This is a genomic window from Sphingopyxis soli, assembly GCF_018682675.1.
Lineage (GTDB): Bacteria > Pseudomonadota > Alphaproteobacteria > Sphingomonadales > Sphingomonadaceae > Sphingopyxis > Sphingopyxis soli.
Genome location: NZ_JAFMTR010000043.1, coordinates 1 through 43,242 on the forward strand (window position 1 = coordinate 1; position 43,242 = coordinate 43,242).

47 protein-coding genes are annotated in these 43,242 nt (G+C 66.0%); 26 read left to right on the forward strand and 21 right to left on the reverse strand.

From position 1 onward, the window contains the following. Positions 1-411: 411 nt before the first annotated feature. Positions 412-1,725, forward strand: a complete 1,314-nt coding sequence (aptA, locus tag J1N50_RS06405) for an omega-aminotransferase AptA (protein ID WP_215351328.1) — start codon at positions 412-414, stop codon at positions 1,723-1,725. On the opposite strand, the gene J1N50_RS06410 is transcribed toward aptA, so the two are convergent. Beyond that, positions 1,722-2,948, reverse strand: a complete 1,227-nt coding sequence (locus J1N50_RS06410; protein WP_215351331.1) for an ATP-binding protein — start codon at positions 2,946-2,948, stop codon at positions 1,722-1,724. The two genes, aptA and J1N50_RS06410, sit on opposite strands and share 4 nt — an antisense overlap. 150 nt (positions 2,949-3,098) lie before the next feature. Here J1N50_RS06410 and J1N50_RS06415 point away from each other — a divergent pair, with 150 nt between their 5' ends. Further along, positions 3,099-3,512 (forward strand): hypothetical protein, encoded by a 414-nt coding sequence (locus J1N50_RS06415; protein WP_215351334.1) that lies wholly within the window; start codon positions 3,099-3,101, stop codon positions 3,510-3,512. A gap of 52 nt (positions 3,513-3,564) precedes the next feature. After that, positions 3,565-4,566 carry a fumarylacetoacetate hydrolase family protein gene (locus J1N50_RS06420; RefSeq protein WP_215351337.1) on the forward strand — a complete coding sequence of 334 codons (1,002 nt, stop codon included), beginning with the start codon at positions 3,565-3,567 and terminating at the stop codon, positions 4,564-4,566. Positions 4,567-4,623: 57 nt separating this feature from the next. On the opposite strand, the gene J1N50_RS06425 is transcribed toward J1N50_RS06420, so the two are convergent. The 7 genes from J1N50_RS06425 to J1N50_RS06455 all read right to left on the reverse strand — a co-directional run bounded on the left by J1N50_RS06425 (position 4,624) and on the right by J1N50_RS06455 (position 11,748). Then, positions 4,624-5,673 (reverse strand): type II secretion system F family protein, encoded by a 1,050-nt coding sequence (locus J1N50_RS06425; protein WP_246553182.1) that lies wholly within the window; start codon positions 5,671-5,673, stop codon positions 4,624-4,626. A 13-nt stretch (positions 5,674-5,686) separates the two neighbouring features. After that, positions 5,687-6,655 carry a type II secretion system F family protein gene (locus tag J1N50_RS06430; protein WP_215351340.1) on the reverse strand — a complete coding sequence of 323 codons (969 nt, stop codon included), beginning with the start codon at positions 6,653-6,655 and terminating at the stop codon, positions 5,687-5,689. Positions 6,656-6,726: 71 nt separating this feature from the next. Further along, the gene (locus J1N50_RS06435) at positions 6,727-8,007 is read right to left on the reverse strand and encodes a pilus assembly protein CpaE (RefSeq protein ID WP_215351342.1); all 1,281 of its coding nucleotides are present in this window, start codon (positions 8,005-8,007) and stop codon (positions 6,727-6,729) included. Next, entirely contained in the window at positions 8,004-8,654 is a 651-nt protein-coding gene (locus J1N50_RS06440; protein ID WP_215351345.1) for a CpaD family pilus assembly protein, read from the reverse strand. Before J1N50_RS06440 ends, J1N50_RS06435 begins: the two co-directional genes overlap by 4 nt. A 25-nt stretch (positions 8,655-8,679) precedes the next feature. Further along, positions 8,680-10,176 carry a type II and III secretion system protein family protein gene (locus J1N50_RS06445; protein WP_215351348.1) on the reverse strand — a complete coding sequence of 499 codons (1,497 nt, stop codon included), beginning with the start codon at positions 10,174-10,176 and terminating at the stop codon, positions 8,680-8,682. Between the two features lies 1 nt (position 10,177). Continuing rightward, positions 10,178-11,212 carry a Flp pilus assembly protein CpaB gene (gene cpaB / locus J1N50_RS06450; RefSeq protein WP_215351351.1) on the reverse strand — a complete coding sequence of 345 codons (1,035 nt, stop codon included), beginning with the start codon at positions 11,210-11,212 and terminating at the stop codon, positions 10,178-10,180. A gap of 47 nt (positions 11,213-11,259) precedes the next feature. Next, positions 11,260-11,748 carry an A24 family peptidase gene (locus J1N50_RS06455; protein ID WP_215351354.1) on the reverse strand — a complete coding sequence of 163 codons (489 nt, stop codon included), beginning with the start codon at positions 11,746-11,748 and terminating at the stop codon, positions 11,260-11,262. 94 nt (positions 11,749-11,842) lie between these two features. Between J1N50_RS06455 and J1N50_RS06460 the strand changes: the two genes are divergently transcribed. After that, the gene (locus J1N50_RS06460) at positions 11,843-12,973 is read left to right on the forward strand and encodes an NAD(P)/FAD-dependent oxidoreductase (RefSeq protein WP_215351357.1); all 1,131 of its coding nucleotides are present in this window, start codon (positions 11,843-11,845) and stop codon (positions 12,971-12,973) included. A gap of 89 nt (positions 12,974-13,062) precedes the next feature. Then, positions 13,063-13,239, forward strand: coding sequence for a YegP family protein (locus J1N50_RS06465; protein ID WP_215351360.1), 177 nt, complete (start codon positions 13,063-13,065; stop codon positions 13,237-13,239). An 18-nt stretch (positions 13,240-13,257) separates the two neighbouring features. Here the strand turns inward: J1N50_RS06465 and rnhA are convergent, their stop codons facing one another. The 3 genes from rnhA to ispH are packed head-to-tail and all read right to left on the reverse strand — an operon-like array spanning position 13,258 to position 15,652. Continuing rightward, entirely contained in the window at positions 13,258-13,710 is a 453-nt protein-coding gene (gene rnhA, locus J1N50_RS06470) for a ribonuclease HI (protein ID WP_215351363.1), read from the reverse strand. Further along, complete coding sequence (gene thrB, locus J1N50_RS06475; protein WP_215351366.1) at positions 13,707-14,666, reverse strand: homoserine kinase; 960 nt, start codon at positions 14,664-14,666, stop codon at positions 13,707-13,709. The genes rnhA and thrB overlap by 4 nt, the downstream gene beginning before the upstream one ends. Beyond that, the gene (gene ispH / locus J1N50_RS06480; RefSeq protein WP_215351369.1) at positions 14,666-15,652 is read right to left on the reverse strand and encodes a 4-hydroxy-3-methylbut-2-enyl diphosphate reductase; all 987 of its coding nucleotides are present in this window, start codon (positions 15,650-15,652) and stop codon (positions 14,666-14,668) included. Before ispH ends, thrB begins: the two co-directional genes overlap by 1 nt. A gap of 149 nt (positions 15,653-15,801) precedes the next feature. Here ispH and J1N50_RS06485 point away from each other — a divergent pair, with 149 nt between their 5' ends. The 9 genes from J1N50_RS06485 to tatC all read left to right on the forward strand — a co-directional run bounded on the left by J1N50_RS06485 (position 15,802) and on the right by tatC (position 23,072). Then, the gene (locus J1N50_RS06485) at positions 15,802-16,473 is read left to right on the forward strand and encodes a hypothetical protein (RefSeq protein ID WP_215351373.1); all 672 of its coding nucleotides are present in this window, start codon (positions 15,802-15,804) and stop codon (positions 16,471-16,473) included. A gap of 137 nt (positions 16,474-16,610) precedes the next feature. Continuing rightward, the gene (gene argS / locus J1N50_RS06490; RefSeq protein ID WP_215351376.1) at positions 16,611-18,338 is read left to right on the forward strand and encodes an arginine--tRNA ligase; all 1,728 of its coding nucleotides are present in this window, start codon (positions 16,611-16,613) and stop codon (positions 18,336-18,338) included. Further along, positions 18,338-19,114 (forward strand): SPOR domain-containing protein, encoded by a 777-nt coding sequence (locus tag J1N50_RS06495; RefSeq protein WP_215351379.1) that lies wholly within the window; start codon positions 18,338-18,340, stop codon positions 19,112-19,114. The genes argS and J1N50_RS06495 overlap by 1 nt, the downstream gene beginning before the upstream one ends. Positions 19,115-19,220: 106 nt before the next feature. After that, positions 19,221-20,228, forward strand: coding sequence for a beta-N-acetylhexosaminidase (gene nagZ, locus J1N50_RS06500; RefSeq protein WP_215351382.1), 1,008 nt, complete (start codon positions 19,221-19,223; stop codon positions 20,226-20,228). A gap of 8 nt (positions 20,229-20,236) precedes the next feature. Then, complete coding sequence (locus tag J1N50_RS06505) at positions 20,237-21,010, forward strand: segregation and condensation protein A (protein WP_215351386.1); 774 nt, start codon at positions 20,237-20,239, stop codon at positions 21,008-21,010. Next, the gene (gene scpB, locus J1N50_RS06510) at positions 21,007-21,600 is read left to right on the forward strand and encodes an SMC-Scp complex subunit ScpB (protein WP_215351389.1); all 594 of its coding nucleotides are present in this window, start codon (positions 21,007-21,009) and stop codon (positions 21,598-21,600) included. The genes J1N50_RS06505 and scpB overlap by 4 nt, the downstream gene beginning before the upstream one ends. A 25-nt stretch (positions 21,601-21,625) precedes the next feature. Continuing rightward, positions 21,626-21,853, forward strand: coding sequence for a twin-arginine translocase TatA/TatE family subunit (locus J1N50_RS06515; protein WP_058456653.1), 228 nt, complete (start codon positions 21,626-21,628; stop codon positions 21,851-21,853). A 35-nt stretch (positions 21,854-21,888) separates the two neighbouring features. After that, positions 21,889-22,269: a Sec-independent protein translocase protein TatB gene (tatB, locus tag J1N50_RS06520; RefSeq protein ID WP_215351393.1), complete on the forward strand. Its 381-nt coding sequence runs from the start codon at positions 21,889-21,891 to the stop codon at positions 22,267-22,269. Then, complete coding sequence (tatC, locus tag J1N50_RS06525) at positions 22,266-23,072, forward strand: twin-arginine translocase subunit TatC (RefSeq protein ID WP_215351398.1); 807 nt, start codon at positions 22,266-22,268, stop codon at positions 23,070-23,072. The genes tatB and tatC overlap by 4 nt, the downstream gene beginning before the upstream one ends. A 17-nt stretch (positions 23,073-23,089) precedes the next feature. Here the strand turns inward: tatC and J1N50_RS06530 are convergent, their stop codons facing one another. Together J1N50_RS06530 and mgtE are read right to left on the reverse strand one after the other, a co-directional pair. Further along, a complete protein-coding gene (locus J1N50_RS06530) occupies positions 23,090-23,218 on the reverse strand; it encodes an entericidin A/B family lipoprotein (protein ID WP_058456656.1) in 129 nt (42 codons plus the stop codon). Positions 23,219-23,446: 228 nt separating this feature from the next. Beyond that, positions 23,447-24,907 (reverse strand): magnesium transporter, encoded by a 1,461-nt coding sequence (gene mgtE / locus J1N50_RS06535; protein WP_215351401.1) that lies wholly within the window; start codon positions 24,905-24,907, stop codon positions 23,447-23,449. Positions 24,908-25,059: 152 nt separating this feature from the next. Between mgtE and J1N50_RS06540 the strand changes: the two genes are divergently transcribed. After that, positions 25,060-25,509 (forward strand): peptidylprolyl isomerase, encoded by a 450-nt coding sequence (locus tag J1N50_RS06540; RefSeq protein WP_215351404.1) that lies wholly within the window; start codon positions 25,060-25,062, stop codon positions 25,507-25,509. 163 nt (positions 25,510-25,672) lie between these two features. On the opposite strand, the gene J1N50_RS06545 is transcribed toward J1N50_RS06540, so the two are convergent. Further along, entirely contained in the window at positions 25,673-26,809 is a 1,137-nt protein-coding gene (locus J1N50_RS06545) for an NAD(P)H-dependent flavin oxidoreductase (RefSeq protein WP_215351407.1), read from the reverse strand. 94 nt (positions 26,810-26,903) lie between these two features. Between J1N50_RS06545 and nadC the strand changes: the two genes are divergently transcribed. From nadC to J1N50_RS06560, 3 genes are all read left to right on the forward strand, one after another. Next, positions 26,904-27,752, forward strand: a complete 849-nt coding sequence (gene nadC / locus J1N50_RS06550; protein WP_215351410.1) for a carboxylating nicotinate-nucleotide diphosphorylase — start codon at positions 26,904-26,906, stop codon at positions 27,750-27,752. Then, the gene (locus tag J1N50_RS06555) at positions 27,739-28,455 is read left to right on the forward strand and encodes a ribonuclease T2 family protein (protein WP_215351415.1); all 717 of its coding nucleotides are present in this window, start codon (positions 27,739-27,741) and stop codon (positions 28,453-28,455) included. The genes nadC and J1N50_RS06555 overlap by 14 nt, the downstream gene beginning before the upstream one ends. A 95-nt stretch (positions 28,456-28,550) precedes the next feature. Beyond that, positions 28,551-28,778 (forward strand): hypothetical protein, encoded by a 228-nt coding sequence (locus J1N50_RS06560; protein ID WP_215351418.1) that lies wholly within the window; start codon positions 28,551-28,553, stop codon positions 28,776-28,778. On the opposite strand, the gene J1N50_RS06565 is transcribed toward J1N50_RS06560, so the two are convergent. Next, positions 28,775-30,070, reverse strand: a complete 1,296-nt coding sequence (locus J1N50_RS06565) for an MFS transporter (RefSeq protein WP_215351421.1) — start codon at positions 30,068-30,070, stop codon at positions 28,775-28,777. The genes J1N50_RS06560 and J1N50_RS06565 overlap by 4 nt on opposite strands. Before the next feature lie 159 nt (positions 30,071-30,229). On the opposite strand from J1N50_RS06565, the gene pgsA reads away from it, so the two are divergent. Genes pgsA through J1N50_RS06580 form a run of 3 tightly spaced genes read left to right on the forward strand, consistent with a single transcriptional unit; the run spans position 30,230 to position 31,494 of the window. Next, positions 30,230-30,802: a CDP-diacylglycerol--glycerol-3-phosphate 3-phosphatidyltransferase gene (pgsA, locus tag J1N50_RS06570; RefSeq protein ID WP_215351424.1), complete on the forward strand. Its 573-nt coding sequence runs from the start codon at positions 30,230-30,232 to the stop codon at positions 30,800-30,802. A 3-nt stretch (positions 30,803-30,805) separates the two neighbouring features. Beyond that, positions 30,806-31,057 carry a MoaD/ThiS family protein gene (locus J1N50_RS06575; protein ID WP_215351429.1) on the forward strand — a complete coding sequence of 84 codons (252 nt, stop codon included), beginning with the start codon at positions 30,806-30,808 and terminating at the stop codon, positions 31,055-31,057. Beyond that, entirely contained in the window at positions 31,054-31,494 is a 441-nt protein-coding gene (locus J1N50_RS06580) for a molybdenum cofactor biosynthesis protein MoaE (protein WP_215351432.1), read from the forward strand. The genes J1N50_RS06575 and J1N50_RS06580 overlap by 4 nt, the downstream gene beginning before the upstream one ends. Before the next feature lie 91 nt (positions 31,495-31,585). On the opposite strand, the gene J1N50_RS06585 is transcribed toward J1N50_RS06580, so the two are convergent. Together J1N50_RS06585 and gyrA are read right to left on the reverse strand one after the other, a co-directional pair. Then, positions 31,586-31,897 (reverse strand): DUF952 domain-containing protein, encoded by a 312-nt coding sequence (locus tag J1N50_RS06585; RefSeq protein ID WP_215351434.1) that lies wholly within the window; start codon positions 31,895-31,897, stop codon positions 31,586-31,588. Next, on the reverse strand, positions 31,894-34,593 hold the full coding sequence (gyrA, locus tag J1N50_RS06590) for a DNA gyrase subunit A (RefSeq protein ID WP_215351437.1): 2,700 nt from the start codon (positions 34,591-34,593) through the stop codon (positions 31,894-31,896). The genes J1N50_RS06585 and gyrA overlap by 4 nt, the downstream gene beginning before the upstream one ends. Positions 34,594-34,963: 370 nt before the next feature. On the opposite strand from gyrA, the gene J1N50_RS06595 reads away from it, so the two are divergent. The 3 genes from J1N50_RS06595 to J1N50_RS06605 are packed head-to-tail and all read left to right on the forward strand — an operon-like array spanning position 34,964 to position 38,499. Then, positions 34,964-36,178: a hypothetical protein gene (locus tag J1N50_RS06595; RefSeq protein ID WP_215351440.1), complete on the forward strand. Its 1,215-nt coding sequence runs from the start codon at positions 34,964-34,966 to the stop codon at positions 36,176-36,178. Between the two features lie 57 nt (positions 36,179-36,235). Continuing rightward, positions 36,236-37,129 (forward strand): hypothetical protein, encoded by an 894-nt coding sequence (locus tag J1N50_RS06600; protein ID WP_215351443.1) that lies wholly within the window; start codon positions 36,236-36,238, stop codon positions 37,127-37,129. After that, a complete protein-coding gene (locus J1N50_RS06605) occupies positions 37,126-38,499 on the forward strand; it encodes a sensor histidine kinase (RefSeq protein ID WP_215351446.1) in 1,374 nt (457 codons plus the stop codon). Before J1N50_RS06600 ends, J1N50_RS06605 begins: the two co-directional genes overlap by 4 nt. 68 nt (positions 38,500-38,567) lie before the next feature. Here the strand turns inward: J1N50_RS06605 and J1N50_RS06610 are convergent, their stop codons facing one another. Together J1N50_RS06610 and J1N50_RS06615 are read right to left on the reverse strand one after the other, a co-directional pair. Further along, entirely contained in the window at positions 38,568-39,128 is a 561-nt protein-coding gene (locus J1N50_RS06610; RefSeq protein ID WP_215351449.1) for a peroxiredoxin, read from the reverse strand. A gap of 161 nt (positions 39,129-39,289) precedes the next feature. Continuing rightward, the gene (locus J1N50_RS06615; protein WP_215351452.1) at positions 39,290-39,658 is read right to left on the reverse strand and encodes a glycine zipper 2TM domain-containing protein; all 369 of its coding nucleotides are present in this window, start codon (positions 39,656-39,658) and stop codon (positions 39,290-39,292) included. 167 nt (positions 39,659-39,825) lie between these two features. Here J1N50_RS06615 and J1N50_RS06620 point away from each other — a divergent pair, with 167 nt between their 5' ends. Next, the gene (locus J1N50_RS06620; RefSeq protein ID WP_215351454.1) at positions 39,826-40,671 is read left to right on the forward strand and encodes a TauD/TfdA dioxygenase family protein; all 846 of its coding nucleotides are present in this window, start codon (positions 39,826-39,828) and stop codon (positions 40,669-40,671) included. Here the strand turns inward: J1N50_RS06620 and J1N50_RS06625 are convergent. Together J1N50_RS06625 and J1N50_RS06630 are read right to left on the reverse strand one after the other, a co-directional pair. Beyond that, the gene (locus J1N50_RS06625) at positions 40,668-41,330 is read right to left on the reverse strand and encodes a lysoplasmalogenase (protein ID WP_215351457.1); all 663 of its coding nucleotides are present in this window, start codon (positions 41,328-41,330) and stop codon (positions 40,668-40,670) included. The two genes, J1N50_RS06620 and J1N50_RS06625, sit on opposite strands and share 4 nt — an antisense overlap. A 33-nt stretch (positions 41,331-41,363) precedes the next feature. Continuing rightward, a complete protein-coding gene (locus J1N50_RS06630; RefSeq protein WP_215351460.1) occupies positions 41,364-41,501 on the reverse strand; it encodes a hypothetical protein in 138 nt (45 codons plus the stop codon). A gap of 42 nt (positions 41,502-41,543) precedes the next feature. On the opposite strand from J1N50_RS06630, the gene trmFO reads away from it, so the two are divergent. Then, positions 41,544-42,890, forward strand: a complete 1,347-nt coding sequence (trmFO, locus tag J1N50_RS06635) for a methylenetetrahydrofolate--tRNA-(uracil(54)-C(5))-methyltransferase (FADH(2)-oxidizing) TrmFO (RefSeq protein ID WP_215351463.1) — start codon at positions 41,544-41,546, stop codon at positions 42,888-42,890. The last annotated feature ends 352 nt before the right edge of the window (positions 42,891-43,242 follow it).

The following is a 43,242-nucleotide window of genomic DNA, read 5'->3' on the forward strand; positions in this document are numbered from 1 at the left end:
GGGGTCCATGACTTCAGCGCTGCGGTGGATCCCGGATCAAGTCCGGGATGACGAATGACAGCAAACGACCGGAAGCTGACCCATCCTGCATCGTCACCCTGAACTTGTTTCAGGGTCCATGGTCTGCCGTTTCCTTCGGCGCCGCGCCGGATGCAAGGCCCGGCCATGGATGCTGAAACAAGTTCAGGGTGACGAGAATTGAAGGTCTGGAATCCACCCCGAAGCCGCCATCCTGCCGCCCGATTTTTCGCTGTCCTACATCGTTCGGGCGCGATAGCTTCGCGCCATACCGCCTGCCGCATCCTTTGTTTCGCATAGGGTGCGGACGGCAAAAGTTGGTCGCACAAGGCTGAACTTTGCTGAACTTTGGGACGGACAGGCCAATGTCCTGCCACCGCATGGAGACGATCGATGAGGGGTGACAACGACCAGCTGGCGTCTTTCTGGATGCCGTTCACCGCCAACCGCGCGTACAAGGCGAACCCGCGCCAGCTCGTGTCCGCGAGCGGCATGTATTACCGGTCGAGCGACGGGCGCGAAATCCTCGACGGCACTGCCGGCCTCTGGTGCAGCAACGCAGGTCATTGCCGACCCGAGATTGCCGAGGCGATCGCAAAGGCCGCATCGACGCTCGATTTCGCGCCGACCTTCCAGCTCGGCCACCCGTTGCCGTTCGAACTCGCCCAGCGCGTCGCGGCGCTGATGCCCGACGGTCTCGACCGCATCTTCTTCACCAACAGCGGGTCGGAGTCAGTCGACTCCGCGCTCAAGATCGCGCTCGCGATCCAGCGCGCGAAGGGACAGGGAACGCGCACCCGCCTGATCGGCCGTGAGCGCGGCTATCACGGCACCGGCTTTGGCGGGATCACGGTTGGCGGGCTCGTCAACAACCGGCGGGTCTTTTCGACGCTGCCCGGCGCCGATCATCTGCGCCATACGCACGATATCGGCCGCAACGCCTTCGCGCGCGGCTTCCCCCGACATGGCGCCGAACTGGCCGACGATCTGCAGCGCCTCGTCGACCTGCACGGCGCAGAGACGATCGCGGCGGTGATCGTCGAGCCGATGGCGGGCTCGACCGGGGTGCTCGTCCCGCCGGTGGGCTATCTCCAGCGGCTGCGCGAGATTTGCGACCGCAACGGCATCCTCCTGATCTTCGACGAGGTCATCACCGCGTTCGGCCGCGTCGGCGCGCCGACGGCGTCGGAGGCATGGGGCGTCACCCCCGATATCATCACGATGGCGAAGGGGCTGACCAACGCGGCGGTTCCGATGGGCGCGGTGGCGGTAAAGCGCGAATTGCACGATGCGGTGATCGACAGCGTGCCGGGCGGCATCGAGCTGTTCCACGGCTACACCTATTCGGGCCATCCGCTCGCCAGCGCCGCGGGTCTTGCGACGCTCGACCTCTATGCGCGCGACGGCCTGTTCGACCGCGCAAACGACCTCGCGGCCTATTGGGAGGACGCGGCGCACGGCCTGAAGGGACGCCGCCATGTCATCGACATCCGCACCATCGGTCTTGTCGCGGGGATCGAACTCGAACCGCGCCCCGGCGCCCCCACCGCGCGCGCGATGGAGCTGTTCCACGCCGCCTTCGACAACGGCCTGCTTGTCCGCGCGACGGGCGATATCATCGCGCTCTCGCCCCCGCTGATCGTCGAGAAGGCGCAGATCGACGAGATGTTCGGAAAGCTGGCCGAGCTTCTCGAAACGATCGATTAGCCGTCGGCGGCGAGCGGGAAGGTCACCGAAACCTTCGTGCCCTTGCCAAGCTCGCTTTCGATATCGAGCTGCCCCTGGTGGCGCTCGCTGATATGTTTGACGATCGCAAGGCCGAGCCCGGTGCCGCCGACCGAGCGGCTGCGTGCTTCGTCGACGCGGTAGAAGCGTTCGGTCAGGCGCGGCAGATGGTCGGGGGCGATGCCTTCGCCCTCGTCGCTGACCGAGAGCCGGACGCGTTGTCCCTCGCGCGCCAGTTCGACCGTGACCGGCGTTCCGGGACGGCCATATTTCATCGCATTGGAAATGATATTGTGGGCCAGTTGTCCGAGCTGCGCCTCGTCGCCGAGAATAGGCTGCGCGCTGCGGCCGAGCCTCGCGACGATATCCTTCGGACGCGCGGCCTCGCTGTCCTGCAATTGGGCGATCGTCGTCTTGACGATGGCGGCCAGATTGACCGGTCGGGTGGGGCGGCGGAAACGGTCCGCCTCGACGCGCGAGATCGAGAGGAGGTCGATCACCAGCTGCTGCATCCGCCGCGCCTCGCGCTCGATAATCGACAGGAAACGGTGGCGCATCGGGGCGTCGGCTTCGCCGTTCATGTCCTGCAGCGTTTCGACATAGCCGAGGATCGCCGCAAGCGGCGTGCGCAGCTCGTGACTGGCGTTGGCGACGAAATCGGATCGCATCCGGTCCGCGGCGTCGATCGCCGAGCGGTCGGAGAGGAAGATGATCCGCTCGCTGCCCGACAGCGTGGCGATGCGCATCGTCCAGCGCTGGCCGGGGCGGGGGAAGTCGACGAGATTGAGCGTTTCCAGCGGTGCGTCGCCCCCGATGCGCGCCAGCCATTCGGTCGCGGCGGGATGGCGAATCGCGGTGCGGATGTCGGCGCCGACGATGTGGCGGCCGAGCAGGCGCACCGCGGCGTCGTTGACGATCGTGACGACATTGTCGGCAACGCCGATCAGCGGTTCATCCTCCTGGTCGACCCACAGCGCAAAATCGGGATGGCGGAGCAGCGAAACCGGCGGCGCTTCGATCTTGGGGGGGGCTTGCGGGTCGGGAAGCGGCGAGGGCAGGGCGCCGTAAACGATTGCGACGCCGGCGACTCCCGCCACGGCGATAATCGCGATCGAAAGCGCATCGCCGCCCGCCAACGCCGCAAAGATGGCCGCGATGGCGACCAGGGTGAGGGCGGCAACAAGGCTCGAGAGACGATCGAACATCGCTCGCGCGCCCTCGCACGAAGCAGGGCGTGCCGCAAGGATGTTCGCAGTCGTTAACCCCTGTCGCGCGAATGTCCCAAAGAGGGAAGCGGACGGAGCAAGGCGGTCTTTTGCTTTTCCGCGACGCTTCATTGGTTTATGCGCAGCGCGATGGAAGACAGCCCGATCCCCGCCGAAAATTCTGCCGATCCAGCCGATGCCGCACCGTCGCGGCGCCGGATGCTGGCGCTCGGCGCGGTTGGCGTGTCGGCGGCGCTGACGATCCGCCCGGCCTTTGCCCAGACCGCGGTGTCGGTGATGAACTGCCAGATTCCCGTTCCCGGTCCGACCGCGGCGGGCAAATATATCGACGCGCAGGGCAAGCTGGTGCCGCCGGGCACGAAGGGCGCCTTCCCGGGATCGCCGCGCCCGTTCACCGGTGAGGAAGTGAAGCGCGCCTTTCGCGGCCAGACGCTGCCGGGCACCAGCTACAACCAGTCGCAGGCCTATCTGCAATATATCCGGCGCTTGCAGGCAGGGCAGAGCGGCTTTACCTGTTTCGCATCGATCCAGATGCCGCGCTGATCATCGCTCCCCCGATCATGCGATGCGCGGCGTCGCAGACAAAGGGACAGATGTGAAACTCGCTTCGCTCAAGCACGGCCGCGACGGCCGGCTCGTTGTCGTCTCCGACGACCTCGCCTGGTACGCCGACGCCGGCGCGATCGCCCCGACGCTGCAGGCGGCGCTCGACGATTGGGAAGATGCGGCACCGCGGCTCGCGGCGCTGGCGGAGGACGTCAACCACGAAGCCATCCCGCGCGAACGCTTCCACGAACGCGACGCCGCTTCGCCGCTGCCACGCGCATATCAGTGGGCCGACGGCAGTGCCTATGTGAACCATGTCGCGCTCGTCCGGCAGGCGCGCAATGCGGAGATGCCCGAAAGCTTCTGGCACGATCCCCTGATGTACCAGGGCGGCAGCGATGCCTTCCTCGGCCCGCGCGATCCCATTCCGCTCGGCGATCCGGCGTGGGGATGCGATATGGAGGCGGAGGTCGTGGTGGTGACGGGCGATGTTCCGGCCGGGATCGACCCGGTCGCGGCGCGCGGCAAGATACTGCTCGTCGGCCTCACCAACGATGTGTCGCTGCGCGGCCTGATACCGGCCGAACTCGCCAAGGGCTTCGGGTTTTTCCAGTCAAAGCCGTCCAGCGCGATGTCACCGGTATTCGTCACCCCCGACGCGCTTGGCGCGCGCTGGAAGGACGGCAAGCTGCACGGCGTGCTGTCAGTCGATCTCAACGGCAAACCGCTCGGCCGCGCCGACGCGGGCGTCGACATGACATTCGATTTCGGCGCGCTGATTGCCCATGCGGCCAAGACGCGCAACCTCGGCGCCGGCACGATCATCGGGTCGGGCACCGTCTCCAACCGCGACGTCGACGGCGGTCCGGGCAGGCCGATCGCCGAGGGTGGGCTCGGCTATAGCTGCCTTGCCGAAGTCCGCACGGTCGAGACGATCCGGCAGGGCGAGCCGAAGACGCCGTTCATGCAAAAGGGCGACACGGTGCGCATCTGGATGGACGACGACCATCATCACAGCATTTTCGGCGCGATCGAGCAGACCGTCGCCTGATGCGAAAAGGGGCGGGATTTCTCCCGCCCCTCGATCGTCCGTCCCTGTGCGTGGGCTTCAGCCGCCCCCGCGACCGAAACCGCCGCCCGACATCGCGTCGCTGAGTGCGCAGGCCGCGGGCCCCAGGATGACGATGAACAGCACCGGCAGGATGAACAGGATCAGCGGCACCGTCATGATCGCCGGCAGGCGCGCCGCCTTTTCCTCGGCGCGCATCATGCGTTCGTTGCGGAATTCGGCCGACAGGACGCGCAGCGCGCTGGCCAGCGGCGTACCATATTTCTCGGTCTGGATCATGGTCGTCACGACGCCCTTCACCGACTCGAGATTGACGCGATAGGCGAGGTTCTCGAATGCCTGGCGGCGCTCGGTCAGGAAGCCGAGCTCGATCGAAGTCAGCGCGAACTCCTCGCCCAGCTCGGGATAGGCGCGGCCGAGTTCCTTCGACACGCGCGAGAAGGCGGCGTCGACGGTAAGACCCGCTTCGGCGCAGATGACGAGCAGGTCGAGCGCGTCGGGAAGCCCCTTGCGGATCGCATCGGTACGCTTCTGGCGCTTGTTGTCGACGAACAGATCGGGCGCCTTGTAGCCGAGAATCAGCGCCGCCATCGTAAAGCCCGCGCGCTTGACCGTCGTAAGGTCGGGCCACATGTCCATGCCATAGATCAGCGTCGCGGCGATGCCGCCGAACAGGATCGGCAGCACGAGGCGGCCGAAGATCACGGCAACGGCCAGATCCTTCGACCGGATGCCCGCCTGCGCCAGCTTCTGCTGGACGTCCTTGATCTGCTCTTCCTGCAGCACCTGCAGCTTGCCGAGGAAGGTGCGCATCCGGTCGGCGGTCTGGTTCTTGCGGACCAGCTTGGCCCGGCGCTTGGTGGTCGAGGCCGTAATGCCGGCCTTGAGCTGTTCGCGGCGCTCGTTGAGCGCCTTGACGCGCTTCGTCATCGGATTGCGTACGGTCAGCGCGCCATAGATGGCGAAGAGCACCGCGCCGACACCGACGGCGGCCAGCATCGTCGCCGCCCAGACGACATCGATCCCCATCAGCTTGGGGCCGCTCTGGACTCCCGAGAAGGCGGCGGTGAGAAGGAAATGGCTGTTCATCGGTCCGCGCCCCTCAGATCTCGAAGCTGATCATTTTTTTCATGATGAGGGCACCGATGCTCATCCAGATGAGCCCGCCGACCCCCGCGATGATCAGCCGTTGCTCGGTAAAGAAGCCGGCCAGATACTGGGGGTTCATCGACCAGACGATGCCGAAGACGAAGAAGGGCAGCGCGCCGACAATATAGGCAGACGCCTTGGCTTCCGACGACATCGCGCGGATCTTCAGCTTCATCTGCGCGCGCTTGCGCAGAACGTCCGACAGATTCGCGAGCGTTTCGGCAAGGTTGCCGCCCGTCTCGCGCTGGATCTGGATGGTGATGCAGAAAAACTGGAACTCGGGCGTGCCGAGCATCTCGGCCGATTCCTGCAGTGCCGCTTCCATCGTGTTGCCGATGCGGATGCGTTCGACGACGCCTTTGAATTCTTCGCCGACCGGGCCGGGCAGTTCCTGGCTCACCACCTGGAAGGTTTCGGTCACGGGAAGACCCGATTTCAGGCCGCGGACGAGCAGGTCGATCGCGTCGGGAAAGCGGGTATTGAAAGCGTTGACGCGCTTCTTGATCAGGTGCCCCACGACCATGTGCGGAAAGCCGACAGCGACCATCAGCCCGACAAGCGCGGCGAGCAGCAACGGCGTCCGCAACACGAGCAGCGCGCCCGTCACGACCACGAACAGCCCCATGCACCAGAGCATATACTGGCTGAGATTCCACCCCTTGCCGGTGCGCCGCAGACGCTTTTCCATCAGCTCACGCCGCGGCATCAGGTTGGAGAGGCTCGCGGCGCCGCCGCCCCGGGCCTGGATCGTCTTGCGCATCTGCGCGGCGACGACGGCTTCGGTCGATGCGGCGTGACGGTCGCGGACCGACGACAGCCGGCGCTTCTTCACCCCGCTGACCGATGGACCGGCAAGCGCCATGACCAGCATGCCGACCGCGACGAAGGCGGCAACAACGACGAGGATCAATTGCAGGTTCATGTTCGCCCTTTGCCCGCCCTATCCTTGGGTGGCCGGAGCGGCCTGCCAGCCGGCAAGCCGCTTTGGCCGGTTCACTTGGCCTTTTTCGTCACCAGCGTGCCGAGGCCGCCGATCTTGTCGAGCAGCGAGCCACCCGACTTCGCCTTTGCCTTTGCCGGCGCGACCGGCGCCTCTTCGGCGCTTTCGTCGGCGCCGTCGATGACGAGGCGCATCAGGCTGGTCCAGACCTGACCGGCCTTCGTGCCCTTGCAGATCTCGGCGTAGGATTTGCCGAGTTTCGCCGACTGGCTGACCAGCTTGGGATCGAACGGAATGGTGAAGTCGATCGGTCGTTCGATCGACGATTCGAATTCCTTGCGCGACAGCTCGCCAATGGCACTCTGGAATTTGTTGGCGACCAGAATCACCCGCGCACCCGGAACATTCTGCTTGAACCACGACAGCAGACGGATCGTGTCACGCGCCGATGCGAGCGTCACATCGCTGACCAGCAGGATCGTTCCGACTTCCTGCACCAGGTGGGGGAAGGGGATCAGAACGTGCCGGGGGATGTCGACGATCGTCATCTCGAACGCGTTGCGCAGCTCTTCCTCCAGCTGGAAAAAGGCCGAGCCGTCGGTCATCACCGGCTGGTGGATCGGCGCTTCGGCCGACAGCAGGCTGAGCTTGTCCGACGCGCGAACCATGGCGCGCTCGATGAACAGGCCGTCGATCCGGCTGGGATTGTCGATCGCGTCGATCAGGCCGCGGCCGGGCTCGAGGTCGAGCGTCAGCGCGCCGGTGCCGAAATGCACGTCGAGATCGAGGAGCGCGGTCTGACGGTCGGCCTGTTCGCTGATCGCCCAGGCGAGCGACGTCGAAACGAGCGACGCGCCGACGCCGCCGCGCACCCCGACCACCGCCATCATGTGATGCGGCTTGTCGTCGTGCATGTCGGCATGTTTCGGCGCCGACAGCATCGCCTGCGCCATCGTCAGCGATTCACGGACCTGATCGAGCGACAGCGGCTTCAGCAGATAGTCCTGGATGCCGCTCGACAGAAGGTCGCGGTACAGGCGGACGTCGTTCACCTGACCCGCCGCGATCACGACGGTGCCGGGTTCGCAAACCTCGGCCAGCGCGTTGATGTCGTTGATCGGGTCACCCGATTCGGACATGTCGACGAACAGGATGTTTGGGCTCGCCGAGACAGACAGCGACTGGACGGCGTTGCGCAGTCCGCCCTTGTTGCACTTCTCGGTCGGCCAGCCCATGTCGGCCGCGGCGACGCGGATCAGCTCCAGCGTATCGTCGTCGCAGACGAACGCATTGAAGGGGTCACGCAGCCCTGCTGCTTTGAAAGGAGCGTTCACTGGCTGCCTCCGCTTGAGTTGGTGGTCTGTTGGGCCTTGAGTTCGCCGGCGCCCGTCTGCGGCCGTTCGCGATAGGTCTTGATCGCGCGCGTTGCGGCATTCGGATCATTTCCGGTCGAGGTCGAACCCTTGATCAGATCGTTGGGGTCGGCGACCATCGACGCGAGGTTGCTGTTCGTCGCGCAGCCATAGTTCGACGACGTGGCGTTGGTGAAGTTGATCGCCGACTTGCTCGACCAGTCGGGACAACCCGGAACATGGGCGGTCGCGCGCGTCACGATGACGCGGATCGAGCCGGGCGGAACGGCGCCGGTGGTGACCGGCACGTCGTTGCTGAGGAGCAGGCCGCGGCGTTCGACCATCGCGCGGACGGTCGCCTGCGCCTCGCTGGCGCCATAGACCGACGGGTCTTCGATGGCGATGCGGTCGCCGTAGCGCACACCCAACGCGTCGAGCCAGCCTTGAAGCCGACCCTGTTCGCTCGGCGCGATGTCGCCCGAACCGGCGGCCACGTCGAACTGATAGATGGTGTTCCGGACCACGGGCTGGTGGACCGATTCAAGGCCGCGATTGCCATTTGCCGCGCCCGTACATCCGGCGAGCGTGGTTGCCAGTGCCAGGGCGGTCCAAGTTGCGATCTTCTTCATCACTTTGCTCCTGAAAACCGGCGTGTCACTTGCCGACGCTGAAACCCGGCGCCGCCGTGCCGGCCGCGCGCGGACGGTCGGCATCGCCCACCGTGGTATCGAGCTTCGGTTTCGGCCGGTCGCCGCCCGTCACGCCGTCGCTCGTCTGGTTGAGGAGCAGGCGCTGCAGGTCGTTCGAGTCCTGATAGGCATCGGTCGGCAGCTTGATCTCGTTCGCCGTGACCGGCTGGACGAGATAGGGCGTCACCACGATCACCAGTTCGGTCTCGCCGCGGCGGAAGCTGTCGGATTTGAACAGCGTGCCGAGAAGCGGAACGTCGCCGAGGCCGGGCACCTTGTCGATCGCGCCGATCGAACGGTTGTTCATCAGGCCCGCGATCATGAAGCTTTCGCCCGAACCCAGCTCGACCGTCGTCTCGGCGCGGCGGATCGTCAGCGCCGGGACCTGGAAGCCATCCATTTCGATGGCGCCTTCGGTCGACAGTTCCGACACTTCCGGGCGCACGCGCAGGCTGATGCGGCCGTTCGAAAGAACGGTCGGCGTATAGGCCAGGCTGACGCCATATTTGCGATATTCGATCGTGGTGCTTGCGAAATTGCCCGGGATCGGAACCGGGAATTCACCGCCCGCCAGGAAGTCGGCGGTTTCGCCCGAAATCGCGGTCAGGTTCGGCTGCGCGAGCGTGACGACCATGCCCGACCGTTCGCCGATGTCGAGCGAGGCCATGACATCGAGGCCGAACAGGCGGCCGGCGGCGCCGAAGCTGTTGACGCCGGAAGGCGTCGTGAACTGGTAGGTGGTGCCGGTCGCGCCCGAGGTGCCTTCACCCGGATACGTAATCGTACCCGCCGTGCGGCCCCGCACCACGCTGCCGAGGAAGCCGTTGCCGAACTGGCCGTCGCGGTCGCGGGTCAGCACGTTTCCGCTGATCTCCTTGAGAAGCGTCCGGTTCACTTCGGCGATGCGGACCTGCAGGTTGACCTGAAGCGGGGTTGCAGTGCGAAGGCGCGACAGCACCTTGGTCTGGTCACCGACGAACGCCTGTACAAGGCGCTCGGCCTCCGCCGCATCGTCGGGCGACGAGACGGTGCCGGTCAGCAGTATGAAGCCGTTCATCGTGTTCGACGCGATCTTTGCATCGGGCATTGCAAGCGACAGCATCTGGTCGATCGTCTCGATGTTGTTGCCGACGCGGGCTACGGTCGAATAGACGACCCGGCCGCTGGCATCGGTTGCATAGATGCTCGTTTCGCCGGGCGCCTTGCCGAAGACATAGAGCTGGCGGCTGGAGCGGACCTGGACGTCGGCGACCTTGTCGTCGGCGACGAACACGTCGGTCATCGGCGCGCTCAGACTGATCAGGCGGCCGCGACCGACCGACAGGTCGACGCTGCTGCTGGCGTTCTGCGTCGCCTGCGCCGCCGCCTGCTGCACCGGGGCCGACACCAGGGTCGCTGCGACCAGGCCAATGGCCAGGGTGCGGGCGAGAGCCGCGACCTTGAAAGTGGCTTTGCTGTTCATCTTACTTACCCCCAACCGTAATTTCGGTCACCTTGTCACCGCGGGTCACGCGAACGACCGGACCCTGGGGCGCCGCGGGGCCCATCGAAACGGGCGCGCCGCTGTACGACTGCTGCTGTTGCTGCGGCTGGCGCGGAGCCGACACGCGGCCACGAACCGGAACCCAGAAGCGCGAGACGTCGCCGCCGGTCGTCGCCGACGACTTGGCCGAGGTCGGACGCGCGGCGGCTTCGGCCAGCATCTTCTTTTCGGCGGCGGTGCCGCCGCCGGCCGGGACATTCACTTCGCCCGAGGCAATGGCCGCCTCGAGGTCGCCGCTGTTTTCGGCGAGCGGGCGGAGCGCCAGCGAGAGCTGGCCCATATTCTGGGCGACGGCGATCTTCTCGGCAATTTCGGGCGTCGCTTCGAGCGTTACCGAGCCGAAGGTGCGGACGGGCGTCTTGCCCGTTTCGTCTTCGGCGTCGTAGCGCTGGTCGGTGGCGAGGACGCGGACGTTACGCACGATCGTTTCGGCGGTGTAGAGCTCGTCGTCGGGATAGGCGCTGCCTTCCTTGACCGAAAGCTTCTGCGCGAGGACGACGTCGACGCGGTCGCCGGGGAAGACGAAGCCCGCGACACCCTGTTCCTGGCTGACCTTCACGGTCACGGCGCGCATCCCCGGCCCGAGCGCCGCGGCGAGGAAGCCGCGGTCGTCGGGATGGACGAGCGCGCCCTGCGTCAGCGGCTGGCCCGCGGTGATCGGATAGCGAACGACCGTGCCGACCAGATTCTGGACTTCGGTCTGTTCCTTCAGGAAATAGGCCTTCTCGACCAGTTCCTTCGGCCAGGGCTGGAAGCGGAAGCTGTCCGGGCCGATAATCGTGCCCGCCGGCAGCTGCCGCGTTGCGACGAGGATCATGGGGCCATTGATTTCCGGCGCGGCGGCGGCGCGCGCCTGCGGCGCCGATGCGCCCCGCATCATCTGGTTCACCCCGAACGCCGCGCCGATGGCAATCACCAGCGCGCCGACGATCAGCATAATCTTTCGCGTATCCATGACGATTTTTCGCCTCCTGCACCAACCAGAAGTGGCGGCGCTTGCCCTCAACTCACAGCGATAAACTGAAACTGGTTAAGATAGTGTTGGTGAAGCGCCCAAAGCCCGGCTGCGGCGATAGCGACCCCATAGGGAACCTCTATCGCCTTGTCCGAAGGGCGAATTTTCGAGTGGATCAGCATCACGGCCGACAGGATTCCCCCGCCGATCGCCATGAGCGTCAGCATCGGGATGAACAGCGGGAGCGGAATCCACAGCATCACCCCGCCGATCATCTTCACATCGCCGCCGCCCATCGCGCCCAGCGCGAACAGGCCGGCGAAGACCAGAAACACCGCAAAGGCGGCGCCAAACTGGAGCGGGATTTCAGGCCAAAGTGCCAGTCCGCTGGCGATCCAGAAGGGGATGGCGAGCAGCGCGATTGCGGCATTCAAGCCGTTCGATATTGTGCGGGTGCGCAGGTCGCTCACCGCCGCGACAACCATCAGCACCGCGAGGAGCGCCATCAGGCCAAGCGTGATCGGACCGGTTTGCATCGGTCTTCTCCTAGAGATCATGGCTTACCAAAAAGTAACCATGATCGGGCCGGGCGCGGCTTGCATTCCGCGAGCCAGCCGATATGCGGCCGCCATGACCGGTACGCTCCCTTCATCCATCGACGTCCTGATCGTCGGCGCGGGTATCGGCGGGGCCAGCCTCGCAGCATCGTTGGCGCCGCACCGGCGGGTGTTGCTGATCGAGGCCGAAGCCATGCCCGGCTATCATGCGACCGGCCGGTCGGCCGCTTTTTGGCACGAAACCTATGGCGGCCCGGCGATCCAGCCGCTGTCGAAGGCGTCGTTCGAGCTGCTGCGCGACCCTCCGGCCGACTTTTCCGAGCGCGGCTTCCTGTCGCCGCGGGCTGCATTCAATCTGGGGCGGCGCGACGAGGCCAAGGTCGTGGACGAATTCACCGCCGGGTTCGCGGCGAAGGGCGTCGACATCCAGCGCATGAGCGGAGCCGAGGTCGCGCGGATCGTGCCCGGCATCCGCCCTGACTGGAGCGAGGCCGCTTATGAGGGAGCCTGCAGCGATATCGATGTCGGCGCCCTGCATGCCGCCTTTTTGCGCGCAGCAAAGCGTGCGGGCGCGCAACTGGCAACAGGGGTGGCGCTGACGTCCGCGCGGCGGACCGCCTCCGGTTGGCAGGTGCAGGCCGGGACCGGCACGGTGCACGCCAATGTCATCGTCAATGCGGCGGGGGCGTGGGCCGACACGGTCGCGGAGTTATGCGGCGCCCGCCCGCTCGGCATCCGGCCCTATCGGCGAACGGTCGTGCAATTGCGGCTGGGCGTCCCGGTTCCCGCGTCGCTGCCGCTGGTGATTCACGTCGGCGGCAGCTTCTACTTCAAGGGCGAGAGCGAGGGGCGCGTGTGGCTCAGCCCGCATGACGAGACGCCGTCCGCGCCCTGCGACGCCGCGCCGGAGGAACTCGACGTCGCGATCGCGATCGACCGGCTGCAACAGGTCGTCGACTGGCCGATCGCCGCCGTCGAACGCAAATGGGCGGGGCTTCGCAGTTTCGCCCCCGACCGGCTGCCCGTCTTCGGGGCCGATCCGCACGTCCCCGGCTTCGTCTGGTGTGCGGGGCAGGGGGGCTTCGGCATTCAGACATCGCCGGCGATCGGAGAATTGCTTGCGGCGGAGCTTGGCGCGCCGTGGCCTCGCGGTGCTATCGGCAACCTCGATCCTGCGCCCTTCTCTCCCACACGTCTTGCCTGACCAATCTATCGGCTTGCGCCGGGAAAAAGGCGCATTAGCATTGGCTTGGCTGCGCCACCCCCGGCACGGCCCGACCTGTGGAGAGTGGCATGGCCCATTATTTCGAGATCAAGAAGAACAAGGCCGGCGAATTTGTCGCCTATTTCAAGTATAATAACGAAGCGATCTTCTGGACCGAAGGCTATAGCAGCAAGGCGTCCGCGAAGAATGCCATCGAGTCGATTCTGAAGAACGGCCCCGGCGCGGAAGTGCGCGAGACCGACTAATCGACGGTGCGCGGGCGTTCAGCGCGCCCGCGCCGCCTCCAAGGCCGCATCGCTCGCCAGTTTGTCGGCCAGTTCATTGTCGCCATGCCCCGCATGGCCCTTGACCCAGATCCATTCGATCTTGTGCCGTTTCGCCTCGGCGACCAGCCGCTGCCACAAGTCGGCGTTGGCGACCGGCTTTTTCGCTGCCGTCTTCCAACCGTTCTTCTGCCAGCCGAAAACCCATTTGGTGATGCCGTCGCGGACATAGACGCTGTCGGTCGACAATTCGACGTTGCACGGCCGCTTGAGCGCCGCGAGCGCCTCGATCGCCCCCGTCAATTCCATGCGGTTGTTCGTCGTGTCGGGTTCGCCGCCCGACAGCGTCTTCACGACATCGCCCCAGCGCAGCACCGCGCCCCAGCCGCCGGGCCCCGGATTGCCCTTGCACGCGCCATCGGTGGCGACGATCACTGTCCGGCCTTCGGTCATGCGGCGAACAGGCTGGCGGCGTCGGCGGCCCGATAGCGGCGCAGGCGGTTCAGGAAGGGCGCGGGATCCTTGCGCGTGACCAGCGCATCGGCGGGCGTATGGACCCAGTCGTGCGCGCGTGTCAGCAGGAAGCGCAGCGATGCGCCGCGCGCCAGCAGAGGCAGGGCCGCTGTCTCGGCCTCCGACAGCGCGACCGCCTTCGCATAGCCCCGCATCAGCGCGCTCGCTCGTGCGGTATCGCAGGTCGCGCCGTCGTCCGAGAAGGTCCAGGAGGCGTGGGTGACCGCGACGTCATAGGCGCGAAAATCGCTGGCCGCGAAATAGAAGTCGATGAGCCCGGTGACGGTGTCGCCGAGCATCAGCACATTGTCGGGAAACAGGTCGGCATGGATCACATGGGTCGGCAGCTCCGATGGCCAGCGGGCGTCGAGATAGGCGAGTTCGTCCTCGACGACCGCCTGCAGCCCCGGAATTACCGCGTCGAGATTGCCCGTGGCTTGGGCGACGCCGCGCCAGTGGCGGTGCCCCATGCTGTTTTCGCGCCCCCCCGTGAAATCGGCGACCGCGCGATGCATTGTGCCCAGCGCTTCGCCCGCCGCCTCGCATTGGCGCGGCGAGGGGTGGGTCAGCGAAATGCCCGGCAGGAACTGGATGATGCAGGCGGCGCGCCCGGAGACGCGCTGGATCGTGCGGCCTTCGCGATCCTCGATCATCGCGGGCACGGGGCTGCCGCGACGCGCGAGATGATTCAGTAAGTCGACGAAGAAGGGCAGGTCGCCCTCGCTCACCCGCTTTTCATACAGAGTCAGGATGAAGCGGTCAGCGGTCGTTTCCAGCAGGAAATTGCTGTTCTCCACGCCTTCGGCGATCCCCTTGCACGACAGGACGGTTCCGATGTCGTAGCGCGCGACGAGCGCGGCAAGGTCGTCGGGGTCGACGTGCGTATAGACCGCCATCAGTTCGCTGCCGGTTCGAGCCCGCGCGGCAGCTTGAAGACCATATTCTCCTCGGCCGTCACAACGACATCCTCGCGGATCGGCCGATGCGCCGCGACGGCGTCGATCACTTCGCGGACCAGCGTTTCGGGGGCGCTCGCGCCTGCGGTGATGCCGAGGGTCGCGATATCGCGCAGCCATTCGGGATCGACGTCGGTTCCGCGCTGGACCAGATGCGCAGGGGTGCCCAGTCGCTCGGCGACTTCGACGAGGCGCAGGCTGTTCGAGCTGTTCGGCGCGCCGATCACGATCATCCGGTCGCAACGGCCCGCGATCGCTTTCACGGCGTCCTGCCGGTTGGATGTCGCGTAACAGATATCTTCGCCGCGCGGGCCGCTGATCGACGGGAATCGGTGTTGCAGCGCGGCAACGATGTCGCGCGTGTCGTCGACCGACAGCGTGGTCTGGGTCAGGAAGGACAGATTTTCCGGATCGGGCGGCGATAGAGCGGCGACATCGTCGACCGATTCGACCAGCGTCATCGCTCCTTGCGGCAACTGGCCGAGTGTGCCGATGACCTCGGGATGGCCCGAATGGCCGACAAAGACGATGTGGCGTCCTGCCTCATGTGCTCGCTCGGCCTGACGATGCACTTTCGACACCAGCGGGCAGGTCGCGTCGATATAGTCGAGCCCGCGCGCTTCGGCCTTGGCGGGCACGGCCTTGGGCACGCCGTGCGCGCTGAACACGACCGGGACGCCGTCGGGGACCTGGTCGAGCGATTCGACGAAAATCGCGCCTTTGGCCTTCAACGATTCAACGACGTAGCGGTTGTGCACGATTTCGTGACGGACATAGACCGGCGCCCCATAGCGCAGCAGCGCCAGCTCGACGATGCGGATCGCGCGGTCGACGCCGGCGCAAAAGCCGCGAGGCGCCGCGATCAAGACGTCGAGGATCGCGCTTTCGCTGCCTTGCGGGCGCACTATATTGTCGGGAGCGTTCATGGTCCGCGCGCTCTAGCGCAGCACAACTATCGCGGTAAAGCGGCTTCGTCCGTGTTGCGCCTTGTTCATCGCACCGATAAGAAGCGGCGCGCATGGAACGGCGAGCAGCCCTTCGATGCCTTCGCGCGAGTTTGGAAAGTCCGGTTTTTATGATGTCATCTTCGTCGTCCTCCCGTAAAATTGTCGCCCTGCTCGGCGGAGCCGCGGCGCTGGCGACGGTGGCGGGCTGCGCAAAGGACAATGATATCGACGTGTCCTCGGGGGTCGGCATAACCTCGACGCGCAGCGCTTGCCCCGCGATCGCCGTCCCGACCTATACCGGCGACATCACCCTCTTCGACCCCGCGACGAGCCGCGATGCGAGTGCGATCGACGTCGTTGCGACGATCACCAACCTGACTCCGCAGTGCAATGAAGAGGGCGAGAAAGTCTATCAGCTCGCCAATTTCGACGTCATCGCGACGCGCCGCGACGCCGGCCCGGCACGGACGGTGACCTTGCCCTATTTCTCGACCGTCGTGCAGGGCGGCACCGCCGTCGTGTCGAAGCGGATCGGCCAGGTGACCGTCAGCTTTGCCGACGGCCAGATGCGCGGGACGGGGCATGGCCAGGCGGCCGCCTATGTCGACCGCGCCGCGGCGACGCTGCCTGCCGACATCCAGGAACGCATCACGCGCAAGCGGAAGGCGGGAGAGGAAGACGCGGCGATCGATCCGCTGAGCATCCCCGAGGTGCGCACCGCTGTGCAGCGCGCCAGCTTCGAGCTGCTGGTCGGCTTCCAGCTGACTCAGGACCAGCTCGAATATAACGTCCGACGATAAACCGCGCGGCGGCGCCCGTTCGCGCCCTGCGCTTCGCTCATCCCTGCGACGCCTTTTCGGCGGCGCAGGGCTTTTCGCGTTGTCCAAGCTAGGCTAGGGCGCGCGCCAACGCCATTTGACCCAAGCTAGGATCCGCCGTGACCCTGTTCAGCCGTTTTTTCGACCATATCGGCACCGCCCTCGATGCGCTTGTCGACAGCGGCGCCTTGCCTGCCGGGCTCGACCGCAGCGCGATCAGCGTCGAGCCGCCGCGCGACCCCTCGCATGGCGACGTGGCAACCAACGCCGCGATGGTCCTCGCCAAGCCCGCAGGCGCCAACCCGCGCGCGCTTGCCGAACTGCTCGCCGCCGAACTCGGTGCGCTGGATGAAGTGACCGAGGCGAGCGTCGCCGGGCCGGGCTTCATCAACCTGCGCCTCGCCGATAACAGCTGGCGCGACGAACTCGCGCTCATCCACGCCGAAGCGGGCGATTATGGCCGCTCGAGAATGGGTGAAGGTCGCTCGGTAAATGTCGAATATGTCTCGGCGAACCCAACGGGCCCGATGCACGTCGGCCATTGTCGCGGCGCGGTCGTCGGCGACGCGCTCGCCGCGCTGCTCGAATATGCCGGGTACGAGGTCATCCGCGAATATTACGTCAATGATGCGGGGGCACAGGTCGATGTGCTCGCGCGGTCGGTGCACATGCGGTACCGCGAGGCGCTTGGCGAAGATATCGGCGCGATTCCGGAAGGGCTCTATCCGGGCGATTATCTGAAACCCGTCGCGGAGAAGCTGGCGGCCGAATATGGCGACCGTTTCGTCGGCGCGCCCGAGAGCGAATGGCTCGTTCCGTTCCGCACGGCCGCGGTCGCGGCCATGATGGATATGATCCGCGCCGACCTCGCGAAGCTTGGCATCCACCACAATCTCTTCTCTTCCGAGGCCGAACTGCAGGCTGAAGGCAAGCCTGCGGCCGCCGAAAAATGGCTGCGCGACCATGGCCTCGTCTATGACGGGATGCTCGAGGCTCCGAAGGGGGAGACGCCCGAGGACTGGGAGCCGGTCGAGCTTCCGCTGTTCCGCTCGACGCAATTCGGCGACGACCAGGATCGGCCGATCAAGAAGTCGGACGGTAGCTGGACCTATTTCGGCGCGGATCTCGCCTATCATTTCCAGAAAAGCCAGAACGCCGATGAATTGATCGACATCTGGGGCGCCGACCATGCGGGAACGGTCAAGCGGATCAAGGCGGCGGTCGCGGCGCTGACCGGCGGAAAGACCCGTTTCGACGTCAAGCTGGTGCAGATGGTCCGGCTGCTCAAGAATGGCGAGCCGTTCAAGATGTCGAAGCGGGCGGGCAATTTCGTCACCCTTGCCGACATCGTCGACGAAGTCGGCAAGGATGCGGTGCGCTTCACCATGCTGACGCGCAAGGCCGACGCGCAGATGGACTTCGATTTTGCGAAGGTGGTCGAGGCGTCGCGCGACAATCCGGTTTTTTATGTCCAGTATGCCCACGCCCGGATCGCCTCGCTGAAGCGCAGGCTGGCGGACGCAGGCGTAGCGCCCGCCGCGCCGGACCCGGCACGGCTCGACGCATATGAACTCGGGCTCGTCAAGCTGCTCGCGCAATTCCCGCGCATCGTCGAATCGGCCGCCTCGGCCCGCGAGCCGCACCGGATCGCCTTCTTCCTCGGCGAGGTCGCGGCGGCGTTCCATGCCTGGTGGAACATGGGTAACGATCGTCCCGAGGCCCGTATCATTTTGGCAAATGACCCCGAATTGACCGCGACCCGCCTTTATCTCGCCGATGGAATCGGGCAGGTTATCCGCAACGGGCTCCACCTGATGGGGGTAGAGGCGCTCGAGGAGATGAACTGATGGCGGAGGAGAAGGACGCGGGACTCGGCCTGGAGGACGAAGATCGGCTTCCCTGGCTCGAAGCGGCCGACGATCTGGGCGACGATGGCGAGGTATCGCCGGTTCGCCTTCTCGTCATGGTGCTTGGCGGTCTGATCCTGATCGGTGCGGTGCTCGGCGGTCTCTGGTGGCTGCAGAATGGCGGCGCGCGCGGCGACGGCGAACTGATCGTCGCGGAAAAGGGCGCCTACAAGGTCGCGCCGAAAACCGATGGCGCCAAGATGTTCGAAGGCGAGGGCGATGCCAGCTTTGCCGCGACCGAGGGCGCCGAACCGTCGGGCAAGGTCGACGCGAGCCGGATGCCCGAAGAGCCGGCGGTGACTCCGGCCGAGCGCGAAGCCGCGGCAAAGGCCGCAAAGGCCAGATCGGAGGCCGACAAGGCGGCTGCCGCCAGGGACGAGGCGGCGCGCATCGCCGCCGCCGACAAGGGCAAGCCCAAACCCGCGGCCATGTCGGTCAAGACGCCGGGCGCCAAGGAAGCCGACAAGGCGGCCACGGGCGGATCGGCGATGATCCAGCTCGGCGCCTTCAGCAGCGAAGCCGCGGCGGGCAAGGCGTGGACGAACCTGTCGAAGCGCTTTCCTTATTTGGCCGATCTCGGCAAATCGGTTTCACCCGCGAAGGTCGGCGACAACACCGTCTATCGTCTGCGCGCTTCGGCCGGCTCGGCCGGCAACGCCTCGGCTGTGTGCGGAAAATTGCGCGTGGCGGGCGAAAATTGCGTCGTCGTCCGCTAAATTTGCGCATTTTGCCGCAGAAAGCGTTGGTTCGATAGGAATGCCGTGTCATCATGCTTGCATTGGCCGGGCTGCGCGGGAAGTACCGGTCAGTGGAGTTTGACGCATGATACCGGCGATTTTCGGCCTTTCGGGCCTGACCCTGACCGACGACGAACGCGCTTTCTTCCGCGACAGCAACCCCGCGGGCTATATCCTGTTCGGGCGCAATATCGAAAACCGCGAGCAATTGCGGCGCCTGACCGACGACCTGCGCAGCCTCGCCGGCCGCGCCAACCTGCCGATCCTGATCGACCAGGAGGGCGGCCGGGTCGCGCGGATGAAGGCGCCCGAATGGCCCGATTTCCCGAGCGGCGCCGCGTTCGATGCGCTGTATGAGCGCGCGCCCGCCAGCGCGATCGAGGCCGCAAGGCTCAATGCGATGGCGCTTGCGTCGATGCTGGCCGAGGTCGGCATCACGGTCGACTGCCTGCCGCTGCTCGATGTGCGCCAGCCGGGGGCGAGCGATGTCATCGGCGACCGCGCGCTCGGTAGCGAGCCGATGCGCGTCGCGGCGCTCGGGCGGGCGATCCTGTCGGGATTGCAGGACGGCGGGATCGTCGGAGTGGTGAAACATATCCCGGGCCATGGCCGCGCACTGCTCGACACGCATGAGGCGCTGCCGACCGTCACCGCCCCCGACCGCGATCTCCAGACCGACCTCGCCCCCTTTGCGGCGCTACGCGATGCGGCGATGGCGATGACCTGCCATGTGGTTTTCGAGGCATGGGATCCCGACCGGCCCGCGACACTCTCGCCGCTCGTCATCGACAGCATCATCCGCCAGCGCGTCGGCTTCCATGGCCTCTTGATGACCGACGATCTCGACATGAAGGCGCTGTCCGGCGATGTTCCCTCGCGCGCCGCCGGAGCGATCGCTGCCGGCTGCGATATAGCGCTCAATTGCTGGGCAAAGATGGACGACATGATCGGGATCGCGAAGGCGCTCGATCCGATCAGCACCGTGTCGCTCGCGCGGCTCGAAGGGGCGATGGATCGGGTTGTCGGCGTCCATGATTCGCGCGCGTTCGACATGCTCGTCGACCAGCGCGACGCGCTGCTGGCGCTCGCCTGAGGGCGTCGATGGACGAACTGCCGCTTGATTTCGAACTGGCCCCGTCGGCGGCAACGGAACGCGAGGATGCGCTGCAACTCAGCCTCGATAGCTGGGAAGGCCCGCTCGACCTGTTGCTGACGCTCGCGCGCGGGCAGAAGGTCGATCTCCGGCAGATTTCGATCCTCCAGCTTGTCGAGCAATATCTGGCGTTCATTGCCGAAATGCGCGCGAAGCTGGAAGTAGCGGCCGACTATCTCGTGATGGCGGCGTGGCTCGCCTATCTCAAATCGGCGCTGCTGCTGCCCAAGGATCCGCTCGAGGAGCCGTCGCCCGACGAACTGGCGCTCCGCCTGCAACTGCGCCTTCAGCGCCTTGCCGCGATGCGCGAGGCGGCGGCGCGGCTGCTGGCGCGCGACCGCATCGGCCGCGACGTTTTCCTGCGCGCGAAGCCCGAAGGGCTGCGCGAGGTGAAGCTGCGGCGCTGGGACGCCAGCCTTTACGACCTGCTTTCGGCCTATGGACAGGTCAAGCTGCGCACCGAACCGGTCGTTCATATGGTCTCGCGGCGGCCGGTGGTGACGCTCGACGCGGCGCTGCACCACCTCGAACGACTGATCGGCGTGCAGCTCGACTGGGCCGAACTCTCCGACTTCCTGCCGTCGGACTATCAGGGGCCGCTCCGCCGCTCGGCGATCGCGTCGAGTTTCCTCGCCGCGCTCGAACTCGCGCGGCAGGGGCGCATCGACCTCAAACAGGACGCCGCCTTCGAACCGCTCTATCTGAAAGCCGCAAAAGCATGATCGACGATCTGGAACGCGCGATCGAGGCGATGCTGTTCGCGAGCGACGAACCGCTTGACGCGCGGCAGGTGGCGAACCGCCTTGGCGACGAAATGACGCCGGGCGAGGTGCGCGCGATCATCCAGACGATCGCGGCGCGCCACGACGGCAGCGGGATCGAACTCGTGGAACGGGGCGGCCACTGGCATTTCCAGACGCCCGCCGATCTGGCGCACCTGCTCCGCCGCGAGCGTGACGATCCGCGTAAGCTGTCGCGCGCCGCCGCCGAGGTGCTCGCGATCGTCGCCTATCACGAGCCGGTCAGCCGCGCCGAGATCGAGGCGATCCGCGGGGTTCAGACCTCGAAGGGAACGCTCGATGTCCTGATGGAGGCCGAATGGATCGCGCCCGCGGGGCGGCGCGAGGTTCCGGGGCGGCCGCTGATCTACAAGACGACCGACGCCTTCCTGCAACATTTCGGCCTGACGAGCCGCAAGGACCTGCCGGGAATCGAGGATTTGCGCGCTGCCGGCCTGCTCGACCCCGTCGACCTTGCTTTCGAGGAGGCGATGGGCGAACTGGACCTAGTAAAAGACGGTGAAGAGGCCTAGAGGAGCCCTTCAAGGAGATTTTGAGATGGGTAGCTTCAGCATCTGGCACTGGCTCGTGGTCGGTATTCTCGTCCTTCTGCTGTTCGGCAAGGGGCGCTTTTCCGACATGATGGGCGACGTCGCCAAGGGCATCAAGAGCTTCAAGAAGGGCATGGCCGACGACGACGTGCCGCCCGCCCCGAAGCAGATCGAGGGACAGCGGACGCCCGACGCCGCCACGCCGACGCCGACCGCGGAAACCGAAATCCGCTGATCGCGCCGCGCCGCCTGCGGGGGAAGCTTTAATTCATGTTCGATGTCGCGCCCACCGAGTTGCTGCTCGTCGTGGTGGTGGCCCTGGTGGTCATCGGCCCAAAGGATCTTCCCAAGGCAATGCGCTTTGTCGGCAAATGGGTCGGCAAGGCGCGCGGTATGGCGCGTCATTTTCGCGCCGGCCTCGACACGATGATGCGCGAGGCCGAACTGGAAGAGCTGGAAAAGCAATGGCGCGCGCAGAATGACGCGATCATGCGCGAATTTCCGCGCATCGACGACGCTGCCGCAGGGACGCCGCCGATTCTTGCCGCGACCGACAGCGGGGAGGCACCGCCCGAAAATCCCGATCATGCTGCCGCGGCCACCAAGCCCGAGACGCACGAAGTGCCGCCTCGCGATGGGCCGCTGCCATGACGGCCGAGACTCCCGCTACTGCAGACGAGGATGGCTCCGGCGGCAAGATGCCGTTGCTCGACCATTTGATCGAACTTCGATCGCGGCTCTTGAAATCGCTGCTCGCGATCGGGCTGGCTTTCGGGGTCTGTCTTTATTTCGCGCGGCCGATCCTCGGCATTCTCGTGCATCCGCTTGTCGTCGCGGGGCAGGGGAAGCTCATCTACACCCAGCTTTTCGAAGCCTTTTTCGTCGAGATCAAGGTCGCGCTGTTCGCGGCGACGATGGTCGCCTTTCCGGTGATCGCGAACCAGCTCTGGAAATTCGTCGCGCCCGGCCTGTATCGCAAGGAAAAGCGCGCGCTGCTGCCCTTCCTGTTCGCGACGCCGGTGCTCTTCACGGTGGGCGCGTGCTTCGCCTACTTCATCACGATTCCGATCGCCCTCAAATTCCTGCTCGGATATCAGGGCGAGGTCGGCGGGGTGACGCAGGAGGCGCTGCCCTCGGTCGGCAATTATCTGAGCTTCGTGATGCAGTTCATCATGGCGTTCGGCATTGCCTTCCTGCTGCCGATCCTGTTGATGCTGATCGAACGCGCTGGCCTCGTGACGCGTGAGCAGCTCATTTCGGCGCGGCGCTATATGATCGTTGCGGCGTTTGCGATCGCAGCGGTTTTCACGCCGCCCGATATCCTCAGCCAGCTCCTGCTCGCGATTCCGCTCGTCTTTCTCTACGAGCTGTCGATCTTTGCGATCTGGTTCACCGGTCGCAAACGCAAGACAGGCGCCGAAGCGGCGCCTGTCGAGCCTCTCGAAGAGGCCTAGGGTAAGTTTCCCGCCGATCAGTGGATGGCGTCGCTACCCGCCTGGCCGACCGACTCGATGTCGCGGCCAACGCCTTTCACCGTGTTGCAGCCAGCGACCAGAAAGCTAGCAAGCAGGGTGAGGAGGATTACACGGATACTCGTCATTTCATTCACCTCTCACGGGTCGTCTTGGACGCAAAATGGCCCGGCACGCTTCGAGGGGGGGGGAGGGAATGCGGGCCGGGCCAATGTTGCTGAGCAGCGCTGCGGGGGGGCGATGACCGCTGCTCGAACTGAAAACGAACGGGGCGAACGAAAAGTTCCCGAAAAAAGTGACCCATTGCAAAATTTCTGTCCGATTCTTTTGAATCGTTCGGGAATCAAAGGTTTGGCTCAGCCCATCGCGGTAAGGCCGCTCAATACGGCAAGGCCGAGGAACGAGAAAAAGCCCATGATGTCGGTGAGCGTCGTCACGAATACCGCCGACGAGACGGCGGGATCGACGTCGAGGCGATCGAGCGTGACGGGCACAAGGATGCCGGCGAGACCCGCAACCAGATTGTTGATCAGCATCGCCGACGCGATGACGACGCCCAGCAGCGGGTTTCCGAAAATCAGCGCAGTGCCCGTACCGATCAGGACGCCGAGCGACAGGCCGTTCACGGCGGCAATACGAAATTCGCGAAAGATCATGCGCAAAGTGTTTGACGCCGTTAGCTGATTGGTCGCGATCGCGCGGACAGTGACGGCCAGCGTCTGCGTTCCCGCATTCCCGCCCATGCCCGAGACAATCGGCATTAGGACCGCAAGTAACGCGAACTTCGCGATCGCGCCTTCGAAGATTCCGACAACCGACGCGGCGAGCATCGCGGTACCAAGGTTGACGGTCAACCAGCTCAGGCGCGTGCGGATCGTCATCGCGATCGGTTCGTTGATGTCGCCGTCGCCGGCGCCCGACAGGCGCAGGATATCCTCTCCGGCCTCTTCCTGAATGATGTGGACGACATCGTCGACAGTGATCATCCCGACGAGGCGCCCTGCCTTGTCGACGACCGCTGCCGAGATCAGCGCATATTTCTGGAACCGCAGCGCGACCTCTTCCTGATCCATGTCGACCGGGATCAGCGTCTGCTCGCGCTTCATCACGTCGCTGACTGCAATGTCGCGCGGGGTGCGGAGAATCCAGCTCAGCTGGCAGGTTCCGACTGGGCGATGCAGGGGATCGACGACGAAGATTTCCCAGAAATCGGTCGCGAGGTCGACATCCTCGCGCAGCCGGTCAATGACGTCGCCGACGGTCACATGCTCTGGCACCGCGACATATTCGCGCTGCATGAGGCGCCCGGCGGATTCCTCCGGGTAGGAAAGCGCGTCTTCGATCGCGGCGCGATCCTCGGGCTCCATCGCCTCGAGCACGGCCTGTTGATCGTCCTCCTCCATATCCTCGATGATCGCGACGGCATCGTCGGTATCGAGTTCGGAGGCGAGTTCGGCGACCTGTTCGGGCGCGAGAAGGTCGATCAGCTCCTCTCGCACATAATCGTTCATCTCCGCCAGTACGTCGGCAGAGAGCATGTCGCCCAGCACTGCGGCGAGGATAGGGCGTTCGTCGGAGCTTGCGAGCTCGAAAAGGTCGGCGATGTCGGCCGGATGGAGACGGCCTATGCGCTCGCGCGCGGCCTCGCCTTCGCCTTCCTCGGCAAGGTCGATGACCTCGCGGACGAAGCGGGGACGCAGGCGATCATCCTCGTCGAGCTCCGTTTCCGCTTCGCGCGCAGGCTGGTCACGGCCGACATCGCGATCGTCGGGCAGGATGGCGCCTTCGTCCGGCAGGGGCTCTTCGCGTTTGTCCATCGCGCTCCTCCCTGGATCATGCGGCGTCCGAGCTTCCCCTAGTCCCGCCGGCGCACGATGGCAACGCCGCGGCGTCCATTTGCGCATTTAGTACGTGCATTGCCGCGCGGCCCCGCTATGGCACCGCCAAATCCCTAATAAAGGAGCAAATCATGTCCGATCAGACGCTCACCCTTTCGCTGTCGACCGGCGATGTCGTCATCCGCCTGCGCCCCGACCTCGCGCCGCTGCACGTCGAGCGCATCACGTCGCTCGCAAAGGAAGGCTTTTACGACGGCGTCGTCTTCCACCGCGTGATCCCGGGCTTCATGGCGCAGGGCGGTGACCCCACCGGCACCGGCATGGGCGGCAGCAAGCTTCCCGACCTTCCGCAGGAATTCAACGCCGAGCCGCACGTGCGCGGCGTCTGCTCGATGGCGCGCGCGCAGAACCCGAACAGCGCGAACAGCCAGTTCTTCATCTGCTTCGACGACGCTCGCTTCCTCGACAGGCAGTACACCGTCTGGGGCGAAGTGATCGAGGGCATGGAAAATGTCGACGCCCTGCCGAAGGGCGAGCCGCCGCGCGAGCCCGGCAAGATCGTCAAGGCGACGGTGGCGTAAGTCACGTAACGAATCCTCCCCGTGCCCTGGGCATGGGGAGGGGGACCATGCGAAGCATGGTGGTGGGGCGGCGAGCATAGCGAGCGCTTTGCGCTCGGCCCCTCCGTCAGCCCTGCGGGCTGCCATCTCCCCATCGCTTCGCGACAGGGAGTATCCAGAAATCTCACTCGCCGATGAAGCCGTTCAGCCGCTCGCAGGCGGCGATCCAGTCTTCCTTGAACTGCTGGACGACCTGGCCGGCGCCCATCGCCTCGTTCATCAGGCCGACGCCCTGGCCTACCCAATAGGTCGCGAGCGCCTTGGCGCCTTCGTGGCCGCCTTCGGACAGCTTGTCGACCTTGCGCAGCGCGGGCTCGCTGACCAGCGACTGCAGCGGCATCGGCAGCGGTTTCGGCGCGCCCTCGGCCTCCCAGGCGTCGGTCCAGGGGGAACGGAGCTGGCGCGACGGCTTTCCGGTGCGGCTCTTCGACCGCACCGTGTCGCGCGCTGAAGCCGCGAGCATCTTTTCCTTCACCACCGGATTGGTTTCGGCCTCCGCCGTGGTGAGCCAGACCGATCCGCACCAGGCGCCGTGCGCGCCCATCGCCATTGCCGCCGCCATCTGGCGCCCGGTGACGATGCCGCCAGCCGCCAGAATCGGCGTATCGGCACCGATCGCTTCGACCGCGGCGGCGACTTCGGGGACGAGCACCATCGTCGCCACCTCGCCACAATGACCGCCCGCTTCGCCGCCCGCGACGACAAGGATATCGACGCCCGCGCGAACCTGCGCCAGCGCATGGTCGCGGGTGCCGACAAGCGCCGCGACCGGCACCCCATGCCGCTTGCCGAGTTCGAGCATCAGCGGCGGTGGGACGCCAAGGGCGTTGGCGATCAGTCTGATCGGGTGGCGGAAGGCCACTTCGAGCAGCCTGGCTGCCCCATCCTCGCGCATATTGTCGCCGAAGCTCTGCCGCGCTTCCATGGCATCCTCGAGCCCGCTCGCATCGATGTCGAACTTGCCGAGCAGGTCGGCGGCGAATTTCAGGTGCGTGCCCGGGATCGCTGCCGCACCCGAGGCGGGCGCCTCGCCCTTGCCGGCAAAGCTGTTCGGCACGATCAGATCGACGCCATAGGGCTTTCCGCCGATATGGTCATCGATCCACGCCAGCTCCTCCTCAAGCCGTTCCGGCGGCAGCGCCGCAGCCCCGAAGACGCCCATGCCGCCTGCCTTCGACACCGCGACGACGACGTCGCGGCAGTGCGAGAAGGCGAGCAGCGGAAATTCGATGCCGAGCATCGTGCAGATGGGGGATTGCATGGCCTCTCTCCGGTTCGCTATTTGCAGCCATGTCAGCGCCAGTTGACGTAAACGTCAAGTTGATTTGCGTGGGCACCCCTCTATCGCTCGTCGCATGAGCGATTTTTCCCTTTCCGGTTTCGACCTTGGCGCCTTCGTCCGCAGCACCCTGGCCGAGGATATGGCGTCGGGGGGTGACATCACGTCGATGGCGACGATCCCCGCGGGCGCGCGATTCTCGGGAGTGATGGATAGCCGCGACGCGATCACCGTCGCCGGGCTGCCGATCGCCGAGATGTTCTTTCGCGCGCTCGATCCGTCGATGGAGATCGAGATTTTGGCGGGTGAAGGCGATCGGGTCGCGGCGGGTAGCGACCTGATGCGGCTCTCGGGCAACGCGCGCGCGATGCTCACCGCCGAACGGTCGGCGCTGAACACCGTCCAGCATCTGTCGGGGATCGCGACAATGACGCGGCAATATGTCGAGGCGCTGGCGGGGACGGGCGCGACGCTGCTCGACACGCGCAAGACGATCCCGGGACTGCGCGTGCTGGAGAAATATGCGACGCGGATGGGCGGCGCGACGAACCATCGCATGGGCCTTTGGGACGCGGCGATGATCAAGGACAATCATGTTGCGGTCGCCGGATCGGTCGAGGAAGCGGTGCGCCGCGCGGTCGAGGCCGGGATCGAACGGATCATCGTCGAGGTCGACCGGGTCGCGCAGGTCGAGCCCGCGCTGGCGGCGGGCGCGACGCACCTGCTGCTCGACAATATGGACCTCGACGAACTGCGCCAATGCGTGGCGATCGTCGACGGCAGGGTGCCGACCGAGGCGTCGGGCGGGGTCCGGCTCGATACCATCCACGCCATCGGCGCGACCGGCGTCACCTATGTGTCGGTAGGGCGGCTGACCCAGTCGGCGCCCGCGGCGGACATCGGGCTCGATTTTGCGCTGGCTTAGCGCCGCCGTGCTGGCGCTGACGCCGGTCGCGGCGCAGGCGCAGGCGACTGCCTGTTCGGCGCCGGACCGCATCCCCGTGCCGCGACTCGAACGCCCGGCGCGCGACGAACCGGTGCGCAAGCCGCCGACGACGGGATATTTGCTCAGCATGAGCTGGTCGCCGCAGCATTGCGCCGACGTGCGAAACCCGAAGGACGCGCGCGACCGCTTCCAATGCTCGGGCGAAAGCGGCCGCTTTGGTTGGGTGCTGCACGGACTCTGGCCTGAAACCGATACGAAGGATTATCCGCAATGGTGCCGCCCGGCGAAGATCGTGCCGCAGCCGGTGCTGAAGAAGCATATGTGCATGACACCCTCGGCGCAGCTCTTGCAGCATGAATGGGCGAAGCACGGCACCTGCATGAGTCCGCATCCCGCCGCCTATTTCGCCGCGGCGTCGAAGCTGTTCCGGGCCGTGCGCTTTCCCGACATGAAGGCGCTGTCAGCCGCGCCGCAGACGGCGGGCAGCATCCGCCGCGCCTTCGCAGCACGCAACAAGGGCGTGACTGCCGCGATGGTCGCGGTGTCGACCAATCGCGATGGCTGGCTGGACGAGGTGCGGCTGTGTCTCGGGCCGCGGATGCGTCCGCGGACGTGCAAGCCGTTCCAGGTCGGCGCTCCCGATAGCAAGCCGGTGCGCGTCACGCCGATGCCCGGCGATTAACGATCGGGGGCGATAGCGTCCCGCGCCGGGACGACCACGGCGTTAACTCTTTTTTAACCTTACCGACTCGTTAACGCAGGCGTAGCTTCGCCTGTATGGACTCGGACGAACAGATCGACATCCGCGATCGTCTGCGCGGCTATGCGGCGCGCCAGCTTGTCATCGCGCGGCTCGGCGCGCCGGCGAACTGGCAGGACGAGCTGCGCGAGACGCTGGCGGCGCAGCGGGCAATCCCGTCGCCCTGGACGAAGGGAAGCGATACGCGGCTGTTTCTGGAGAGCTTTGCGATCTTCTTTGTCGCGACGATGATGTTCTTGATCTAGTCGCAGGCGCGGTGGAGCTTCACCGCCAGCCACGCCGAGATCAGGCACATCGCGGCGCTCATCAAAAGCTGGTCGACGACTCCGACGCCGGCAAAGCCAAGCCCCATCGCGAGCAGCGACCCTGCGACCATCGCCCCCGAATTGACGATGTTGTTCGCCGCGACGGTGCGTGCGGTCTGGTCCTTCGGCACGGTGGTGGTCAGGAAGGCATAGAGCGGGACGACGAACATGCCGCCGCTGATCGCGATGCCGAGCAGGCTGGCGAGCAGGGGGATGACGTCGGCATGGCCGAGGAAGCCGTCGATCCCGTACATGACACCCGAGGGATCGTGCTCCCAATTGCGGCACACCCAATAGAAAGCGACGACGAACGCGCCCATGACGATGACGCTCGCCGGGCTGTAGCGCGCCGAAACTTGTCCCTTGAGCAGCCGGTTCACGGCAACCGAACCGATCGCGATGCCGATGGAAAAGATCGCAAGGAACAGGCTGGCGACGCTCTTGTCGGCGTGGAGGATATTCTTCACCAGCGGCGGGAACTGGATGAACAGCACCGCGCCGATCGTCCAGAAAAAGCTGATCGACAGGATCGCGAGATAGAGGCGCGGAATGTGCATCGTGCCGCGCACGAGCGCCACCGATGAACGGATGATATGCCAGTCGATTCCCGTTTCCTCATGCTCGGGCGGGGCGGGGGGAACCTTGCGGCCGGTCCAATAGCCGAGCAGCGCGACGAGGACGACGCCGAGGGCGGCCCATTCGACCTCGATCACCCCGGCGAGGATCGTGCCGGCAAGGATGGCGATATAGGTGCCCGCCTCGACGAGCCCGGTGCCTCCCAGCACCTCGTCGCTTTTCAGATGCTGCGGCAGGATCGCATATTTGATCGGCCCGAAGAAGGTCGAGTGGATGCCCATCGCGAAGAGCGCGAGCATCATCAGCGGAATGGCGAGCAGATGCACCGCCCAGCCCATCCACGCGAGGACTAGTCCCGCGCCGCCGACGAGCATGATCAGTATCTCGCAGAATTTGACGATGCGGATGATCCGCGCTTTGTCACGCGTGTCGGCGAGTTGACCGGCGAGCGCGGAGAGAAGGAAAAAGGGAATAATGAAAAGGGCGGTCGCGACCGCGCTGAACAGAGTTTCGGACGCCTCGTCATTGAACACGCCGTAAACGACGAACAGCACCATCGCGTTCTTGAACAGATTGTCGTTGAAGGCGCCGAGGAGTTGGGTGACGAAAAGCGGCAGGAACCTGCGTTGTTTCAGCAGCGCAAAGGATCCGGTCATTGAAAATCCAGTTTAACAGCCCGACATTGCGACAACGCCAACCCGCGATCGTCTCTTATGGGGCAATCCTGTTGTCGCACGGGGGGCTTATCGGTTAGGGCAGGCGGGGTCAAAGCCCAATTGGGCCGCAAAGCTAGAACGGACGCGCCGACAGGGATCATGCTGAGCCTTCCCAACATCCTGACGCTGTCGCGCATTCTGGCGGTTCCCATCCTGCTGTTCCTGTTGTGGCCGGGCGTGGCCGAGGGGTCGTTGCAGCCGAAGCCGATCGACTATGCGCTCGCCTTCGGTCTCTACTGCCTGATGGGTATTACCGACTATTTTGACGGCTATGTTGCCCGCTCGCGCGGGATCGTTTCGCGGCTGGGCGCCTTCCTCGATCCGATCGCGGACAAGATCATGATCGCGGCGGTGATCCTGCTGCTGGTCTTCACGCGCGATGTCGCGGGTTACCACGTCATCGCCGCGCTGATGATCCTGCTGCGCGAGATCATCGTGTCGGGCTTGCGCGAATTCCTGGCGACCCTGCAGGTGTCGATGCCGGTGACGCAACTCGCCAAGTGGAAAACGACCTTCCAGCTCGTTGCCTTCGGCGCGCTGATTCTGGCGGGCGCGTTGCCCGAGATGGCGTGGATAAAGGTCGTCGGGCTGATTTCCTTGTGGGGCGCCGCGGTGCTGACGCTGATTACCGGCTGGGATTATCTGCGCGTCGGCCTCAAGCATATGGACTGAGCGATGGCGCTCGCGGTCAGCTATTTCGCCTGGGTGCGAGAACGGATGGGGATCGCCGACGAGGTGATCGATCCGCCCGCCGATGTCGCAACCGTTGCCGATCTGATCGGATGGTTGGCCACGCGCGACGAGCGCGGGGCGCTGGCTTTTGCAGACCCCGCGCGCATCCGCGCTGCTATCGGCGGGCGGATGGTCGGTCCCGAGGCCCGGCTGGACGGTGACGTCGCGCTATTTCCGCCGGTGACCGGCGGATGATCCGGGTCGCGGTGCAGGCGGACGCGATCGATGTCGCGGTCGAGCTCGATATTCACGATGCCGGCGGACATGGCGCAAGCGCGATCTTCGTTGGCCGCGTACGCGGTGACGACGGGCTTGCCGAACTCTTCCTGGAACATCATCCCGCGCTCACGCAAGCCGGGCTCGCCGCGCTTGCGCATGTGGCGGCCGATCGCTGGTCTCTGTCCGCGCTGACGCTGGTCCACCGGGTCGGCGGAATGGCGCCGGGCGAGACGATCGTGCTGGTGCTGGCGAGCAGTGCGCATCGTGCAGAGGCGCTGGCCGCCACCGAGTTTCTGATCGACCGGCTGAAGACCGATGTGATGCTGTGGAAGCGCGAGACGTTTGCCGACGGGCGCGTCGCCTGGGTCGAGCCGCGCGATGGCGATCATGACCGCGCGGAACGGTGGGATTAGCGCCTCGGTAGAATGATGGCTGTTTTGGGTAGGAGCTGACATGATGGTCCTCCCCGTCGACTGCGACGGGCGCGCGGACCAGCGGCGGAACCTAATCCCGCCTCTGCAGGCTCACGACCGCGTGGATCGGCAGTTCGGCGTAGATGTGCGGAAACAGCTCGCCACCGCGCGCGGGCTCCCAGCGAACGGCGTCGCCGAGGAGGAGCAGGTCCACCTCGGCGATCATCAGGCCGCTTTGGCCCGCGAAATATTTCTCGATCGTCGCCTCGAGCTGCTCCGCAGTCGACAGATGGATATAGCCGTCGGCGATATCCACTGGCGCGCCGCGAAACACCCGCTCGCGCTCGAAATCGGTCCATTGCTGCGCGGTCAGCACTTTGAAGGCCGTTGCGGGCATCGTCATTCCGAAGGGGCTTCGCTGGCCGGGGCTTTGGCGGCAGCGTCCGCGCCTTCGCCTTCTTCCTCGTCGCTGTCCTCGATCAGCGCGGCCGAGACGACATGTTCGTCGGGCGCGACGTCGAACAGCCGCACGCCGGCGCTGCCGCGACCGATGACGCGCAGGCTGTCGAGACCCATGCGGATCAGCTTCGCCTGGTCGGTGACGAGCATCAGCTGGTGCGCCTGCGTCGCGGGGAAGCTGGCGACGACCGGGCCGTTGCGGCCGATATTGTCGATGTTGGTGATTCCCTGGCCGCCACGGCCGGTGCGACGATATTCATAGGCCGACGAAAGCTTGCCATAACCATTGGCGCAAACGGTGAGGATGAATTCCTCGCGGCTGGCGAGTTCGGCCATCCGCTCGCCATCGAGCGTCGGTTCGTTCTCGTTGTCCTTCCACGGCGCGGCGCGGAGATAGGCTTCGCGTTCCTCGCTGGTCGTGCCGACCTTGTGCAGGATAGAGAGCGAGATGACTTCGTCGCCGTCGGCGAGACGCATCCCGCGCACGCCGGTCGAGTTGCGGCTCTGGAATTCGCGGACGTCGTCGCCGGCGAAGCGGATCGCCTTGCCCTGGCGCGTCGCGAGCAACACGTCGTCGCTCTCGTCGAGCAAAGCAACCCCGATCAGCCGGTCGTCCTCGTCCTCGCCCTCGAACTTCATCGCGATCTTGCCGTTCGACGGCACGTTGGTGAAGGCGTCCATGCTGTTACGACGCACATTGCCCTTCGCGGTTGCGAACATGACGTGCAGCTTGCCCCATTCGCCCTCGTCCTCGGGCAGCGGGAGCACGGTCGAGATCGTCTCGCCCTGCGCGAGCGGCAGCAGGTTGATCATCGGGCGACCGCGCGTCGCCGGCCCGCCCTCGGGCAGGCGCCACACTTTCATGCGGTAGACCTTGCCCGCGGTCGAGAAGAAGAGCACCGGCGTGTGCGTCGAGGTGACGAACAGGTTGGTAACGACATCCTCGTCCTTCGTCGCCATGCCGGCGCGGCCTTTGCCGCCGCGGCGCTGGGCGCGGAAGGTTTCAAGCGGGGTGCGCTTGATATAACCGTCGAGGGTGACGGTCACGACCATCTCCTCGCGCTCGATCAGATCTTCGTCGTCGATGCCGTCCGCGGCGGGGGCGACCAGCGTCCTGCGCGGCGTCGCGAATTCGTCGCGCACCGCGACGAGCTCTTCGCGCATCACCGCATAGAGTTTTTCACGGTCCGCGAGGATCGAGAGAAGTTCCTCAATCTCGGTCGCCAACTCGCCGAGTTCCTTACCGATTTCGTCGCGCCCGAGCGCGGTCAGGCGATGGAGTCGGAGATCGAGGATCGCCTTCACCTGAGTCTCCGACAGTCGATAGGTGGCGCTTTCCTCCATCTCGCCCTCGATCGCTTCGACGAGGCGGATGTAGGGGGCGATCTCGCCAATCGGCCATTCGCGCGCCAGCAGCGCTTCGCGCGCCGCGGCCGGGCTGGAAGAGCCGCGGATGATGCGGACGACTTCGTCGAGGTTCGACACCGCGACGACGAGCCCGAGCAAGATGTGGGCGCGGTCGCGCGCCTTCGCGAGCTCGAACTTGCAGCGGCGGGTGATCACCTCTTCGCGGAAGGTGATGAAGGCGGTCAGGATGTCTTTCAGCCCGAGCATTTCGGGGCGGCCGCCGCGGATCGCGAGCATGTTTGCGGGGAAGCTCGACTGCGCGGGAGTGTGGCGCCAGAGCTGGTTCAGCACAACCTCGGCGGTCGCGTCGCGCTTCAGTTCGATGACGACGCGGACGCCCTCGCGGTTCGATTCGTCGCGAATATCGGCGACGCCCTCGATCCGCTTGTCGCGCGCGGCCTCTGCGATCTTCTCGACGAGACCCGACTTGCCGACCTGATACGGAATAGATGTCAATACAATCGATTGGCGATCGTTCCTGCCTTCCTCGATGATGTGCGTCGAGCGCATCATGATCGAGCCGCGTCCGGTCAGATAGGCGTTGCGGACGCCGCCCTGGCCCAGCATCAGCGCGCCGGTCGGGAAATCGGGGCCGGGAACGATCGCCATCAGATCCTCGAGCGTGATCGCGGGATTGTCGATCGTTGCGAGCGTCGCGTCGATGACTTCGCCGAGATTGTGCGGCGGAATGTTCGTCGCCATACCGACCGCGATGCCGCCCGCGCCATTGACGAGCAGGTTCGGGAAGCGCGCGGGGAGCACCGTCGGCTCCTCGCGGCTTGCGTCGTAGTTGGGCTGGAAGTCGACCGTGTCCTTGTCGAGGTCGTTCAGCAGCACCATCGCCGTCTTGGCCAGCCGTGCTTCGGTATAACGCATCGACGCCGGCGGATCGGGGTCCATCGAACCGAAATTGCCCTGACCGTCGATCAATGGCACGCGCAGCGACCAGTCCTGCGTCATGCGCGCGAGCGCGTCGTAGATCGCGCTGTCGCCGTGCGGGTGATAGTTACCCATCACGTCGCCGACGATCTTCGCCGATTTCTTGTACGGGCGGCCGGGTACAAAGCCGCCCTCCTGCGCCGCGTAGAGGATACGGCGGTGCACCGGCTTCAGGCCGTCGCGTACGTCGGGAAGCGCGCGGCTGACGATCACGCTCATCGCGTAATCGAGGTAGGATGTCTTCATTTCGTCGACGATGTTGATCGGCGAAACACCGTCGTCCGACGGTTGCATAGGCGTATTTTCTTCGGTCAAAGCCCGGCCTTTTTTCTGCTTATCGGGAGATGAAATGCGACTAGCCGATGGGGGCGGGAAAGGCCAGCGATTCGGTCATTTTCCGGGATATTTTTTGCTCCGCTTCGGGCGCTTGCGGGAACGAAGAAAATCGAGCCTTTTCGTCATTCTAGAATGACGTCATGGCATCTGGTCTCCGGTTATCCCGCCGTCGGCCGGGATCTCGCCTCTGCGTCCGGCGCCGCCGCCCGGAACCGGGCCTTCGGAAGGATGGGCGAGGAGAGGAATCGGCCTCGCTGCAGGCTTGCCAATCGCGCGTCCTCCCCTAAAGCTGCGGGCCGATGACCATGAGACTGCCAGGGGGGTGTCGGTGGCCCTGATCGCGCTGGTCGGCGCGAGCGAAACGCTGCCCGACGGCGGCTTGCGGGCGCTCGTCACAGTAGCGGGCGAGACGCTGATCGAGCGGCAGGCGGCGCGGCTCGCCGATGTCGGAGTGACGCATATCGCTGTCGTGGTCGCGGCGGTGCCTGCGGATCTTATCGCGACGTGCGACCGCATCCAGCGCCGCGGAATCAGGGTGACGCCTGTGCGCGCAGCCGCGGATCTGGTCGCGATCGTCGAGAGCGACGACCGGATCATCCTCGTCGCCGACGGCCTCCGTGCGAGCGGGACGCATTATGCCGCGATCGCCAAGCCCGGTTCGCCGGCGATTCTCGTGACCGGCGACACGGTGCTGACGCAGGCGTTCGAGCGGATCGACGCGACGCGGCGCTGGGGCGGGCTCGCGGCCATTTCGCCGCCGATGGTCGCCGAACTCGCGGCAATGCCGGGCGAGTGGGACATGATGCTGACGCTGCTGCGGCTCGCAGTGCAGGCGGGATCGCGGCGGCTCTACTGCGAGCCCGCGCTGTTCGAGCAAGGCGAGATCGCGGTCGTCGTCGATCGTCCGACCGCGGCGCTGATCGAGCAATCGAGCCTGCAGCAGGTCGAATATGGCGGGATGGGGCTGGGGCGATCGGCGATCATGATGCCGATCGTCCGGCTGGCCGGGCCACTCCTCGTCCGATCCGCGAGGGTCGCACGCTACATGCCTTATATAACGGCGCTTTTGTGGGCCTCTGTTGGGCTGCTCGCGGCGAATGGCCTCGCGGCCGCGGGCGCGCTGGTCGCACTGCTCGGCGGGCTTGGCCTCGCCACGATGCGGTTTCTCGCCGCCTTTCGCGCGCAGAGCCTGACGCAGGATCGGGTGCGCAATGCCATCCGCACCTTCGCGCTCGTCCTCTTGGGGCTGTTTCCCTGGCTGCTCGCCCTGGCGGGCCCGGAACACCGGATGCCGCCCTTTTCGCAAGCCGCGCTCGCGCCCTGTCTCGCTGCGATCATCCTGCTCGCGCGGACGCTGTACGAGGATTCGGGCGAAAGACGCCGCTTCCACTGGCTGCTCCCTGACGCCGATCAGGCGTGGATCATGTTGGTACCCGCGCTGATCTTTGGCTTCACGCCGCTGATGTTCGCGATCCTGCCCTTGCTCGGCCTGTTCCAGATCATGCTGTGGATGCGGCTCGCACGGCGGCCGGAAGCGCGGTAACGCAAAGCTCTCCAAGGTTTAAGGCCTATTAACGACATGCTGCTATCGCGAGCGTGCATGGCTGACTCTTTTTCCTCGCCCGGCATCGACCCGCCGTCGCCGACACTGTCGGCGCGCCTGCGCGAGCTGGCCGATTTTCTGGCGGCTCCCACCGCGGGGCGGCTGACCGAGGAACAGCGCGCGCTATCCCTCGGCATCGCGCGCCGACTGGTCGAGGACGCGGCGCGCGAACTGTCGGCGGACATCGACATCGGCGCGTTGTGGCGCGACTGGCTGGACAGCGGCTTGCCGACGGCACCGCGACTCGCCGCTGCCTGTTTCGCACGCGCCGAGGAACATCGCTGGCGCGAGCAGTCGGCGCGGCGGATCGCTGTCCCCGTCGTGGTTCCGGTGGAGGGTGACGAGCCGCCGGCGCCCGAGACGCCCGACGCGACGCCCGAGGCCGACCGCGCGTATCTGGCACTGCGGATTGCCGACCGTCGGCGTGCCGACGGGCGGGGAAGTCCCCGGATTGCGCTCGAAGAGGTCGAGCCCGAACTGTTGCGTGCGCTGCTGCTCGACATCGCTGCCTGGCGGATGGTGCAGGCGGGGAAGGATGGCGAGTTGGCTGCCGGCCTGGGTGAAGCGGTGCGCAAGGTGGTCGAATATCGTGCGGCGATCCCGGGGATCGACGTAGCGGCGCGGCAATATCTGGCCGCGCTGGGCGAGGGGACAGCGGTCGAAGCGGCCGCGGCGAGTGCGATCGATCGCCACGACTGGCTGGCGCTCGTCGCGCTGGCGGCGGCCGCGAGCCGCCGATCCTTTGCCGACATGGCGCTCGCGTTGACGAGCGCGGAGGCGGCCGCTTTGCCGGCGCTTCTGGCGCCGCTTCGTCTGGACCGCACATCGCTTGCCCCGCTTGAAGCATCGCTCGCCGCGCTGCCATCGCGCACGGTCGAGACGCGCGGATGAACGAGCGGATCGTTCGCGGCCGCGTCGATAGCGCGGGGAGGTTGGTGAGCGCCGACGCGCCTTTGCTGCGCCTGCAACAGCGCGCCGGGGCGGCCATCGGCCAGCCGCTCGCGCTGCCCAATCTCGCGCGGCTCGTTGCGCTGGCGCAGCGGCTGCAGCGCGACATTTCGCGGCCGCTCTATGCCGCTGACGATCATAGCGACATTCATGCGCTCGTTCGCGTCCTGCCCGATGGGGAGGGAGCCAATCTTGAAATCAGCGACTGGCGCACCCGGCCGATCGTGCTTCCCGAGGCGCCGGCTGACGGCGCGGGCATGGCGCCGGGCGACGGGTGGATATGGGAATGCGATCAGCGGCTGCGCCTGCTGACCTTGCACGCAGAGGGCGATGCGCTGCCGATTCCGGCCGACTGGGAGGGACGGTCGCTGTCCGAGTTGTTCGAGCTCCAGCCCGACGAGCAGGGCCGGTTTCCGGTGCTGCGCGCGCTTGCGGGGCAGACGCGGTTCGACGGGCAACGCGTGCGCGTCGAGGCTGAACAAGGCACGGTCACGATGACGCTGGCGGCCGAACCCCTGTTCGACGCAACCGGGCGGCTGACCGGTTTTCGCGGCGTCGCCGCGAGGGGGGCGGTCGATACGGACGCGGTCGAATATCCGGCGCCACCGACCGATCCGGCCTTTGGATCGCTGCCGCTGTCCGATCCGCAATTCGGGCGGCGGATCGATGGTGCGCTGCGCGGTCCGCTGAGCCGGATTATCGCGACCGCCGAGACGATTCATGGGCAGTTCGACGGGCCGATCCGCGCCGACTATGCGCGCTATGCCGGCGATATCGCGCACGCGGGGCGCCACCTGCTCGGGCTGGTCGATGATCTGGCCGACCTCCAGAATATCGAGCGTCCGGGGTTCAAGGCCGCCGCCGACCAGATCGACCTTGGCGACCTGGCGCGCCGCGCCGTCGGCCTGCTCGGCATGAAGGCGGAAGAGAAGGGCATCCGCATCGACGCGCCGCGCGTCGACGACAAGATGCCCGCGACCGGGGAATTCCGGCGCGTGCTGCAGGTGCTGTTGAACCTGCTCGGCAACGCGATCCGCTATTCGCCCGACAATTCGCAGATATGGATCCGCGTCGATCGCGAGGGCAACCGTGCGATGGTGACCGTGGCCGATCAGGGGCAGGGCATTTCGGCCGAACAGCAGGATGTCGTGTTCGAGAAATTCGAGCGACTCGGGCGCACCGATAGCGGGGGGTCGGGGCTCGGCCTTTATATTGCGCGCCGCCTGGCGCGCGCGATGGATGGCGACCTGACCGTCAACAGCGCGCCCGGGCAGGGGGCCAGGTTTACGCTGAGTTTGCCGGCGCGGGATTGAAGGCGGACGATTTGGTGGGCGATCCCGCGCGAAAGCCGGGGATCTGCCGAAACCCGATCGCAGCAGGTTCAGTTGCGCTTCGCATTCCACGCGCGAACGGCAGCCATCGTCTTTTCGATATGCGCCTGCGGCTTGCTGTCGGTGTAGCTCAACAGGATCGTCCCGTTCGGCGCGATCACATAGGATGTGCGATTGGAGAGCGGCTTCCCGTCCGCCCCCTGCATCGTTGCGTCATATTGCGCCGCGACCTTCGCGCCGGGATCGGCTGCGACGGCGAATTTGTCGCGGCACTCCGACCGCGAAAACTCGGCGACGCGGTGGATATTGCCCGCAGTCACGCCGATCACCCGCGCGCCCAGCTGGTTGAACCGGCTGTTCGCCTCGGCAAACAGATGCGCCTCAACCGTGCAGCCCGGGGTGAAGGCGGCGGGGAAGAAATAGAGCACGACCGGCCCGTTCCGCAGCGTCTGCTTCAGTGACAAGCGGAATTCCTTGCCCGCCTGTGCCGCGCCCAGCGTGAAGTCGGGCGCCTTCGCGCCCTGCTGCAGCGCCGCGATGCCTTGCGCGGGCAGGATCACGGCCGCCAGACCCAGGCTGGCCGCAAACGCCAGTTTCGTCGCGATTTTCATTTGCGGTCTCCACCTTCAACTGCAGGGACGATGCTCCGCCGAAGTGACCACTCTACCGCGTTATTTGCCGACCGCAATCGCGTCGGCGCCGATCGGCCGACACCTGCACCGCTGCAACCGCGGTTGCACAGGGGCAGGCATCAGCCGGACCTGGCCGTCGATCAGCAGCGGCGATCGCCGCGATCGATCTCGCGTCCGATCAGCGCGCCGGCCGCACCGCCGATGATCGTGCCGGGAACGCGGTCGCCATAGCGATCGACCTCGCGGCCGAGCAGCGCACCGGCGGCGCCGCCGACGATCAGGCCCGTCGTACCGCTGCCGCGTCGGCAATAATAGCGTCGGTCGCGATAGTCGTTGCGGCGATAATCCCTGCGATAGTCGCGCCGGTAGTCGCCATAACGATCATGGTCGCGGTGGCCGTGATAGCCGTGGCGGTGGTGCCGGTCGTGCGCGCCCGCTTCGGCGGGCAACGCGGCAAGGGCGCTGGCGCCAATGAGCGCCGCCAACGCCATATTCCTGAACCCGAACATCAGTTTTCTCCATCTTGTCCCCCGACGCGGCCAAGATAGGGCGGCGAAGATGGCGCGTGGATGAATTGCCGACACCCCGCGCGCCTTCGCGAATCAGCTCGGCGAACTTTCGGGGCATCCTGCCGCGCCCGATTGACCCCGCGCGCCATTCGGCGCAGCATCGGCGCATGACCTTGACCATCGCTCCCAGCGGTCAGGCGTGCGGCGCCCGTGTGACCGGCGTCGACCTGACGAAGCCGCTCGATGCCCGAACCGTGGCAGCGATTCGCGCCGCATGGCTCGACCATCATGTCCTGTCCTTCCCCGACCAGCGGTTGAGCGCGGAGGATCTCGAGCGCTTTACCGGCTATTTCGGTGGCTTTGGCGACGATCCTTTCATCCGCCCGATCCCCGGCCACGATCATATCATCGCGGTAAGGCGCCGTGCCGACGAGACCGCGCCGCTTTTCGCCGAAAACTGGCATAGCGACTGGAGTTTCCAGGAACGCCCACCTGCTGGCACCTGCCTCTATGGCATCACCATCCCGCCGGTCGGGGGCAACACCGAATTTTCGAACCAGCACGCCGCGCTCGACGCAATGCCTGCGGAACTGCGCGCGCGTGTCGAGGGGCTGCAGGCCATCCACAGCGCGCGCAACGGCTATGCGCCGTCGGGTATGTATGGCGCGAACGATCAGGGCCGCAGCATGGACATCCGCTCGGATGACGAGGCGCTGAAGACCCAACTGCATCCCTTCGTCCGCGCGCATCCCGAAACCGGCCGCCTCGGCCTGTTCGGCTGCGCCGGCTATATCATCGGTTTCGACGGGCTCGACGACAGCGAGGGGCTTTCCCTGCTCTACGAGCTCATCCAGTGGCAGGGGCGCGAGGAATTTCGCTACAGCCATGTATGGGAGCCCGACATGCTCGTCATGTGGGACAATCGCTCGGTCCTTCACCGCGCGACCGGCGGCTACGACGGCCACGACCGCTTGCTTCATCGCACGACGATCGCGGCATGGGATGGCGTTTAGGCTTCGGCTTCCTTCGCCAGCGTGCTCACGACGCCCCGTGCGATCAGCGCCTGTCCGCCGAAATAGAGCGGCCAGACGAGCCAGATCGTCACATCCTTGCCGAGCACCCCGCCTTCGCCCGCAAAGATGAACAGATCGCTCGCAAGAAACATCATCGCGCCGATGCCGGTGCGATAGCGCGGAAAGCGGCTGGTCCATGCCGCCGCCGCCATCGCCGCGACGAACAGCGAATAGACCGCTGCGTGCCACCAGCCGGGCTGGGGACTCAGCATCCCCCACACGATCGCCAGCGTCGCGGGCATGGTCAGCCAGCCGAGCAGGCGCTGCGACGCCGTCATCTGCGCGCGCCGGTTGATCAGGTAGAGCGTGATCGCAATGACGTGCCCGATCGCGAACGCCGCCGCGCCGGTCTCAAGCCCCCTGGCATCAAGCAGCCAGTCGCCGAGCGCCCCGAATCCGAGAGCCGCCGCGATCAGCCAGCCATTCTTCTCGCGCGCATTGGCCGCCGCCCACAGCGCCAGAAAGGCGACCCCCGTCGTCTTCCACGCCCAGATCGCGGGACCATCGAGCCGCTGGAACACCGCGATGAAGAAACTGATCCCGCCAAGCAGCGCCAGCCACCACAGCCACCGCGCCCGATCCCAACCCGCTTCATCCATGCTTCGCCCCTTTGCATCTTCCAGGCAACCCGCCTAGTGGGCGGACGCCGAGAACTGAAACGCCCCCTCATCCGTCATCCCGGCGAAGGCCGGGATCTCGTCATCGCGCTCGAAGGCGCCGGAAAGATCCTGGTCTTCGCCGGGATGACGATTCAGATTAAGGCGATCCATTCAGTGCGCGGCAAACGCGGCATAAGTCAACGGACTGGAATCATGACACACGACATTCACATCATCGGCGGCGGCCTCGCGGGCTCCGAGGCGGCATGGCAGCTCGCCGAGGCCGGCTATCGCGTGCGCCTGTCCGAAATGCGCGGCGGCGGCGACATGACGCCCGCGCACCAGGGCGACACGCTTGCCGAGATGGTCTGCTCGAACAGCTTCCGCAGCGACGACGGCGACAGCAACGCCGTCGGCCTGCTCCACCGCGAGATGCGCGAGCTGGGCTCGATCATCATGCGCGAGGCCGACGCGACCAAGGTTCCGGCCGGCTCGGCGCTCGCGGTCGACCGCGACCTCTTCTCGGGCGGCGTGACGCGCGCCCTGTCGGACCATCCCAACATCACCGTCGTGCGCGAACGCATCGACACGCTCCCGGCCGAGGGCCTGACCATCGTCGCCACCGGCCCGCTCACCGCCGCCGGCCTCGCGGAGAGCATCGGCGCCGCAACCGGAAGGGATGCGCTCGCCTTCTTCGACGCGATCGCCCCCATCGTCTATCGCGACAGCATCGACATGGACGTCGCGTGGATGGCGAGCCGCTGGGACAAGGTCGGGCCGATCGGCGACGGCAAGGATTATATCAACTGCCCGATGGACAAGGACCAGTATCACGCCTTCGTCCAGGGGCTGATCGACGGCGAAAAGACCGATTTCAAGGATTGGGAAAAGGACACGCCTTACTTCGAGGGCTGCATGCCGATCGAGGTCATGGCCGAACGCGGCGTCGAAACGCTGCGCTTCGGGCCGATGAAAGGCGTCGGCCTCGACAATCCGCGCACCGGGCGCTGGCCCTACGCGGTGGTCCAGCTCCGCCAGGACAATGCGCTCGGCACGCTGTGGAACATGGTCGGCTTCCAGACCAAGCTCAAGCATGGCGCGCAGGTCGAGCTGTTCCGCACCATCCCCGGCCTCGAAAAGGCCGAGTTCGCGCGCCTCGGCGGCCTCCACCGCAACAGCTTCATCCGCTCGCCCGAATTGCTCGACGGCCAGCTGCGCCTGAAATCGGCGCCGCACATCCGCTTCGCGGGGCAGATCACCGGCTGCGAGGGCTATGTCGAAAGCGCCGCGATCGGCCTCGTCGCCGCGCGCTTCGCGATCGCCGAGCTCGGCGGCCGCGCCCTGCCCCCGCCGCCGCCCGAAACCGCGCTCGGCGCGCTGCTCGGCCACATCACCGGCGGCGCGGATGCCTCATCCTACCAGCCGATGAACGTCAATTTCGGCCTCTTCCCGCCGCTCGCCGAGGATGTGCGCAAGAAGGACCGCAAGCTGGGCTACACCCGGCGCGCCGGCGCCGCGCTGGCGGAATGGATGAAGGCCGCGGACGGCATCGCGGCCTAGGCGCGGGCCGCGGCGGCTGAGACGGCGGAATGGCGGCTTTGGGGTGGGGCGCTGTCGTTATGGTCCTCCCCATCGACTTGCGATGGGGAGGTGGCAGCCCGCAGGGCTGACGGAGGGGCCGAGCGCGCAGCGCTCGCTAACGCTCGCGGCCCCTCCACCACCGCTTCGCGGAGTGCTGGGTCGTCCAGTCCCCCGGACTGGACTGGTATTGCCGGGGGCAATCCAACCCTGCACTCCCGCTCCCCATCGCAAGTCGATAGGGAGGATCTTATGGCAGCAATCGGCGGTATGCTGTCATTCGTCATCCCGGACTTGATCCGGGATCCACCGCAGCGCTGAAGTCATGGACCCC

Excerpts from the sequence above, each read along its gene's own strand:
- aptA (WP_215351328.1), top strand. The coding sequence starts at position 412 with ATGAGGGGTGACAACGACCAGCTGGCGTCTTTCTGGATGCCGTTCACC.
- J1N50_RS06410 (WP_215351331.1), bottom strand. The coding sequence starts at position 2,948 with ATGTTCGATCGTCTCTCGAGCCTTGTTGCCGCCCTCACCCTGGTCGCC.
- J1N50_RS06415 (WP_215351334.1), top strand. The coding sequence starts at position 3,099 with ATGGAAGACAGCCCGATCCCCGCCGAAAATTCTGCCGATCCAGCCGAT.
- J1N50_RS06425 (WP_246553182.1), bottom strand. The coding sequence starts at position 5,673 with ATGAACAGCCATTTCCTTCTCACCGCCGCCTTCTCGGGAGTCCAGAGC.
- J1N50_RS06430 (WP_215351340.1), bottom strand. The coding sequence starts at position 6,655 with ATGAACCTGCAATTGATCCTCGTCGTTGTTGCCGCCTTCGTCGCGGTC.
- J1N50_RS06440 (WP_215351345.1), bottom strand. The coding sequence starts at position 8,654 with ATGAAGAAGATCGCAACTTGGACCGCCCTGGCACTGGCAACCACGCTC.
- J1N50_RS06445 (WP_215351348.1), bottom strand. The coding sequence starts at position 10,176 with ATGAACAGCAAAGCCACTTTCAAGGTCGCGGCTCTCGCCCGCACCCTG.
- cpaB (WP_215351351.1), bottom strand. The coding sequence starts at position 11,212 with ATGGATACGCGAAAGATTATGCTGATCGTCGGCGCGCTGGTGATTGCC.
- J1N50_RS06455 (WP_215351354.1), bottom strand. The coding sequence starts at position 11,748 with ATGCAAACCGGTCCGATCACGCTTGGCCTGATGGCGCTCCTCGCGGTG.
- J1N50_RS06460 (WP_215351357.1), top strand. The coding sequence starts at position 11,843 with ATGACCGGTACGCTCCCTTCATCCATCGACGTCCTGATCGTCGGCGCG.
- J1N50_RS06465 (WP_215351360.1), top strand. The coding sequence starts at position 13,063 with ATGGCCCATTATTTCGAGATCAAGAAGAACAAGGCCGGCGAATTTGTC.
- rnhA (WP_215351363.1), bottom strand. The coding sequence starts at position 13,710 with ATGACCGAAGGCCGGACAGTGATCGTCGCCACCGATGGCGCGTGCAAG.
- thrB (WP_215351366.1), bottom strand. The coding sequence starts at position 14,666 with ATGGCGGTCTATACGCACGTCGACCCCGACGACCTTGCCGCGCTCGTC.
- ispH (WP_215351369.1), bottom strand. The coding sequence starts at position 15,652 with ATGAACGCTCCCGACAATATAGTGCGCCCGCAAGGCAGCGAAAGCGCG.
- J1N50_RS06485 (WP_215351373.1), top strand. The coding sequence starts at position 15,802 with ATGATGTCATCTTCGTCGTCCTCCCGTAAAATTGTCGCCCTGCTCGGC.
- J1N50_RS06495 (WP_215351379.1), top strand. The coding sequence starts at position 18,338 with ATGGCGGAGGAGAAGGACGCGGGACTCGGCCTGGAGGACGAAGATCGG.
- nagZ (WP_215351382.1), top strand. The coding sequence starts at position 19,221 with ATGATACCGGCGATTTTCGGCCTTTCGGGCCTGACCCTGACCGACGAC.
- J1N50_RS06505 (WP_215351386.1), top strand. The coding sequence starts at position 20,237 with ATGGACGAACTGCCGCTTGATTTCGAACTGGCCCCGTCGGCGGCAACG.
- scpB (WP_215351389.1), top strand. The coding sequence starts at position 21,007 with ATGATCGACGATCTGGAACGCGCGATCGAGGCGATGCTGTTCGCGAGC.
- J1N50_RS06515 (WP_058456653.1), top strand. The coding sequence starts at position 21,626 with ATGGGTAGCTTCAGCATCTGGCACTGGCTCGTGGTCGGTATTCTCGTC.
- tatB (WP_215351393.1), top strand. The coding sequence starts at position 21,889 with ATGTTCGATGTCGCGCCCACCGAGTTGCTGCTCGTCGTGGTGGTGGCC.
- tatC (WP_215351398.1), top strand. The coding sequence starts at position 22,266 with ATGACGGCCGAGACTCCCGCTACTGCAGACGAGGATGGCTCCGGCGGC.
- J1N50_RS06530 (WP_058456656.1), bottom strand. The coding sequence starts at position 23,218 with ATGACGAGTATCCGTGTAATCCTCCTCACCCTGCTTGCTAGCTTTCTG.
- mgtE (WP_215351401.1), bottom strand. The coding sequence starts at position 24,907 with ATGGACAAACGCGAAGAGCCCCTGCCGGACGAAGGCGCCATCCTGCCC.
- J1N50_RS06540 (WP_215351404.1), top strand. The coding sequence starts at position 25,060 with ATGTCCGATCAGACGCTCACCCTTTCGCTGTCGACCGGCGATGTCGTC.
- J1N50_RS06545 (WP_215351407.1), bottom strand. The coding sequence starts at position 26,809 with ATGCAATCCCCCATCTGCACGATGCTCGGCATCGAATTTCCGCTGCTC.
- nadC (WP_215351410.1), top strand. The coding sequence starts at position 26,904 with ATGAGCGATTTTTCCCTTTCCGGTTTCGACCTTGGCGCCTTCGTCCGC.
- J1N50_RS06560 (WP_215351418.1), top strand. The coding sequence starts at position 28,551 with ATGGACTCGGACGAACAGATCGACATCCGCGATCGTCTGCGCGGCTAT.
- J1N50_RS06565 (WP_215351421.1), bottom strand. The coding sequence starts at position 30,070 with ATGACCGGATCCTTTGCGCTGCTGAAACAACGCAGGTTCCTGCCGCTT.
- pgsA (WP_215351424.1), top strand. The coding sequence starts at position 30,230 with ATGCTGAGCCTTCCCAACATCCTGACGCTGTCGCGCATTCTGGCGGTT.
- J1N50_RS06575 (WP_215351429.1), top strand. The coding sequence starts at position 30,806 with ATGGCGCTCGCGGTCAGCTATTTCGCCTGGGTGCGAGAACGGATGGGG.
- J1N50_RS06580 (WP_215351432.1), top strand. The coding sequence starts at position 31,054 with ATGATCCGGGTCGCGGTGCAGGCGGACGCGATCGATGTCGCGGTCGAG.
- J1N50_RS06585 (WP_215351434.1), bottom strand. The coding sequence starts at position 31,897 with ATGACGATGCCCGCAACGGCCTTCAAAGTGCTGACCGCGCAGCAATGG.
- gyrA (WP_215351437.1), bottom strand. The coding sequence starts at position 34,593 with ATGCAACCGTCGGACGACGGTGTTTCGCCGATCAACATCGTCGACGAA.
- J1N50_RS06600 (WP_215351443.1), top strand. The coding sequence starts at position 36,236 with ATGGCTGACTCTTTTTCCTCGCCCGGCATCGACCCGCCGTCGCCGACA.
- J1N50_RS06605 (WP_215351446.1), top strand. The coding sequence starts at position 37,126 with ATGAACGAGCGGATCGTTCGCGGCCGCGTCGATAGCGCGGGGAGGTTG.
- J1N50_RS06610 (WP_215351449.1), bottom strand. The coding sequence starts at position 39,128 with ATGAAAATCGCGACGAAACTGGCGTTTGCGGCCAGCCTGGGTCTGGCG.
- J1N50_RS06615 (WP_215351452.1), bottom strand. The coding sequence starts at position 39,658 with ATGTTCGGGTTCAGGAATATGGCGTTGGCGGCGCTCATTGGCGCCAGC.
- J1N50_RS06620 (WP_215351454.1), top strand. The coding sequence starts at position 39,826 with ATGACCTTGACCATCGCTCCCAGCGGTCAGGCGTGCGGCGCCCGTGTG.
- J1N50_RS06625 (WP_215351457.1), bottom strand. The coding sequence starts at position 41,330 with ATGGATGAAGCGGGTTGGGATCGGGCGCGGTGGCTGTGGTGGCTGGCG.
- J1N50_RS06630 (WP_215351460.1), bottom strand. The coding sequence starts at position 41,501 with ATGGATCGCCTTAATCTGAATCGTCATCCCGGCGAAGACCAGGATCTT.
- trmFO (WP_215351463.1), top strand. The coding sequence starts at position 41,544 with ATGACACACGACATTCACATCATCGGCGGCGGCCTCGCGGGCTCCGAG.